The sequence below is a fragment of the Micromonospora sp. DT47 genome (assembly GCF_049844475.1).
In the GTDB taxonomy this organism is placed as follows: Bacteria; Actinomycetota; Actinomycetes; order Mycobacteriales; family Micromonosporaceae; genus Micromonospora.
Genome location: NZ_JBNCLC010000003.1, coordinates 169073 through 224512, shown reverse-complemented (window position 1 = coordinate 224512; position 55440 = coordinate 169073). Strand labels below are relative to the sequence as shown.

At 74.2% G+C, this 55440-nt stretch carries 58 protein-coding genes and 1 pseudogene (1 of these 59 running past the window's edge); 45 read left to right on the top strand and 14 right to left on the bottom strand.

From position 1 onward, the window contains the following. Positions 1–90 precede the first annotated feature (90 nt). Together ACLQ2U_RS06105 and ACLQ2U_RS06100 are read right to left on the bottom strand one after the other, a co-directional pair. Positions 91–945 (bottom strand): ABC transporter permease subunit, encoded by an 855-nt coding sequence (locus ACLQ2U_RS06105; protein ID WP_425749541.1) that lies wholly within the window; start codon positions 943–945, stop codon positions 91–93. After that, on the bottom strand, positions 942–1856 hold the full coding sequence (locus ACLQ2U_RS06100; protein WP_425749540.1) for an ABC transporter ATP-binding protein: 915 nt from the start codon (positions 1854–1856) through the stop codon (positions 942–944). Before ACLQ2U_RS06100 ends, ACLQ2U_RS06105 begins: the two co-directional genes overlap by 4 nt. A 132-nt stretch (positions 1857–1988) precedes the next feature. Between ACLQ2U_RS06100 and ACLQ2U_RS06095 the strand changes: the two genes are divergently transcribed. Together ACLQ2U_RS06095 and ACLQ2U_RS06090 are read left to right on the top strand one after the other, a co-directional pair. Beyond that, positions 1989–3212: a sensor histidine kinase gene (locus ACLQ2U_RS06095; RefSeq protein WP_425749539.1), complete on the top strand. Its 1224-nt coding sequence runs from the start codon at positions 1989–1991 to the stop codon at positions 3210–3212. Further along, the gene (locus ACLQ2U_RS06090; RefSeq protein WP_425749538.1) at positions 3209–3865 is read left to right on the top strand and encodes a response regulator; all 657 of its coding nucleotides are present in this window, start codon (positions 3209–3211) and stop codon (positions 3863–3865) included. Before ACLQ2U_RS06095 ends, ACLQ2U_RS06090 begins: the two co-directional genes overlap by 4 nt. Here the strand turns inward: ACLQ2U_RS06090 and ACLQ2U_RS06085 are convergent. From ACLQ2U_RS06085 to ACLQ2U_RS06070, 4 genes are read right to left on the bottom strand one after another with little or no spacing between them, the layout of a single operon-like run. Next, positions 3832–4212 (bottom strand): hypothetical protein, encoded by a 381-nt coding sequence (locus tag ACLQ2U_RS06085; RefSeq protein WP_425749537.1) that lies wholly within the window; start codon positions 4210–4212, stop codon positions 3832–3834. The genes ACLQ2U_RS06090 and ACLQ2U_RS06085 overlap by 34 nt on opposite strands. After that, positions 4209–4895, bottom strand: a complete 687-nt coding sequence (locus tag ACLQ2U_RS06080; RefSeq protein WP_425749536.1) for a TVP38/TMEM64 family protein — start codon at positions 4893–4895, stop codon at positions 4209–4211. Before ACLQ2U_RS06080 ends, ACLQ2U_RS06085 begins: the two co-directional genes overlap by 4 nt. Then, the gene (locus ACLQ2U_RS06075; RefSeq protein ID WP_425749535.1) at positions 4892–5614 is read right to left on the bottom strand and encodes a type 1 glutamine amidotransferase; all 723 of its coding nucleotides are present in this window, start codon (positions 5612–5614) and stop codon (positions 4892–4894) included. Before ACLQ2U_RS06075 ends, ACLQ2U_RS06080 begins: the two co-directional genes overlap by 4 nt. After that, the gene (locus tag ACLQ2U_RS06070) at positions 5604–6851 is read right to left on the bottom strand and encodes a MurT ligase domain-containing protein (RefSeq protein ID WP_425749741.1); all 1248 of its coding nucleotides are present in this window, start codon (positions 6849–6851) and stop codon (positions 5604–5606) included. Before ACLQ2U_RS06070 ends, ACLQ2U_RS06075 begins: the two co-directional genes overlap by 11 nt. Positions 6852–7207: 356 nt before the next feature. Here ACLQ2U_RS06070 and mraZ point away from each other — a divergent pair, with 356 nt between their 5' ends. The 25 genes from mraZ to ACLQ2U_RS05945 all read left to right on the top strand — a co-directional run bounded on the left by mraZ (position 7208) and on the right by ACLQ2U_RS05945 (position 33707). Next, a complete protein-coding gene (gene mraZ, locus ACLQ2U_RS06065; RefSeq protein WP_425749534.1) occupies positions 7208–7639 on the top strand; it encodes a division/cell wall cluster transcriptional repressor MraZ in 432 nt (143 codons plus the stop codon). A 207-nt stretch (positions 7640–7846) separates the two neighbouring features. Then, entirely contained in the window at positions 7847–8959 is a 1113-nt protein-coding gene (gene rsmH, locus ACLQ2U_RS06060) for a 16S rRNA (cytosine(1402)-N(4))-methyltransferase RsmH (RefSeq protein ID WP_425749533.1), read from the top strand. Beyond that, complete coding sequence (locus tag ACLQ2U_RS06055) at positions 8956–9558, top strand: hypothetical protein (protein ID WP_425749532.1); 603 nt, start codon at positions 8956–8958, stop codon at positions 9556–9558. The genes rsmH and ACLQ2U_RS06055 overlap by 4 nt, the downstream gene beginning before the upstream one ends. Before the next feature lie 4 nt (positions 9559–9562). Then, complete coding sequence (locus ACLQ2U_RS06050) at positions 9563–11791, top strand: peptidoglycan D,D-transpeptidase FtsI family protein (protein WP_425749531.1); 2229 nt, start codon at positions 9563–9565, stop codon at positions 11789–11791. Positions 11792–11910: 119 nt separating this feature from the next. Further along, a complete protein-coding gene (locus tag ACLQ2U_RS06045; RefSeq protein WP_425749740.1) occupies positions 11911–13407 on the top strand; it encodes a UDP-N-acetylmuramoyl-L-alanyl-D-glutamate--2,6-diaminopimelate ligase in 1497 nt (498 codons plus the stop codon). Continuing rightward, a complete protein-coding gene (locus tag ACLQ2U_RS06040; protein ID WP_425749530.1) occupies positions 13404–14822 on the top strand; it encodes a UDP-N-acetylmuramoyl-tripeptide--D-alanyl-D-alanine ligase in 1419 nt (472 codons plus the stop codon). The genes ACLQ2U_RS06045 and ACLQ2U_RS06040 overlap by 4 nt, the downstream gene beginning before the upstream one ends. Beyond that, positions 14819–15949 carry a phospho-N-acetylmuramoyl-pentapeptide-transferase gene (gene mraY / locus ACLQ2U_RS06035; RefSeq protein WP_425749529.1) on the top strand — a complete coding sequence of 377 codons (1131 nt, stop codon included), beginning with the start codon at positions 14819–14821 and terminating at the stop codon, positions 15947–15949. Before ACLQ2U_RS06040 ends, mraY begins: the two co-directional genes overlap by 4 nt. A 237-nt stretch (positions 15950–16186) precedes the next feature. After that, positions 16187–17599 (top strand): FtsW/RodA/SpoVE family cell cycle protein, encoded by a 1413-nt coding sequence (locus ACLQ2U_RS06030; RefSeq protein WP_425749739.1) that lies wholly within the window; start codon positions 16187–16189, stop codon positions 17597–17599. Beyond that, positions 17599–18705 (top strand): undecaprenyldiphospho-muramoylpentapeptide beta-N-acetylglucosaminyltransferase, encoded by a 1107-nt coding sequence (gene murG, locus ACLQ2U_RS06025; RefSeq protein WP_425749528.1) that lies wholly within the window; start codon positions 17599–17601, stop codon positions 18703–18705. Before ACLQ2U_RS06030 ends, murG begins: the two co-directional genes overlap by 1 nt. Positions 18706–18736: 31 nt before the next feature. After that, positions 18737–20230, top strand: a complete 1494-nt coding sequence (murC, locus tag ACLQ2U_RS06020) for a UDP-N-acetylmuramate--L-alanine ligase (RefSeq protein ID WP_425749527.1) — start codon at positions 18737–18739, stop codon at positions 20228–20230. Next, a complete protein-coding gene (locus ACLQ2U_RS06015; protein ID WP_425749526.1) occupies positions 20227–21045 on the top strand; it encodes a cell division protein FtsQ/DivIB in 819 nt (272 codons plus the stop codon). The genes murC and ACLQ2U_RS06015 overlap by 4 nt, the downstream gene beginning before the upstream one ends. A gap of 237 nt (positions 21046–21282) precedes the next feature. Next, positions 21283–22398, top strand: a complete 1116-nt coding sequence (gene ftsZ, locus ACLQ2U_RS06010) for a cell division protein FtsZ (RefSeq protein WP_425749525.1) — start codon at positions 21283–21285, stop codon at positions 22396–22398. A 9-nt stretch (positions 22399–22407) separates the two neighbouring features. Beyond that, positions 22408–23151, top strand: coding sequence for a YggS family pyridoxal phosphate-dependent enzyme (locus tag ACLQ2U_RS06005; RefSeq protein WP_425749524.1), 744 nt, complete (start codon positions 22408–22410; stop codon positions 23149–23151). 193 nt (positions 23152–23344) lie between these two features. After that, entirely contained in the window at positions 23345–24055 is a 711-nt protein-coding gene (locus ACLQ2U_RS06000; protein ID WP_425749523.1) for a cell division protein SepF, read from the top strand. A 29-nt stretch (positions 24056–24084) separates the two neighbouring features. Continuing rightward, positions 24085–24384 carry a YggT family protein gene (locus ACLQ2U_RS05995; RefSeq protein WP_088975238.1) on the top strand — a complete coding sequence of 100 codons (300 nt, stop codon included), beginning with the start codon at positions 24085–24087 and terminating at the stop codon, positions 24382–24384. Positions 24385–24436: 52 nt separating this feature from the next. Beyond that, positions 24437–25240, top strand: a complete 804-nt coding sequence (locus tag ACLQ2U_RS05990) for a DivIVA domain-containing protein (RefSeq protein ID WP_425749522.1) — start codon at positions 24437–24439, stop codon at positions 25238–25240. A 71-nt stretch (positions 25241–25311) separates the two neighbouring features. Next, positions 25312–26058, top strand: a complete 747-nt coding sequence (locus ACLQ2U_RS05985) for a hypothetical protein (protein WP_425749521.1) — start codon at positions 25312–25314, stop codon at positions 26056–26058. Positions 26059–26068: 10 nt separating this feature from the next. After that, positions 26069–26374: a DUF167 domain-containing protein gene (locus ACLQ2U_RS05980; protein ID WP_425749520.1), complete on the top strand. Its 306-nt coding sequence runs from the start codon at positions 26069–26071 to the stop codon at positions 26372–26374. Between the two features lie 22 nt (positions 26375–26396). Further along, positions 26397–27899, top strand: coding sequence for a potassium/proton antiporter (locus tag ACLQ2U_RS05975; protein WP_425749519.1), 1503 nt, complete (start codon positions 26397–26399; stop codon positions 27897–27899). A 226-nt stretch (positions 27900–28125) separates the two neighbouring features. Then, complete coding sequence (locus tag ACLQ2U_RS05970; RefSeq protein WP_334486313.1) at positions 28126–28545, top strand: TraR/DksA family transcriptional regulator; 420 nt, start codon at positions 28126–28128, stop codon at positions 28543–28545. A gap of 66 nt (positions 28546–28611) precedes the next feature. Then, positions 28612–29235, top strand: a complete 624-nt coding sequence (gene lspA, locus ACLQ2U_RS05965) for a signal peptidase II (RefSeq protein WP_425749518.1) — start codon at positions 28612–28614, stop codon at positions 29233–29235. Beyond that, on the top strand, positions 29232–30176 hold the full coding sequence (locus tag ACLQ2U_RS05960; protein WP_425749517.1) for an RluA family pseudouridine synthase: 945 nt from the start codon (positions 29232–29234) through the stop codon (positions 30174–30176). Before lspA ends, ACLQ2U_RS05960 begins: the two co-directional genes overlap by 4 nt. Before the next feature lie 34 nt (positions 30177–30210). Then, the gene (locus tag ACLQ2U_RS05955; protein WP_425749516.1) at positions 30211–31158 is read left to right on the top strand and encodes a hypothetical protein; all 948 of its coding nucleotides are present in this window, start codon (positions 30211–30213) and stop codon (positions 31156–31158) included. Between the two features lie 99 nt (positions 31159–31257). Then, a complete protein-coding gene (locus ACLQ2U_RS05950) occupies positions 31258–32754 on the top strand; it encodes an AAA family ATPase (protein ID WP_425749515.1) in 1497 nt (498 codons plus the stop codon). Between the two features lie 56 nt (positions 32755–32810). Next, a complete protein-coding gene (locus ACLQ2U_RS05945; protein ID WP_425749514.1) occupies positions 32811–33707 on the top strand; it encodes a DUF2567 domain-containing protein in 897 nt (298 codons plus the stop codon). Here ACLQ2U_RS05945 and ACLQ2U_RS05940 read toward each other — a convergent pair. Then, positions 33622–34320: an LON peptidase substrate-binding domain-containing protein gene (locus ACLQ2U_RS05940; protein ID WP_425749513.1), complete on the bottom strand. Its 699-nt coding sequence runs from the start codon at positions 34318–34320 to the stop codon at positions 33622–33624. The two genes, ACLQ2U_RS05945 and ACLQ2U_RS05940, sit on opposite strands and share 86 nt — an antisense overlap. Before the next feature lie 106 nt (positions 34321–34426). Between ACLQ2U_RS05940 and hisD the strand changes: the two genes are divergently transcribed. The 12 genes from hisD to hisF all read left to right on the top strand — a co-directional run bounded on the left by hisD (position 34427) and on the right by hisF (position 42591). Further along, entirely contained in the window at positions 34427–35749 is a 1323-nt protein-coding gene (gene hisD, locus ACLQ2U_RS05935; RefSeq protein ID WP_425749512.1) for a histidinol dehydrogenase, read from the top strand. Next, a complete protein-coding gene (locus tag ACLQ2U_RS05930) occupies positions 35746–36819 on the top strand; it encodes a histidinol-phosphate transaminase (RefSeq protein WP_425749511.1) in 1074 nt (357 codons plus the stop codon). Before hisD ends, ACLQ2U_RS05930 begins: the two co-directional genes overlap by 4 nt. After that, on the top strand, positions 36816–37427 hold the full coding sequence (hisB, locus tag ACLQ2U_RS05925) for an imidazoleglycerol-phosphate dehydratase HisB (protein WP_425749510.1): 612 nt from the start codon (positions 36816–36818) through the stop codon (positions 37425–37427). Before ACLQ2U_RS05930 ends, hisB begins: the two co-directional genes overlap by 4 nt. Further along, a complete protein-coding gene (locus ACLQ2U_RS05920; protein ID WP_425749509.1) occupies positions 37427–37597 on the top strand; it encodes a hypothetical protein in 171 nt (56 codons plus the stop codon). Before hisB ends, ACLQ2U_RS05920 begins: the two co-directional genes overlap by 1 nt. Beyond that, the gene (gene hisH, locus ACLQ2U_RS05915) at positions 37597–38223 is read left to right on the top strand and encodes an imidazole glycerol phosphate synthase subunit HisH (protein WP_425749508.1); all 627 of its coding nucleotides are present in this window, start codon (positions 37597–37599) and stop codon (positions 38221–38223) included. The genes ACLQ2U_RS05920 and hisH overlap by 1 nt, the downstream gene beginning before the upstream one ends. A 54-nt stretch (positions 38224–38277) precedes the next feature. Next, complete coding sequence (locus ACLQ2U_RS05910) at positions 38278–38601, top strand: hypothetical protein (protein WP_425749507.1); 324 nt, start codon at positions 38278–38280, stop codon at positions 38599–38601. A gap of 17 nt (positions 38602–38618) precedes the next feature. Further along, positions 38619–39347, top strand: a complete 729-nt coding sequence (priA, locus tag ACLQ2U_RS05905) for a bifunctional 1-(5-phosphoribosyl)-5-((5-phosphoribosylamino)methylideneamino)imidazole-4-carboxamide isomerase/phosphoribosylanthranilate isomerase PriA (protein ID WP_425749738.1) — start codon at positions 38619–38621, stop codon at positions 39345–39347. Continuing rightward, positions 39344–39733 (top strand): RidA family protein, encoded by a 390-nt coding sequence (locus ACLQ2U_RS05900; protein WP_425749506.1) that lies wholly within the window; start codon positions 39344–39346, stop codon positions 39731–39733. Before priA ends, ACLQ2U_RS05900 begins: the two co-directional genes overlap by 4 nt. 94 nt (positions 39734–39827) lie before the next feature. Next, entirely contained in the window at positions 39828–40274 is a 447-nt protein-coding gene (locus ACLQ2U_RS05895) for a MarR family winged helix-turn-helix transcriptional regulator (protein ID WP_425749505.1), read from the top strand. Positions 40275–40276: 2 nt separating this feature from the next. Beyond that, on the top strand, positions 40277–40708 hold the full coding sequence (locus ACLQ2U_RS05890; RefSeq protein ID WP_425749737.1) for an organic hydroperoxide resistance protein: 432 nt from the start codon (positions 40277–40279) through the stop codon (positions 40706–40708). A 43-nt stretch (positions 40709–40751) separates the two neighbouring features. After that, positions 40752–41750, top strand: coding sequence for an NADP-dependent oxidoreductase (locus tag ACLQ2U_RS05885; RefSeq protein WP_425749504.1), 999 nt, complete (start codon positions 40752–40754; stop codon positions 41748–41750). A 73-nt stretch (positions 41751–41823) separates the two neighbouring features. After that, positions 41824–42591, top strand: coding sequence for an imidazole glycerol phosphate synthase subunit HisF (hisF, locus tag ACLQ2U_RS05880; RefSeq protein ID WP_425749503.1), 768 nt, complete (start codon positions 41824–41826; stop codon positions 42589–42591). 331 nt (positions 42592–42922) lie between these two features. Here the strand turns inward: hisF and ACLQ2U_RS05875 are convergent, their stop codons facing one another. Together ACLQ2U_RS05875 and ACLQ2U_RS05870 are read right to left on the bottom strand one after the other, a co-directional pair. Beyond that, positions 42923–43381: a hypothetical protein gene (locus ACLQ2U_RS05875; RefSeq protein WP_425749502.1), complete on the bottom strand. Its 459-nt coding sequence runs from the start codon at positions 43379–43381 to the stop codon at positions 42923–42925. Positions 43382–43438: 57 nt separating this feature from the next. Then, positions 43439–44092: a YczE/YyaS/YitT family protein gene (locus ACLQ2U_RS05870; protein WP_425749501.1), complete on the bottom strand. Its 654-nt coding sequence runs from the start codon at positions 44090–44092 to the stop codon at positions 43439–43441. Positions 44093–44150: 58 nt separating this feature from the next. Here ACLQ2U_RS05870 and ACLQ2U_RS05865 point away from each other — a divergent pair, with 58 nt between their 5' ends. Together ACLQ2U_RS05865 and ACLQ2U_RS05860 are read left to right on the top strand one after the other, a co-directional pair. Next, a complete protein-coding gene (locus tag ACLQ2U_RS05865) occupies positions 44151–45608 on the top strand; it encodes a PLP-dependent aminotransferase family protein (protein WP_425749500.1) in 1458 nt (485 codons plus the stop codon). Positions 45609–45743: 135 nt separating this feature from the next. Beyond that, complete coding sequence (locus ACLQ2U_RS05860) at positions 45744–46028, top strand: hypothetical protein (protein ID WP_425749499.1); 285 nt, start codon at positions 45744–45746, stop codon at positions 46026–46028. A 60-nt stretch (positions 46029–46088) separates the two neighbouring features. On the opposite strand, the gene ACLQ2U_RS05855 is transcribed toward ACLQ2U_RS05860, so the two are convergent. The 3 genes from ACLQ2U_RS05855 to ACLQ2U_RS05845 all read right to left on the bottom strand — a co-directional run bounded on the left by ACLQ2U_RS05855 (position 46089) and on the right by ACLQ2U_RS05845 (position 49097). Next, positions 46089–47915: an AMP-dependent synthetase/ligase gene (locus ACLQ2U_RS05855; RefSeq protein WP_425749498.1), complete on the bottom strand. Its 1827-nt coding sequence runs from the start codon at positions 47913–47915 to the stop codon at positions 46089–46091. 142 nt (positions 47916–48057) lie between these two features. Continuing rightward, positions 48058–48417, bottom strand: a complete 360-nt coding sequence (locus tag ACLQ2U_RS05850; RefSeq protein WP_425749497.1) for a terpene synthase family protein — start codon at positions 48415–48417, stop codon at positions 48058–48060. A 50-nt stretch (positions 48418–48467) separates the two neighbouring features. Further along, positions 48468–49097 carry a TIGR03085 family metal-binding protein gene (locus ACLQ2U_RS05845; protein WP_425749496.1) on the bottom strand — a complete coding sequence of 210 codons (630 nt, stop codon included), beginning with the start codon at positions 49095–49097 and terminating at the stop codon, positions 48468–48470. Positions 49098–49257: 160 nt separating this feature from the next. Between ACLQ2U_RS05845 and ACLQ2U_RS05840 the strand changes: the two genes are divergently transcribed. Both ACLQ2U_RS05840 and ACLQ2U_RS05835 read left to right on the top strand, forming a co-directional pair. Beyond that, a complete protein-coding gene (locus tag ACLQ2U_RS05840; RefSeq protein WP_425749495.1) occupies positions 49258–51135 on the top strand; it encodes an ABC transporter ATP-binding protein in 1878 nt (625 codons plus the stop codon). Positions 51136–51137: 2 nt separating this feature from the next. Beyond that, entirely contained in the window at positions 51138–52919 is a 1782-nt protein-coding gene (locus ACLQ2U_RS05835; RefSeq protein ID WP_425749736.1) for an ABC transporter ATP-binding protein, read from the top strand. Between the two features lie 10 nt (positions 52920–52929). Here ACLQ2U_RS05835 and rpsD read toward each other — a convergent pair. Beyond that, positions 52930–53562, bottom strand: a pseudogene (rpsD, locus tag ACLQ2U_RS05830) (30S ribosomal protein S4). A gap of 49 nt (positions 53563–53611) precedes the next feature. On the opposite strand from rpsD, the gene ACLQ2U_RS05825 reads away from it, so the two are divergent. After that, positions 53612–54370, top strand: a complete 759-nt coding sequence (locus ACLQ2U_RS05825; protein ID WP_425749494.1) for a DUF2470 domain-containing protein — start codon at positions 53612–53614, stop codon at positions 54368–54370. A 26-nt stretch (positions 54371–54396) separates the two neighbouring features. On the opposite strand, the gene ACLQ2U_RS05820 is transcribed toward ACLQ2U_RS05825, so the two are convergent. Further along, positions 54397–55242, bottom strand: coding sequence for a sigma-70 family RNA polymerase sigma factor (locus tag ACLQ2U_RS05820; protein ID WP_425749493.1), 846 nt, complete (start codon positions 55240–55242; stop codon positions 54397–54399). Positions 55243–55327: 85 nt separating this feature from the next. Between ACLQ2U_RS05820 and ACLQ2U_RS05815 the strand changes: the two genes are divergently transcribed. Next, positions 55328–55440, top strand: partial view of an SRPBCC family protein gene (locus ACLQ2U_RS05815; protein ID WP_425749492.1) — the beginning only. 301 nt of this gene lie beyond the right edge of the window; 113 of the gene's 414 nt are visible here — the first part of the coding sequence; it begins with the start codon at positions 55328–55330; its stop codon lies off the right edge, out of view.

The window sequence follows — 55440 nt, the reverse complement described above, 5'->3', positions numbered from 1 at the left end:
CCCTGCACTTTCACGGAAAGAGTGGCCATCCGACGCGGAATGGCCACTCTTTCCGTGAAGGAGGGCGGAACGTCAGGTCGCCGGGGCGGGTCAGGGCTCGCGGTGGTGGACGGCGGTGAGGGCGACCACCGTGGTGACGAGGGGCCACGCTGCGTAGACCGTCCACGAGCCGGAGACCGTGGCCGGAAAGGGGTCCACCATGAACGTGTCGGGGTGCACCTCGATCAGCCGTAGCCAGGCCGTGGTCGGCAGCGCGTTGTGCAGCTCGGCCACCCACCGGTACCGGTTGCTGTCGACCACCAACGGCAGCACGACGAGCACCGACATAGCGGCGCCGACGGCGGCCGCGGTGTGCCGGAGCAGAGCGCCCAGCCCCATGCCGATCAGTGCGCAGACCGGCGCCAGCAGGGCGGTCGCCGCCAGGGCCCGGGGCACCCCGGCGTCGGTGACCGACCAGTTCGCGTCCCGGCCGGAGAGGATCGCCTGGGACACCCCGGACGACGCCGCCGCGGTGAGCGCGCCGAGGATGAGCATGACGGCGCTCAGCACGACGGCCTTCGCCGCCACAACCGACCGGCGAGCGGGAACGGTGGCGAACGTGGTGCGGATCAGTCCGGTCTGGTACTCACCGACCACCGTCATGGCCCCGACAGTGGTGGTGACGAGGATGAAGAACAGGTAGCCGGCCTCGGGGAAGGCGTCCCGGAACGCGCCGTACAGCCGGAACAGCTCGCGCCGCTCCGCCGAATAGGTCGGCCAGTTGCGGTGGTCGGCGAGGGCGGCGTTGGCGCTGACCGCGGCGACGAGCAGCAGGACGAGGGGGAGCGACCAGCGGGTCGAGCGGAGCGACCAGAGTTTGATCCACTCTGCGGCCAGCAGGTCGCGGAACCGGGCCCGGGGCGCGACGCGGTCCCGGCTGACCGGGGCGGTGTCCGGCACGGTCATCGGATCGCCTCCTCGGCGGAGTATTCGACGCTGTCGGCGGTCAGCCGCATGAACGCCTCTTCGAGGGTGGTGGCCCGGGCGGCCATCTCGTGGAGCACGATGCCGCGCCGGAACGCGAGCTCACCGATCCGTTCCGTGGTCAGCCCGGTCACGGTCAGGGAGGTGTCGCCCTCGGGGAGCACGGCCGCGCCTTCGGCGGTCAGGACGGACCCGAGCGCGGCGGCGTCCGGCGTGCGCACCAGCACGGTGGGGCGGCTGCTGCGGGCCGCGAACTCGGCCAGGCTCTCCTCGGCGATCAACGCGCCCCGGCCGATGACGACCAGGCGGTCGACGGTGTTCTCCATCTCGCTCATCAGGTGGCTGGAGACGAAGACCGTGCGCCCCTGCCCGGCCAGTCGCCGGAACAGGCCGCGTACCCAGCGCACCCCCTCCGGGTCCAGCCCGTTGAACGGCTCGTCGAACAGCAGCACCGGCGGATCGCCGAGCAGGGCGGCGGCGATCCCGAGCCGCTGCCGCATGCCGAGGGAGAATCCGCCGATCCGGCGCCGGGCGACCCCGGCCAATCCCACCTCCCGCAACACCTGGTCCACCCGCTCGAACGGGATGCGATTGCTGCGGGCCAGCGCGCCCAGGTGGGCCGCCGCGGTGTGTCCGCCGTGCGCGTCACCGGCGTCGAGCAGCGCGCCGATGTGCCGCAGGCCCCGTGAGCGGCTGCGGAACGGAACCCCGTCGACGGTGACCGAGCCGCCGGTCGGGGTGGTCAGACCGACGATCATCCGCAGGGTGGTGGACTTGCCGGCGCCGTTGGGACCGAGGAATCCGGTCACGTGTCCAGGCCGGACGGTGAGGCTCAGCCGGTCGACGGCCGTGGTGCGGCCGTACCGTTTCGTCAGGTCACGTAGTTCGATCATGTGGTCCACGTTGCCGGGCCGCGGCGTGCCGGTCGTCGCACCGGCGGCCACATCGTCCGGTCCGGGATCCGCCCGTGGGCGTACGCCCACGGGCCGATGTCCGCGCCGGTCCGGAGCACCTACGATCACCGGGTGGACGCCACACACCCCGCGCCCCACGTGCCGTTCGGGCGGGTACCGCCGCTGGTCGGGACGGTGCTGGCCTGGTCCGGGGCCGTGGCCTACCCGGTGGTGCTGCACGTGGTGGCGCTGAACGTCCCTGCCGGCGAACCGGTCCCGTCCCCGCCGCCGGCGGGGCCGACGTCGCGGCTCGACGCCGGGGTCCAGCTCGCCGATCCCGTGCTGCCGGTCCTGCTGCCGGTCATCGTCTCCGGCCTGCTCGTGGGGCTGCTGCGCCGTCGGCCGCTGCTGGCGCTCGCGCTCCTGCTGGTCGGCTCGTTCCACGTGGCCGTGACGGCGCCCAGGCTGGAGAGTCAGTACCTGCTGTTCCTGCTGGCCGACCTCGTCGTGGCGTACCTCGTGGCCAGCTGGCCGGCGGGGGTCGCTACCGCCGCGGCCGGTATGGCGGCCGTCGGTCAGCTCGCCGCCGCGACGTACCACCACGCGAACGTCGGCCTCCCCGGTCCGTTCGCCTTCGTCGTCCTCGCGCTCGTGACCGCCGGGACCATCGGCTTCACGATCCGGGAGCGCCGCGAGCACGCCGCGGTGCTGCGGGGGCAGGCGGCGGCCCAGGCGGTCACCGCCGAACGGCTACGGATCGCCCGCGAACTGCACGACATGGTGGCGCACAGCATCGGCCTCATCGCCATCCAGGCCGGGGTCGGCGCCCGGGTCATCGACACCCAGCCCGCCGAGGCCCGCACGGCCCTGGCCACCATCGAAGCGACCAGCCGGGAAACCCTGGCCGGGCTGCGGCGTACCCTCGGCGCCCTGCGCCGGCCGGACGCGGAGCCGGCGCCGCTCGATCCGACGCCCGGGCTGGCCGATCTCGACCGCCTGGTCGCGTCCGCCGGCGACGCGGGGGTGCGGGTCGAGCTGCGCTGGCGGGGCGCGCGGCGACCGCTCCCGGCCGACCTCGACCTCGCCGTGTTCCGGATCGTCCAGGAGTCGGTCACCAACGTGGTACGGCACGCTGGTACCGACAGCTGCCGGGTCACCGTGGAGCAGTCGTCCGACGAGGTGGTCGTGGAGGTGGTCGACGAGGGCCGTGGTTGCCCGGTCGGCGGCACCGGCTACGGCATCGTCGGCATGCGGGAACGGGCCCAGCTGCTGGGCGGGCGATTCCACGCCGGGCCGCGCCCCGAGGGCGGCTTCCGGGTCGCTGCCCGGTTGCCCGTGCCGGCGGTCGCGCCGTGAGGGTCCGGGTCGTCCTCGCCGACGACCAGCCGCTGGTCCGCGCCGGCCTGCGCGTGCTGATCGCCGACGCCCCCGACATCGACGTCGTCGGCGAGGCCGGCACCGGCGCCGAGGCGGTCCGGCTGGCCCGCGAGGTCGTGCCGGACGTGGTGCTGATGGACCTGCGGATGCCGGGCACCGACGGCATCGAGGCCACCCGGACGATCACCACCGCGGGCGGACCGACCCGGGTGCTCGTGCTGACCACGTTCGACGACGACGACCACGTGCACGGCGCGCTGCGCGCCGGGGCGAGCGGATTCCTGGTCAAGGACATGGCCCTGGACGACATCCTCGGCGCGATCCGGGTGGTGGCCGCCGGGGACGCCCTGATCGCACCGGCGGTCACCCGGCGGCTCATCGCGGATTTCGTCCGCCGGCCCGGCCCGGCGCCCCGGGCGCGGACCCTGACCGGCGTCACCGACCGGGAACGGGAGGTGCTGACCCTGGTGGGGCGGGGCCTGTCCAACACCGAGATCGCCGCCGAGCTGGTGATCAGCGCGGCCACCGCCAAGGCGCACGTGGCCCGCCTCTTCACCAAGCTCGGCGCCCGGGACCGGGTGCACCTGGTCATCGCCGCCTACGAGGCGGGACTGGTCGCCCCCGCCGGGTGAGGCCGGCCTGTCGCGGTCGGGGGCCGGGGGCCGTGTCCACCTGCGCGCCGGCAGGGAGGGGACGCGGCGGCGGATGGCGCGAGCACCCAGGCCCGCCAGCCGCGTACCCCATTGACCGCGCCGGCGGCAGGCAGCGGCCCGGCCGGGGAGTCCCGGTAGACCGTGTTCTTCGGGGACAGGTCGCGGTGGCAGATCGTCTCCGCGTCGCTGGCCAGGTCGGTGCCGGCGCAGACGTCGTGCAGCGCGTGGATCAGTTCAACGCCAGCCGGGGGAGTGCGGCGGACGGTGTCGCCCACCCGAACCACCTCGGCGACGAAACCGCCGGGCAGCCGCTCCTCGGTAGTCATCCGACCGGGCTGGCCCGACGCTGCCGCTCGGCGCGCCACCAGCGGTGCACCAGCACCGCGCTGGCGATCAGGCCGAGACTGGCGGGCGCGGCGGCGTACCAGTTGACGTGCCCGGGGGAGCTGACCGCCGCGCCGATCGCGGCGTAGCCGAACGCGGTCGGGGCGGAGGCGATCACGCTGCCGGCCAGGAACGGCAGCACCCGGGCGCCGGTGGTGCCGTAGCCGTAGCTGATCAGCCCGAAGCCGGCGATCGGCAGCAGTCGTACGGTGATCACGCCGAGTACGCTCTGCCGGGCGAACCAACCGTCCAGTCGGGCCAGCCGACCGCGGACCCGTTCGGCGACGAACTCCCGGCCCAGCACCCGGCCGACCGCGAAACCGATCGCCGCGGCCAGCAGCGCCGCACCGAGGGCGTACGCGGCGCCCTCCAGGGGGCCGAAGATGGCGCCCGAGGCGAGCGTGACGAAGGTACGCGGGACCAGCGCGACGAGCAGCAGCGCCCCGCCGACGATCGCCGCGACCGGGGCGTAGTCGCCGAGCGAGTGGGCCGCCTCGGGCAGCCGTGCCGGGTCGGGCCGGGGCACCGCCAGCAGCAGCACCCCGAACCCGACGAGCAGGAAGAGCAGCAGGGCGAACCGGCGCGCCGACGGCTGCCCGAGCAGCCGCCGGGCGGCGGGGATCATGCCCGGGCGGCGGCAGCCACCGCGGCGCGGCGTTCGGACCGGAGCCGGTCGGACCAGGAGTCGTCCAGCGACGGAAGCTGGTGCACACCGGTGGCCCAGCGCAGCAGCAGGTCGGCCAGGGCCGGGTTGCGGGCCAGCGCCGGGCCGTGCGAGTACGTGCCGAGCAGCTTGCCCCGCCAGGCGCCCTCGGTGGCGCCGTCGTTGCCCACCCCGGCGGTGACCCGGGCCAGCGGCGAGACGCCAGGCCCCAGGTGGGTCCGGCCGCCGTGGTTCTCGAACCCGGACAGCGCCGGTATGCCCAGCCGGGGGTCGATCTCACCGGCCAGCTCGCCGACGGCCCGGGTCGGGCCCCGGTCGGAGGAGAGGTCGAGCAGCTCCAGCCCGGCGCACCTGGTGCCCTTGGCGAAGAAGGAGGTGCCGAGGAGCTGGTAGCCGGCGCAGACGCCGAAGACCACCGACCCCTGGGCGACCGCCCGGTGCAGGCCGCCGTCGGCGAGCAGCCGCTGGGCGCCGAGCGCCTGCGGGCCGTCCTCGCCGCCGCCGATCAGGTAGATGTCCGCGGTGGCGGGGAGCCGCTGGTCGGAGCGGACCTCCAGCACCTCCACCGGCATCCCGCGCTGCTGGGCCCGGCGGGCCAGGATCAGCATGTTGCCCCGGTCGCCGTAGGTGGAGAGCAGGTCGGGGTAGATCCAGACGATGCGCAGGCTGTCAGTTGACACGGTCCAACTCCGCTCGGATGTCCTGGAAGGCGGTGTAGTTCGCGATGACCTCCAGCCGGCCCGGCGGGACCGACCGGACCGCCTCGTCGAACTTCCGGACATGCTGGAACGGCACGTCGTTGACGTCGAGCCGGACCGCCAGGTCGTACGCCCGGTCGCCGGTGATCAGCACCTGCCGGCCGCGCAGCGGGGCGAAGTCGACGTCGAACAGCCAGGAGGTGTCCAGCCCGTCGGGGTCGCGCGCGTTGATGGAGAGCAGGGTCGGCGCCTCGTCGGCCATGTCGAACGCCTCCAGCCAGCTGGCCGGGTTCTTGGCCAGCAGCAGCCGGATGTTGCGCCCGTCCCGGTCGACCTGCGCGTAGCGGCCGGCGACCGAGGCGACCGTGCCCAGCCGGGAGACCGCGTCGACGGGCCGTACGCCGAACTCGGCGGCGACGGCCAGCGCGGTGGCCGCGTTGCCCAGGTTGACCTTGCCGGGAAGCTGGAGCTGCACCTTGTGCCAGGCGCCGGTCGGGTCGAGGACGCCGTCGTCCTCCACCGTCCACTGCGGCTCGGGCCGGCGCAGCGGGCAGCCGGTGCACCGCCAATGCTCGCCTGAGCGCTGGATGGCGGAGCCGCACTCGGGGCAGACCCAGGAGTCGTCGTGCCAGCGCTGGCCGGCGCTGAACCAGGTGACGTGCGGCGGGCGGATGCCGTTGGCCGGGTCGGCCGGCGGGGTCGCCGCCCAGACCACCATCGGGTCGTCGGCGTTGGCCACCACCCGCACGTCGGTGTGCCGGACCAGCGCGGCGCGCCAGAGCTGCGCCATCATGGCGACCTCCTTGGCCCGGTCGAGCTGGTCGCGGGAGAGGTTGAGCAGGGCCACGACGTGCGGCTCGGTGGACTCGAGCACCTGCGCGAGGTAGTGCTCGTCGACCTCGAGCACCGCGTACGGGGTGCTGCCGGCCTTGGCCAGCGCGGAGGTGTGCCCGGTCGGCATGTTGGCGCCGAAGGAGTTGGTGGCGACCCGGCCGAGCACGCCCACGGCGGCGGCGGCGAGCCGGGTGGTGGTGGTCTTGCCGTTGGTGCCGGAGACCAGCGCGATGGCGCGGCCGGTCGAGAGGTGCGCCAGCAGGTCCGGGTCGATCTTCAGACCGATCCAGCCGCCGATCACCGAGCCGTCGCCCCGCCCGGCGGCCCGCGAGAGCGCCGCGGCGGTCCGCGACACCGAGGTGGCCACCTTTGCCCGCAGGGGCATCTTCGCGTCCGTCACCCGAGCGAGGTTACCGGACAGCGGCGTCCGCCAGATCGCCGCCGACGGCGAACCGTTCGGCCGGGGTGGGCCGGGGCGTCCGGCCGGTCGTCGCTCCACCGGACGGAGTCGACCAATGTCGGGTAGCGGACGCGGTGGCGGGGCCGCGCGGCCCTCCACTCCGCTCCACCCCTTCTGACGTGCGCTTTTGCCTCCGCGCGCCGCGCGCCACGCGGGCGATTCTGGTTGCAGGTGGAGGGAAGTGGAGTAGAGTGGGGCGCGATGGTGAGGCCGGGAGGGCCCACCGGCCCGGGGGTCAGCGGCGCCGCGAACGCCGCTAAAGGGCGAGGGGGTTGGGCCGTATGTTCCTCGGCACACACACCCCGCGCCTGGACGACAAAGGCCGGTTGATCCTTCCGGCGAAGTTCCGGGACGAGCTGGCGGGGGGTGTCGTGATCACCAAAGGGCAGGACCGCTGTCTCTACGTCTTCCCCACGCCCGAGTTCCAGCGGATCGCGGACCAGTTGCGCGCGCAGCCGATGACGCACAAGGCGGCCCGGGCCTACAGCCGGGTCTTCTTCGCCAGCGCGCACGACGAGGTCCCCGACAAGCAGGGGCGGGTCACCGTCCCGGCCCACCTCCGGTCGTACGCCGCACTCGACCGGGACCTGGTGGTGATCGGGGCGAGCACCCGGGTGGAGATCTGGGACAAGGTCGCCTGGGAGACCTACCTCGCGGAGAGCGAAGACGACTTCGCCGACATCGAGGAGGGGGTGCTGCCCGGCGGTCTGTAGGGCGTGACGGCGCCCGACGTACTGCGAGATCTCCAGCCGCTTTCGAGTTCCTGGCACCCCTTCCCCGGTGCCAGGCGCACGATCAGTCTCCGGGGCCGCGGCCCGGCGACGGGCGGGAGCGGATGGGGATCTGGCGGTACGACGGCAGGCGTCGTCCGACGAGCAGCACGCGGCAAGAACGGAACGTTTCAACCAGTGGGGGTCGACATGGGGGAGCTACGCGGCACGCACGTGCCGGTGCTGCTCGAGAGGTGTCTCGAGTTGCTGGCCCCCGCGCTGGACAGGGGCGGCCGGAGGGTCCACGTCGACGCGACGCTGGGTCTGGGCGGGCACGCCGAGGCGGTGCTGGAGCGGCACCCGGACACGGTGCTGATCGGCCTGGACCGGGACACCGAGGCTCTCGCCCACGCGCGGGTCCGGTTGGCCCGCTTCGCCGACCGGATCCACCTGGAGCACGCCGTCTACGACGAGCTGCCCGAGGTGCTGGAGCGGCTGGGTTATCCGGACATCGACGGGATCCTGTTCGACCTGGGGGTCTCCTCGTTGCAGCTGGACGCGCCCGACCGCGGGTTCGCGTACGCCCAGGACGCGCCGCTGGACATGCGGATGGACCAGACCCGGGGGGTGACCGCCGAGGAGGTGGTCAACACCTACCCGCACCCGGATCTGGCCCGGGTGCTGCGGGTCTACGGCGAGGAGAAGTTCGCCGGGCGAATCGCCTCGGCGATCCTCCGGGAGCGCGAGCGGGGCCGGATCACCTCGTCGGCCCGGCTCGCCGAGCTGGTCAGGGAGAGCATTCCGGCACCAGCCCGACGAACCGGGGGACACCCGGCCAAGAGAACGTTTCAGGCTTTAAGGATCGAGGTAAACAAAGAGCTGGCAGCGCTGGAGACGGCGCTGCCGGCCGCTCTCGACAAGCTCAACGTGGGCGGTCGCATGGTGGTCCTGTCCTACCACTCGCTGGAGGACCGGCTCACCAAGCACGCGCTCGCCGACCGGGTCCGCAGCAAGGGCCCGGTCGACCTCCCGGTCGAACTTCCCGGGTCGGGTCCGACGTTCCGGCTGCTCAGCCGGGGCGCCGAACTCGCCGGGGAGGCGGAAGTCGCCGCGAACCCGCGCGCCGCCTCGGTGCGCCTGCGGGCCGCGGAACGGCTCGATCCGCAGGCCGGCCAGCAGGGGCGGACCGACCGCGAACGGTACCGCCGACGGGTCAAGGCGATGCACCAACCGGGGACGGGGTCGGCCACGGGTTCCAGCGGGGACCCGGGCGCGACGCCGGGGGACGGCAGAGGGACGGACGAGGAGGGGGAGGGAACATGAACGTTGACAAGCGCGGCGGCCGGGACGTGGTCGCCGGGCAGCGTGCACCGCGGTCGGGGGGCCGGACCGCGGCGCAGCGGGCCACGAGCGCCGGTACGACGACGCCGCCGGCGGACCGCGCCGGCCGGCAGGGGGAGACTCGCGCCCGGGGGGCGCGCGAGTTCCCGACCCAGGGCAACGCCGCGCTGCGGCCGGCCGAGCGGATCCGCGCCAGCGGGTCGGGCGCGCCCCGGCTGCGGGTGGCGCCGCCGCCGCCGGTCCGGGTGCCGCGGGCGCCGTTCGCGGCGCTGATCGTGGTGCTGGTGGTCGGCGGGGTGCTGGGCATCCTGACGGTGAACACGAAGATCAACGAGAACGCGTTCCGGCGGGAGAACCTGCAGCAGCAGCAGGCCCGGCTCGACGTGGAGGAGCAGCAGCTGGAGAAGCAGATCGAGGCGGCCAAGGCGCCGGGGAACCTGACCGCCGAGGCCCGCAAGCTCGGTCTGGTGGAGGCCGGCGAGCCGGCGTACATCCGGCTGCCGGACGGCCGGATGATCGGCGTGCCGCAGCCCGCGAACGGGCAGCCGGCGATCACCAGCCAGCAGGGTAACGGGGGATAGATCAGTGCCGCCGAGATCGGATGATCCGCGCCGGGACGCCACGGGCTCCCGGCGCGGTCCGGTTCGTGGCGCCGGGCGGAGCGCCGAACCTCGTACCGGTGAGCCGGGAGTCGGGGGCATCTCCGACGCGCGGGCGTACACCCCCCGGGGCCGGACCATCCGGGAGAGCAGCGAGGAACGGGCCGCCGCGCGACGTAACCCGCGGGAGAACCGCTCCGGGGACCCGTTCCGCCCCGCGTTGCAGGTGCTCGACGGCGGTCGCGCCGGCACCGGCCGCAGCGGCCGGCGGGAGGCTGCGGCGGCCGGCCGCGCCGGCGTCATCCGTACCGTCGCGCCCCGGCCGCCCCGGCCGACCCGGGCGCTCCCCGACGACCACGACGACCTTCCGGCGCCGCGCCGCCGTCCCGGCGGGCGCGCGCCGCGCCGCCCGGACCGCCCGGCGGGCCGCCGGCCCTCGCGCAAGCCGCGTCGGCCGCCGAAGCTGGCCGAGCCGCGCCGCCGGCTGCGGCTGGGCACCCTGCTGGCCCTGGCGCTCTTCGCCACCATCGGCATCCGGCTGGTCTTCCTCCAGGCCGTGGACACCCCGGCGTACGCGGGCGGCGGCGTCAGGGACCGGACCACCCGGGTCGACCTGCCCGCCCCGCGGGGCGCGATCGTGGACCGCACCGGCGCCCCGCTGGCGCACAGCGTCGAGGCGCGGTACGTCTTCGCCGACCCCACCCTGATCACCGACGCCCAGCGGCCGGAGGTGGCCCGGCAGCTCTCCCCGCTGCTCGGCCTGCCGGCGTCGAAGCTGGTCGAGCGGATGGTGCCGCGCAAGCTGGAGAACGGAACCGCCTCCACCTTCGAGTACCTGGCCCGGGGCGTGGAGATCGCCAGGGCCAAGCAGATCGTCGCGCTGGACCTGCCCGGCATCGGCGTGCACCGCGACGAGCAGCGCGAGGTGCCCGGCGGCGACCTCGCCGCCAACCTGGTCGGCTTCGTCAGCCAGGACATGGACGGCCTGGAGGGCCTGGAGGCGCGCTACGACAAACTGCTCCAGGGGCAGGACGGCAAGCGGGTCTACGAGGCCGGCCTGGGTGACCTGGACGCGCCCATCCCGGGCGGCTACAGCCAGACCACCCCGGCGAAGCCGGGCAGCTCGCTGGTGCTCACCATCGACCGGGACCTGCAATACCAGGTGCAGCAGGTGCTCAGCCGGCAGATGGCGCAGACCCGGGGCGCCGTCGGCGCCGCGGTGGTGCTGGATGTGAAGACCGGCGAGGTGCTGGCCCAGGCCAGCAACCCCACCTACAACGCGGCCACCCCTGGGGAGAGCAGACCGACCGACCGGGAGGACGCGGCCACCAGCTTCGTGGTCGACCCGGGCTCGGTGCACAAGGCGATCACCTTCGGCGCGGCGCTGCAGGAGGGGGTGATCACGCCGGACACCACCATGCCGATCGCGAACACCGTCACCAAGGGCGACGTCACCTTCAGCGACACCCACCCGGCGGACGGCCGGCGGATGAGCCTGCCCGGGATGCTGGCGTACTCGTCGAACGTGGGCACCATCCAGATCGCCGACCGGCTGGGCCGGGACCGGCTGATCGACTACCAGAAGCGGTTCGGGCTGGGCCAGGCCACCGGCGAGGGCATGCCGGGGGAGGCGTCGGGCCGGCTGCTGCCGGCCGACCAGTGGAGCGGGTCGTCGGAGGGGTCGGTGCCGATCGGGCACAGCGTGGACGCCACCCCGCTGCAGATGGCCGCCGCGTACGCCACCATCGCCAACAACGGCACCTACGTCCAGCCGCACCTGATCAAGGAGGTGATCAGCGGGGCGGACGGCAAGCGGACGCCGGCCACGCCCCCGGTCACCCGGTCGGTGCTCAGCCCGCAGAACGCCGCGTCGCTGCGCACCATGCTGGAGGCGGTCACCACGGTCAACGGTGCCGAGGGGGCGGCCACCGGCCTGGCCGCCGCCGTCCCCGACTACCGGGTGGCCGGCAAGACCGGCACCGGCCTGCGCTACCAGGATGGCAGGCAGCAGCCCGGCGAGGTCGGCTCGTTCATCGGGATGGCCCCGGCGGAGAACCCGCGGTACGTGGTGGCGGTCTTCGTGTGGAACCCCGACGGCGGGGGCGGCGCGGTCGTCGCGCCGGCGTTCCGCGAGATGATGGGCTTCACGCTGCGTCACTACCGGGTGCCCCCGTCGACCGGGAAGTCCCCCAAGTTCGAGGTCTTTCCGCGCTGAGCGGGACGGGCGGGACATCATCGGTGAGTGGCGACGAACCACCGGGGCGGCTGTGCGGTCGGAACCCGGACGACCGGGTAGGGTCTGACGCCGTGCCCGGCATTCCACGTCCCCGTACCGTGCCCGGAGTCCGGCTCGGCGACCTCGCCGCCCGACTCGCCGTGTCCCCGCCGGAGGGTGCCGCCGGGGTGGCGGTGACCGGGGTGACCCACGCCAGCCAGGAGGTCCGCCCCGGCGACCTGTACGCCGCGCTGCCCGGGGCCCGCCGGCACGGTGCGGAGTTCGCCGCCGGCGCGGCGGCCGCCGGCGCGGTGGCCGCGCTGACCGACCCGGCCGGCGCCGCGGCGGTGGCCGAGGCCGGGCTGCCCGCCCTGGTGGTGGCCGACCCCCGCGCGGTCCTCGGCGACCTCGCCTCCGCCGTCTACGGCGACCCGACCGAGGGGCTGACCGTGATCGGGGTGACCGGCACCGCCGGCAAGACCTCGACCGCCTACCTGGTCGAGTCCGGCCTGCGCGCCGCCGGTCACACCACCGGCCTGATCGGCACCGTGGAGACCCGGTTGGGCGACCTGGTGATCGACAGCGTGCGGACCACCCCGGAGGCGACCGACCTGCACGCCATGCTCGCCGCCGCGCGCGAGCGCGGGGTGACCGCGGTGGTCATGGAGGTCTCCAGCCACGCCCTGGCGATGGGGCGGGTCGGCGGGGTCCGGTTCACCGTCGGCGGCTACACCAACTTCGGCTCCGACCACCTCGACTTCCACGCCGACTCGGCGGACTACTTCGCGGCGAAGGCGAAGCTCTTCGACGGGCGCTGCGCGGTCGAGGTGCTCAACCACGACGACCCGGCGCTGCGGCCGCTGTTCAAGCCCGCCACGGTCAGCTACTCGGCGGCCGGTGACCGGGCCGCCACCTGGTGGGCCGACGAGGTCGGCGGCGAGGGGTACGCCCAGCGCTTCACCGCTCACGGGCCGGACGGCCTCGTCCTGCCCGCCGGGGTGGCGCTGCCCGGCCGGCACAACGTGGCCAACGCGCTGCTGGCCATCGCCGCCCTGGTGGCCGCCGGTGTGGACCCGGCGACCGCCGCCGAGGGGGTGGCCGCCTGCGGCGGCGTCCCGGGGCGGCTGGAGCTGGTCAGCGCGCCCGGTCCGGTGCGCGGCGTGGTCGACTACGCGCACAAGGCGGACGCGATCGTGGCCGCCCTGGCCGCGCTGCGCGAGCTGAGCGCCGGGCGGCTGATCTGCGTGATCGGCGCCGGTGGCGACCGGGACCGGGGCAAGCGGCCGGTGATGGGCGCCGCCGCCGCGGAGGGAGCCGACGTGGTGCTGGTGACCGACGACAACCCGCGCACCGAGGACCCGGCCGCGATCCGGGCCGAGGTGCTCGCCGGGGCGTACGCGGCCGGCACGGCCGCCCGGATCATCGAGGTGCCCGGCCGGCGGGCCGCCATCGGCGAGGCGGTCCGGCTCGCCGAGCCGGGCGACGTGGTGGCCGTGCTGGGCAAGGGGCACGAGCGCGGCCAGGAGGTCGCCGGCGAGGTGCACCCGTTCGACGACCGGACCGAGCTGGCGGGGGCGCTGGGGGCGCGCTTCGGGGACCTGGCGGGCCGACGGTGATCCCGCTGAGCCTGGCCGAGGTCGCCTCGGCCGTCGACGGCCGGCTGGTCGGCGCCGACCCGGACGCCCGGGTCACCGGTCCGGTCGAGTTCGACTCGCGCAAGGTCACCGCCGGGGCGCTCTTCGTCGCGTTCCCCGGGGAGAGGGTGGACGGGCACGACTACGCGGCAGCCGCGGTGGAGTCCGGCGCGGTCGCCGTGCTGGGCACCCGGGAGGTGCCCGGGGTGCCGATGGTCCTGGTCGACGGCGCGCTGGCCGCGATGGGGCGGCTGGCCCGCGCGGTGGTGGACCGGCTGCCCCAACTCACCGTGATCGGCCTGACCGGCTCTTCCGGGAAGACCACCACCAAGGACCTGATCGCCCAGCTGACCGTCCGGCTCGGCCCGACCGTGGCGCCGCCCGGGTCGTTCAACAACGAGCTGGGGCACCCGTACACCGCGCTGCAGGCCACGCCGGAGACCCGCTACCTGGTGATGGAGAAGGGCGCCCGCGGGGTGGGGCACGTGCGCTACCTCTGCGACGTGGTGCCGCCGCGGATCTCCGTGGTGCTCAACGTCGGGGTGGCGCACATCGGCGAGTTCGGCTCGGTGCAGACCATCGCCGTGGCCAAGGGGGAGCTGGTCGAGGCGCTGCCGGCCGACGGGCTGGCCGTGCTCAACGCCGACGACCCGCTGGTGGACGCGATGGCGTCGCGCACCGCGGCCCGGGTGGTCCGGTACGGCGAGGCGGCGCACGCCGACGTCCGGGCGGCCGAGGTGACCCTGGACGACCGGGGCCGGGCGTCGTATACCCTGGTCACCCCGGAGGGGAGCGCGGCGGTGCGGCTCGGCCTGACCGGCCGGCACCAGGTCTCCAACTCGCTGGCCGCGGCGGCGGTGGCCCGCGAGCTCGGCATGCCGCTGGCCGAGGTGGCCGCGGCCCTGGGCGAGCTGGGGCTGGTCTCCACCCGTCGGATGGACGTCTTCGAACGGCCCGACGGGGTGACGGTGATCGACGACTCGTACAACGCCAACCCGGCGTCGATGGCGGTGGCGCTGCACGCGCTGGCCGGCATGCGCCGGGGCGGGCGGACCTTCGCCGCGCTGGGCTACATGGCCGAGCTGGGCGAGTTCGAGGGCGACGGGCACCGGGAGGTCGGCCGGCTCGTGGCCGACCTGGGTGTCGACCGGCTGCTCGTGGTGGGTGAGCCGGCCGCGCCGATCCATGAGGGCGCGACAGCGGTAAGTGACTGGGGAGGAGAGTCGGTGCTGCTCACCGATCAGGCGGCGGCCGTCGAGGTGCTGCGCAGCGAGCTACGACCGGGCGACGTGGTCCTGGTGAAGGGCTCCCGGTACCGCACCTGGGAGGTGGCCGACGCGTTGCGCGCCGACGCCGCCAACGGTGCCGCCGCCGGGACCGAGGGTGGCGCCGCATGAGGGCGGTCATCGTCGCCGTCGGCGTGGCATTCCTGATCTCGCTGCTCTGCACGCCCATCGCGATCAAGGTGTTCACCCGGCTCAAGGCGGGCCAGCCGATCCGGGCCGAGGGCCCGGCGCACCAGGGCAAGAAGGGCACGCCGACGATGGGCGGCGTGGTCTTCATCCTGGCCACGGTGATCGCGTACGTCGCCGGCCACCTGGCCCTGACCACCCTGCCGGACGCGCAGATCGCCCAGGTCGAGCCGACCATCACCGCCCTGGTGCTGCTGGGGCTGATGGTCTTCTCCGGCGCGGTCGGCTTCATCGACGACTTCCTCAAGGTCCGCAAGCGGCACAGCGGCGGGCTGAACAAGCGCGGCAAGCTCTTCGGCCAGATCCTGGTCGGCGCGATCTTCGGCGTGATCGCGCTCTGGTTCCCGAGCAGCATGACCGACGCCAGCGGCGCGGCGACCAACACCGAGACCGTCGGCAGCACCATGCTGAGCTTCATCCGGGACATCCCGGCGCTGGAGATCGGCAAGATCGCCTCGGTGATCGTCATCATCCTGGTGGTGATGGGCGCGACGAACGGGGTCAACCTCACCGACGGCCTGGACGGCCTGGCCACCGGCGCCTCGGTGATGGTGCTCGCCGCGTACGCGCTGATCGCGTTCTGGCAGTACCGGCACTGGTGCGCCGACCCGACCTACACCGCCGACCCGGACAACTACTGCTACGCGGTCCGGGACCCGCTGGAGATCGCGCTGATCGCCGGGGCGGCCGCCGGCGCCTGCGTGGGCTTCCTCTGGTGGAACACCTCGCCGGCCCGGATCTTCATGGGCGACACCGGCGCGCTCGGCCTGGGCGGCCTGATCGCCGGCATGGCGATGTCCACCCGGACCATCCTGCTGCTGCCGATCATCGGCGGGCTCTTCGTGATCATCACGATGTCCGTGGTGATCCAGATCATCTCGTTCCGGACCACCGGCAAGCGGGTGTTCCGGATGTCGCCGCTGCAGCACCACTTCGAGCTGGCCGGCTGGAGCGAGGTCAACATCGTGGTCCGGTTCTGGATCATCGCCGGGATCGGCGTGGCCATCGCGCTCGGCCTGTTCTACAGCGACTTCCTGGCCAGCATGGGCTGACCGGGTCGACCCGGCGGGGGCTCCTCCTAGCGGAGGGGCCCCCGTTTCGCATTCCGACACGCCGACCGGGCGGAACGACCGGAACAGGCCGGTCCCAACCGCGATGATGGGCGGGTGGGGGAGGACCGAGGCACGACCGGCACGACGACGACGGAGACCCCGCCGCGGCGGGGCGCGGGCGCGGGGCGTACGACCGATCCACCGGCGGCGTTGCCCGGCCTGGACGCGGCCGGCGGCCTGGCGGCGCTGCGCGGCCTGCTGGCCCGCCCGCTGGCCTCCTACTACCTGCTGCTGTCCAGCGCCGGCCTGCTGCTGCTGATCGGCCTGACCATGGTCTTCTCGGCGACCAGCGTGAAGGACTACGCCGAGGGCGGCGACGCCTCGGCGTCGGTGACCAAGCAGGCGGTCTTCGCGGTGATCGGCATCGTGGCGTTCTGGGCCTGCCAGCGGCTGCCCGCCAGGACCTACCGGGCGCTCGGCCGGCCGGTGCTGGCCGTCGCGATCGGCCTGCTGCTGGTGCTCAACCTGCTGCTCGCCTACGCCCGGCTGACCGGCCAGGAGTCCGCCCGGATCGGGCCGATCGAGGCCAAGCTGCTCTGGCTCTTCGTCGGCGGCGTCCAGGTGCAGCCCTCCGAGCTGGCCAAGCTGGCGCTGGTGCTCTGGGGCGCGCACGTGATCGCCCGCAAGGGCGTGGCGCTGGGCTGGTGGAAGGAACTGGCCACCCCGCTCTTCCCGGTGGTCGGACTGCTCTTCGTGCTCGTCGGCTACAACGACCTGGGCACCATGCTCTGCCTGCTGGCCATCGTGGTCGGGTTGCTCTGGGCGGCCGGGGTCCGGATGCGGGTCTTCGCCGCCCTCTCCGCGGTGGGCGCCGTCGGGATCGGCCTGCTCATCGCGGTCGCCTCGCTCGGCGCCGGCTCCGGTGAGCGGGGCCAGCAGAACTACCGGTTCGCCCGGCTGATGTCGTTCGTCGACCCGCCGTCGCCCGAGCAGTGCAAGCTCGACGGCTGCCTGCAGATCTACCAGGGCCGGCTGGCCATCGAGCACGGCGGCTGGTTCGGCGTCGGGCTGGGCAAGAGCAGCCTCAAGTGGGACTGGCTGCCCGAGGCGCACAACGACTTCATCTTCGCCATCATCGCCGAGGAACTGGGCGTGGTGGGCTGCGCCGTGGTGCTCACCCTCTTCGCCGTGCTGGCCTACACCGGGCTGCGGATCGCCCGCCGGGTCGAGGACCCGTTCCGCCGGCTCGCCGCCGCCGCGGTGACCACCTGGCTGGTCAGCCAGGCCGTGATCAACATCGGCGGGGTGGTCGGCCTGCTGCCGATCACCGGCCTGCCGCTGCCGTTCATCTCCGACGGCGGAAGCGCCCTGGTGGTGACCCTGGCCGCGGTCGGCATGCTGGCCTCGTTCGCCCGCGCCGAACCCGACGCGGCCAGAGCCCTGCATGCCCGTCCGCCGGCCCGGTGGGTCCGACTAGTCTGGGCCCCGTTGCCGCCGCTTCCCGGCCGGCGTCGCCGCCCAGCGCCGCCACCGGCTGCCCGAGGGTCCGTACCCCGGTCGCGAGCGCGGCGGGAGGATGAGCAGGCCGCACCGCGCGGCGTCCGGCAGGGCCGGAGCCGCGGCGGTACGGCGGACGAGAGGAGACGCTGATGGGTCCGCTGCGTTCGGTGGTGCTCTGCGGAGGGGGCACGGGTGGCCACATCTACCCGTTGCTCGCTTTTGCCGACTGCCTGCGCCGACACGACCCGGGCGTCCGGATCACCTGCCTGGGCACGCCCAAGGGCCTGGAGAACGAGCTGATCCCGCCGGCCGGTTACGACCTGCGGCAGATCCCGGCCTACCAGCTGCCCCGTTCGGTCAACATGAGCCTGGTCCGCACCCCGGACCGGATGTGGAAGGCGGCCCGCGCCGCAGGCAAGGTGATCGACGAGGTCCAGGCCGACCTGGTCGTCGGCTTCGGCGGGTACGTCTCCGTCCCCGGCTACCTGGCCGCCTGGCGGCGCGAGATGCCGATCGTCATCCACGAGGTGAACGTGCCCCCGGGCGTGGCCAACCGGCTCGGCATGAAGTTCACCAAGAACATCGCGGTCGGCTTCCCGCACCAGCCGGCCCAGGCCGAGGCGCTGCGCGACGCCCGGGTGGTCGGCGTGCCGCTGCGCCGCGGCATCGCCGGCCTGGACCGGGCCGCCATGCGCGACGCCGCCCGGGCCCACTTCGGACTCCGCCCCGACCTGCCGGTGCTCTTCGTCGCCGGTGGCTCGCAGGGCGCCCGCTCGATCAACCTGGCGGTCTCCGGCGCGGCCAAGGAACTGGCCCGCAACGGGGTGCAGGTGCTGCACGTGATGGGCGCCCGCAACGAGCCGGTGCCGGTCCCCACCGACCTTCCGGTGCCGTATGTGGCCCTGCCGTACCTGTCCGAGATGGAGCTGGGCTACGCCGCCGCCGACCTGATGCTCGGCCGGGGCGGGGCGATGACCTGCGCCGAGGTGGCCGCGATCGGGCTGCCCACCATCTACGTCCCCTACCCGCACAGCAACCAGGAGCAGAAGCGCAACGCGCTGCCCGTGGTCGAGGCCGGTGGCGGGCTGCTCGTCGACGACGCCGAGCTGACCCCGGACTGGCTGGAGCGGACGGTCATCCCGCTGATCCGGGACCCGCACCGGCTCGCCGCGATGGGCAACGCCGCCGCCGCGTACGGCCGGCGGGACGGTGACGTCGCCCTGCTGAACTTCGTCTACGAGGCGGTGGCCCGCTGATGCGGACCGCCGCGACGGGAAGGTACTCGGAATGAACACCGCGCAGTTCACCCCGGCCGGCACGCTCACCGCGGAGGACCTGGGCCGGATCCACCTGATCGGTGTGGGTGGGGTCGGCATGAGCGGCCTGGCCCGGCTCTTCCTCACCCGCGGCCTGCCGGTCTCCGGCAGCGAGCTGCGCGAGTGGCCGTCGCTGGCCGGGCTGCGCGCGCTCGGCGGGACGATCCACATGAGCCACGAGGTGTCGAACCTCGACGGCGTGGACACCGTGGTCTACTCCTCGGCCATCCCGCAGGACCACCTGGAGATGGTCGAGGCCCGCCGGCGCGGCCTGCGGGTGCTGCACCGCTCCGAGGCCCTCGCCGCGGCGATGACCGGCCGCCGGACGCTGGCGGTCGCCGGCACCCACGGCAAGACCACCACCACCTCGATGGTCACCATGGTGCTCCAGCAGGCCGGCGTCGACCCGTCCTTCGTCATCGGCGGGGAGATCTCCGAGGTCGGCTCCGGCGCCCATCACGGCACCGGCGAGTACTTCGTGGTCGAGGCGGACGAGAGCGACCGCTCGTTCCTGATCTACCGCCCGTACGTCTCGATCATCACCAACGTCGAGGCGGACCACCTCAACACCTACGGCGACCTGGCGAACCTGGAGGCGACCTTCGCCGAGTTCGCCCGGCTCACCGACCCGGACGGGTTCATCATCACCTGCGCCGACGACCCGGGCGGCCGGCGGCTGGCCGAGACGCTGCGCGCCGAGGGGCGCCGGGTGTACACCTACGGCGAGTCGGCCGACGCCGACCTGCGGATGAGCGAGATGGTCTCGTCCGCGCAGGGGGTGCGCTACCTCGCCGAGATCGACGGCCGGTCGCTGGGCGAGATCCGGCTGCCGGTGCCGGGGCGGCACATGGGGCTCAACAGCGCCTCGGCGGTGCTCGCCGCGTACCTGCTCGGGCTGCCGGTGGAGGCGGGGGAGGCGGCGCTGGCCGCGTTCCCCGGCGTACGCCGCCGCTTCGAGCGCAAGGGCGTCGCGGACGGCGTGCTGGTCTACGACGAGTACGCGTACCACCCGACCTCGATGACGCTCGCGTTGCGGACGCTGCGCGAGGTGGCCGGGGACGGCCGGCTGATCGTGGTCTTCCAGCCATACCGGCTCTACCGCACCCGGGACCTGCAGGCGGAGATCGCCGACGCGCTCGGGATCGCCGACGAGCTGGTGCTGCTGGAGGTCTTCGGCCCGGGTGAGCTGCGCCAGCCGGGGGAGGGCTCGGCCGCGCTGGTCGAGGCGGTGTCGCTGCCGGCCGGGCAGAAGATCTTTGTCGACTCCTGGGACGACGCGCCGGTGGAGGTGGCCCGCCGGGTCCGCCCCGGCGACGTGGTGGTGACCATGGGCGCGCCGCCGATCTCGCTGATGGGCGACCAGCTGCTCGACGCCCTGGCGGCCCGGACCGGGGGTGCCGCCGCCGGTACGACGGGCCTCGGCGCGGCCGTCGACCCGGACGGCGCGGCCTCGACCGCCGGATGAGCCCGGGCCCGGCGCGGGGCCGGACCACCGGATCGGACGGCGGCGGCCCCCGGCGCGGCCCGGTCCGGCGCTGGCAGCTGGTCCGGGCCGGCAGCGACGCGGTGCCGGCGTCGACCCGGCGGTTCATGGCCCGCGCCCGGCAGCGGCGGATGCGGGCGGCCCTGCCCTGGGCGGTGGCCGCCGGGGTGCTCGCCCTGGCCGGGCTGGTGGCCTGGACGCTGCTCGGCACCGGCCTGTTCGGCGTCCGGGAGGTGCGGGTGGTCGGGTCGGACCTGGTCACCGCGGTCGAGGTGCGGGACGCGGCGGCGGTGCCGGACGGCGTCCCGCTGGCCCGGGTCGACCTGCCCGCGACGGCCCGCCGGATCGGCGAGCTGGCCCCGGTGGAGCGGGCCTCGGTGTCCCGGGACTGGCCGGGCACGCTGGTCGTCACGGTGGTCGAGCGCACCGGGGTGGCCGCGGTGCCCCGCGACGGGCAGTTCGAGGTGATCGACCGGGGTGGGGTGGTGTTCCGGACGGTGCCGCGCGCCCCGGACGGGCTGCCGGTGGTCCGGGTGGCCACCCCGGGCCCGGACGACCCGGAAACCCGGGCCGCGTTGCAGGTGCTGACGGCGCTCACCCCGCAGCTGCGCGCGGAACTCACCGAGCTCACCGTCGAGGGGCTGGCCCGGATCAGCCTGACCCTGCGCGGCGACCGGACGGTGGTCTGGGGCGACGCCACCCGGGGTACGGACAAGGCCCGGGTGGCCACCGCGCTGCTGGGTCGCGAGGCCGACACGATCGACGTGAGCGCGCCGGACGTGGTGACCTTCAAGTGATCCGACGGGATGTGAGTCGGCCCGCTCCGGGCGGCGACACGCCGGGCAGGTCCTTGGCTCATCGCGCGGCGGCGCTTACGTTGCCCCGAAGAGGATCAGTGGTTGACATAACTGTAAGCCTCTAGTAGAGGGTGAGGGTTCAACCCTGATCCTCGCTGGTGACAGCTGTCGTCGACCGCTGGTCTGGCCACGCCGTACCGGGTCGGCCGATGCCAATCTCGAAGGAAAGGACCGGAGATGACACCTCCGCACAACTACCTGGCGGTCATCAAGGTCGTCGGCATCGGCGGTGGCGGCGTCAACGCCGTCAACCGGATGATCGAGGTTGGACTCAAGGGCGTCGAGTTCATCGCGATCAACACCGACGCGCAGGCGCTGCTGATGAGCGACGCCGACGTCAAGCTCGACGTCGGCCGGGAGCTGACCCGGGGTCTCGGCGCGGGCGCCAACCCGGACGTCGGCAAGAACGCCGCCGAGGACCACCGCGACGAGATCGAGGAGGTGCTCAAGGGCGCCGACATGGTCTTCGTGACCTGCGGCGAGGGCGGCGGCACCGGCACCGGCGGCGCGCCCGTGGTGGCCAACATCTCCCGCAAGCTCGGCGCGCTGACCATCGGCGTGGTGACCCGGCCGTTCTCCTTCGAGGGCAAGCGCCGCCAGGTGCAGGCCGAGTCCGGCATAGACGAGCTGCGCAACCAGTGCGACACGCTGATCGTCATTCCCAACGACCGGCTGCTGGCGCTCGGCGACCGCAACATCTCCATGATGGACGCCTTCCGGACCGCCGACCAGGTGCTCCTCTCCGGTGTCCAGGGCATCACCGACCTGATCACCACCCCGGGTCTGATCAACCTGGACTTCGCCGACGTCAAGAGCGTGATGAGCGGCGCCGGCAGCGCGCTGATGGGTATCGGCAGCGCTCGCGGCGAGAACCGCGCGGTCGAGGCGGCCGAGGCGGCCATCTCCAGCCCGCTGCTGGAGCAGAGCATGGACGGCGCCCGCGGCGTGCTGCTCTCCATCGCCGGCGGGTCCGACCTGGGCCTGTTCGAGATCAACGACGCCGCGCAGCTGGTCACCGACGCGGCCCACCCGGAGGCCAACATCATCTTCGGCGCGGTGATCGACGACGCGCTCGGCGACGAGGTCCGGGTCACCGTGATCGCGGCCGGCTTCGACGGGGGCACGCCGTCGTACAAGGCGGCCGAGGCGCCGCGCAAGACCAACCAGAACCAGCCGACGCCGCAGACCCCGCCGGTCAGCCCGCCGGCGACGATGCCGGCCCCGCAGCAGTCGCCGCGCCGGGTGCTCTTCGACGACGTCGACGTGCCCGACTTCCTCAAGAACGGTTCCTGAGCTCCGCCGATGACCGGACAACCCGCCACGGTACGGCCCGACCGGCGTGCCGAACTCGCCGCCGGGCTGGCCCAGGTCCGCGCCCGGATCGCCGACGCCTGCGCCGCCGCCGGCCGGGACCGCGTCGAGGTCACCATGATCGCGGTGACCAAGACGTACCCGGCCGGCGACGTGGTGGCGCTGGCCGGGCTCGGGGTCACCGACGTGGGGGAGAACCGCGACCAGGAGGCCGCGCCGAAGGCGGCCGAGGTGACCGCCGCCGGGGTGACCGCCCGCTGGCACTTCATCGGCCAGCTGCAGCGCAACAAGGCCCGGTCGGTGGTCCGCTACGCCGACGTCGTGCACTCGGTGGACAGCGTCCGGCTGGCCCGGGCGCTGGACGCCGCGGCGGCCGGCCGGGACCGGCCGCTGGACGCCCTGGTGCAGGTCAGCATCGACGGCGACCCGGCACGCGGCGGGGCGCTGCCGGACTCCGCCGACCCGGACCGCGGCCTGGGTCCGGTGGCCGAGGCGCTGGCCGGGGCCGGCGCCGTCCGGCTGGGCGGGCTGATGGCGGTGGCGCCGCTGGGCTGGGAGCCGGAGCGGGCGTTCGCCCGGCTGGCCGAGGTGGCGCGCGGGTTCCGTGAATGGCATCCGGAGGCCATCGCGCTCTCCGCCGGAATGAGTGGGGACCTGGAACAGGCGATAGCGTACGGCGCGACACATGTCCGTGTCGGCAGCGCGTTGCTCGGAATGCGTCCCACGCTGCGGTAGCCTGACCGCGGAAGAAGCAAATTACATCTGTGTTGTTTGAGGGAACGGCATCCCGTTGTCGGGGGCCATGGCGGGCGGCCGCGAATCGCCCGTCAGGGGATTGCCGCTCCGCTCCGGTGGGCATGGGTTGCCGATCGTGATCAAGCGACACGGCACGGGGGTGCGTGCCGCACGGCGGACGGAAGGGCGCGGGATGGGTGCACTGCGCAAGGCGGGGGTCTGGCTCGGTCTGGTCGAGGAGGACGACGAGCGGGGCTACGACGAGGGTGGCTACGACAAGCCCGGCTACGACAAGCCCGGCTACCGTGACTCGCGGTACCGGTCGAGCCGGTACGCCGAGGAGTTCGCCGACGACGAGGAGGACGACTCCGAGGAGCCGCGGGCGCCGCGACCGCGCCTGGGCGACCGGGGCCGGCTGACCGAGCGGAGCGCGAGCCGGGCGGTGGACACCGAGCGGGCCGACGACGAGCGTCTGGAGCGGTCCGAGCGGTCCAGCGTCCGATCGATCACCCGGTCCGGCGCGGGCGAGACCTCGGGTGCCCTCACCTACCACACCCGGGACAACCTCGCCCTGGCCCCGCAGGTCCAGGCGCGCGAGCGCGCGGTGATGGCCGAGGAGGAGCAGCGTTACCAGATCACCACGCTGCACCCCACCACCTACCGCGAGGCCCGCACCATCGGCGAGCACTTCCGCGACGGCGTCCCGGTGATCATCAACCTCACCGAAATGGACGAGGCCGACGCCCGCCGGCTGGTGGACTTCGCCGCCGGACTGGCGTTCGGGCTGCGCGGTACGATCGAGCGCGTGACCAACCGGGTGTTCCTGCTCTCACCGGCCAACGTCCAGGTCACCGCGGAGGACAAGGCCAAGATCGCTGAGGGCGGCTTTTTCAGCCTGAGCTAGTCCGCCCTGACCGAGGGACGTCGCCTGCCGTGTTGTCGATCGTGCTGCAAGTGCTGTACCTGATCTTGTATATCTTCCTTATCGTGCTGTTGGCCCGATTCGTCCTCAGCGCCGTCCTCCAGTACGGTCGCCGGTGGCAACCGGGGCGGGGAGCGTCGGCGGGACTGGAATCGGTGTGGAGCGTCACTGATCCGCCTCTCAAGGCGTTGAGGCGTGTGATCCCTCCACTGCGAATTGGTACCGTGAGCATCGACCTGGCCTCCCTTGTGCTCCTGGTTATCCTGTTCGTGCTGATGGAGTTCGTGTTGAAGCGGTTGATCATTGGATGAATATTCGGTGGCCCAACCCGCTACGCGGCCGCAACTGACCCGAGGAGTTTCGATGCCGCTGACCCCGGCCGACGTCCATAACGTCGCCTTCAAAAAGCCGCCGATCGGCAAGCGGGGGTATGACGAGGAGGAGGTCGACGCCTTCCTGGACGAGGTCGAGCGTGAGCTTGCCCGTCTGATCGAGGAGAACAACGAGCTGCGCGCCCAGGTGGAGCGTGGCGGCCGTGGTGGCGCGCCCGCCGGTCCCGGTGGCGACGCCCGTCTCGCGGCGGAGCTCAACGACGTCAAGGCCCAGCTCGACCGGGTGCAGCGCGACAAGGCCGCGGCCGAGCAGGCCGCCCGCGCCATGCAGGCGGAGCTCGAGCAGGTCCGCGCCGGCGGTGGCCCGGCCAGCACCGGTGACGGCGAGCAGCAGGCCCTGCGGGTCCTGATGATGGCCCAGCGCACCGCCGACGACCACGTCTCCGACGCCCGTCGCGAGGCCGACCAGCTGCTCTCCGAGGCCCGTTCCAAGGCCGAGGAGGTCACCCGCGAGGCCCGCGCCAAGGCCGACGCCCTGGAGCGCGACGCCCGCCAGCGGCACCAGGAGGCCATGGGCGGCCTGGACGCCAAGCGCACCGCGCTGCAGAAGCACATCGAGGAGCTCAAGCAGTTCGAGCGGGAGTACCGCACCCGGCTCAAGGCGTACCTCGAGAGCCAGCTGCGCGACCTCGACGGTCGCGGCCAGGGCCTGGAGGCCGAGATGACCCGTTCCGAGGGCGGTCGTTCCGCCGCCGGCGGCAACGGTCTGGCCGCCGCGGGCCTCGCCGGCTCGTACGGTGGCGGTCGCTCCGGCGCTCTCGAAACCGGTCGCTGATCGACGGTCGACGACCGTCCCCCGACGGTCGTCGACCGCCCCACACCGACACGACGCGGCGGGGGTGAGCCGTGCTAGTCGCAAGCCTGCTGCTCATCCTCGTCGCGGTCGTACTGCTGGTGGTCGGTCTCGCCGACGGCTCCAGCGCATTGTTGATCAGTTCCATCGCGGCCAGCCTGCTGGCCGCCGTCGCGTTGGTGACCGGCGCCCGCCAGGCGGCCGCCACCCGGGCGACGACGGCCGGAGCCGGGCCGCGTGACCGGGGACCACGGTCCCCCCGGACGGCCGCTCCGCACGCCCCCGGCGGCGCGGAGCCGGAGATCCCCGTCCAGCACGTTCCCACGACGTTCGGCACCGGCGGCGACGGGTGGCGGCAACCGCCCGAGTCGCCGGTGACCGGGGACGTCGTGGGCGTCAGCGACCCCGCCGACGGCGTCGGCCGGTGGCAGACCCAGGCCGAGCCGGTGCGGGAGACCCGCCCCGAGCCGGCGTGGGAGCCCCGGGCCGAGACCCCGTGGGAGCCCGACGCCGAGCCGCCGTGGGAGACCACGGACCCGAGCCCGACCACCGGCGCCGGCTGGTCCGACGAACCGGCGGCCCAGCAGGTGCCGCCCGCCGACGCCGCGCGGGTCGCCCGGCTCGACGCCGAGGTCCGGGTGGTCGACGGCCACCGCCGCTACCACCTGCCCTCCTGCGCCCACCTGGTCGGGCGCGACCACGAGCCGTTGCCGGTCTCCGAGGCGGTCTCGCTCGGCTTCACCCCGTGCGCCCGCTGCGCGCCGGACACCACCCTGCTCGCCGACGGCTTTCCCGGCTGAGGCGCCGGCCATGTCCACCGACGAGGCCCTCACCGTCGCCGTACGGGTCAAGCCCGGGGCGTCCCGGGCCCGGGTCGGCGGCCGGTTCGACGGCCCGCACGGTCCCGCCCTGGTGATCGCGGTGAACGCCCCGGCGGTCGATGGCCGGGCCACCGAGGCGGCCCGCCGGGCGCTGGCCGGGGCGCTGGGCGTCCGCCCGGCGGCGGTGTCGTTGCGCACCGGCGCGGCGAGCCGGGACAAGCTCTTCCTGGTCGAGCGCCCCACGCCCGAACTGGCCGACGCGCTCCGCCGGCTGCGCGACGGCTCGGCCGGGTGACGACGCCCCGGGTCGGGCGACCGTGACGCCCGGGCTGGACCTCGCGCTGCTGCTCGGCGCCGCCGTCCTGCTGGTGGCGGTCGGCGCGGTCCGCTTCTCCACCCGCCTCGGCGTGCCGAGCCTCCTGGTCTACCTGGCGCTCGGGGTGGCCATCGGCGAGGCCGGCCTCGGCATCCGCTTCGACGACGCCGAGCTGACCCGGGTGCTCGGCTTCTGCGCGCTGATCGTGATCATCGCGGAGGGCGGCCTCACCGCCCGGTGGAGCACGCTGCGCCCGGTGCTCGGCCTGGCCGCCGCGCTCTCCACGATCGGCGTGCTGGTCAGCATCCTCGTCGTCGGCCTGATCGGGCACCTGGTGCTCGGGCTGGACTGGCGGCTGGCGCTGCTCTACGGCGCGGTGCTCTCGTCCACCGACGCCGCGGCGGTCTTCGCCACCCTGCGCCGGCTGCGGCTGCCGCCCCGGCTGGTGGCCACCCTGGAGGCCGAGTCCGGCATGAACGACGCCCCCGTGGTGATCGTGGTGGTGCTGCTCTCCCGGGAGACCGCCGCCGGTCACCCGTGGTGGTACGAGGTGCTGCTGGTCGGCTACGAGCTGGGGGCGGGCGCGGCGGTCGGCCTCGCCGTGGGGATCGCCGGGCGGTTCGCGCTGCGCCGGGCGGCCCTGCCCTCGTCGGGCCTCTACCCGATCGCGGCGGTCGGCTTCACGGTGCTCGCGTACGCCGCCGGCGCGGTGCTGCACGCCTCCGGCTTCCTCGCCGTCTACGTCGCCGGGGTGCTGCTCGGCAACGCCCGGTTGCCGCACCGGCAGGCCATCCTCGGGTTCGCCGACGGGCTGGCCTGGCTGGCCCAGATCGGGCTGTTCGTGCTGCTCGGGCTCCTGGCCACGCCGAGCCGGCTGGACGCGGCCGTGCTGCCGGCGGTGGTCACCGGGCTGGCGCTGCTGCTGGCCGCCCGGCCGCTGTCGGTGGCGATCGCCGCGCTGCCGTTCCGGGTGCCGCTGCGGGACCAGGCGTTCCTGTCCTGGGCGGGGCTGCGCGGGGCGGTGCCGATCGTGCTCGCCACCATCCCGCTCTCCGAGCGGGTGCCGGGGGCGGACCGGCTCTTCGACGCGGTCTTCGTCCTCGTGGTGATCTTCACCCTGCTGCAGGCCGGCACCCTCGCGCCGGCGGCCCGCCGGCTGGGGGTGACCGCACCGGCCGAGGCGGCGGAGATCCGGGTGGATTCCGCGCCGCTGGAGCGGATGCGGGCGGACCTGCTCCAGCTGGAGGTGCCGGCGGGCTCCCGGTTGGCCGGGGTGCACGTCGACGAGCTGCGGCTGCCGGTGGGGGCCTCGGTGACCCTGGTGCTGCGCGACGGGGCGGGCTTCGTGCCCGGCCCGGACACCCGGCTCAAGGCCGGCGACAGCCTGCTGATCGTGGCGACCGCCGGGGTGCGGGACGAGGCCGAGCGGCGGCTCCGCGCGGTCAGTCGGCGGGGTCGTCTGGCCAGGTGGTTTGGCGAGTACGGCGAGGATCGGGACGGCTGATCTGCTAGCGTTCCTTTTGCCCTGTTCAGGGCTTACTCGGGGCTGAATAGCGGTACGTCGGTGCGGCACGTTGTCGGACGCCTGTACGTTCCGTATTCTTGCCAACCTCCGGAGTGCGCGGCTCTCGACGCCGTGCGCCCGTTTGCGTACATGGGGGACGCCAGGCGGGCGACCCCTGTCCGGTTACCGCCGATCGCCGCGTCACCCGCGGCCGAGGGAGCTGACGATGGCGAAGCCAGCCGACACCAGGACCGCCGGCCGTAAGCCGGTGGCGAAGGCCACCCGCAGCGCGGCGGAGACCGAGAAGATCCGGGCGGCCCTGGCGGCCCGCCGGGACGAGCTGCGCGCCGAGTACGATCAGACGCTGAGCGAGATTACCGAGCTGCAGCGCGACCGGCTGACCGACTCGGCCGGGGACGACCAGGCCGACACCGGCACCAAGACGTTCGAGCGCGAGCAGGAGATCTCCCTCGCCAACAGCATCCGGGAACGGATCACGCAGGTCGAGCGGGCACTGGAACGGCTCGACGAGGGTGGCTACGGATGGTGTGAGCGGTGCGGGAACCCGATCCCGGTGGAGCGGCTCGCCGCCTTCCCGTCGGCGACCCTCTGCGTGACCTGCAAGCAGCTGGAGGAGCGGCGCTGACGCCGGCTCCCCGGTGACCGCACGAGACGGTGAGCCCTCGCCGTCGAAGAAGTCGATGGGGAGTCGATGACCACAGCACCGACCGCCGGATCCGGCACCGCTGAGCCGGGCGGCGGTACGCCCCGCCCCCGCCCCCGGGCGCTGGTGGTCCTCCTCGGCATTGCCCTGACCGCTCTGCTGGCCGACCTGCTCACCAAGCACCTGGCGCTGCTCTTCCTCGACGACCGCGGGCCGGTCCGCCTGCTCGGCGGCGCCGTCTACCTCACGCTGACCCGCAACAGCGGGGCGGCGTGGAGCATCGGCTCCGGCCACACCTGGGTCTTCCCGCTGATCACCATCGGTGTGGTCGGCTGGATCGTCTGGATGGCGCTGCGCCTGCGCTCGTTGCCGTGGGCGGTCTCGCTGGGCCTGGTGCTGGGCGGGGCGCTCGGCAACCTCGTCGACCGGATCTTCCGCGCGCCCGGGCACTTCGTCGGGCACGTGGTGGACATGGTCAGCCTCTTCGACCCGTACGGCCAGGTCTGGCCGGTGTTCAACCTGGCCGACAGCTGCCTGGTCTCCGGCGTTCTGCTGGCCGTGCTGCTGGAGCTGACCGGCCGGCAGCGCGACGGCCGGCGCGCCGGCGCCGGGGACGGCGACTCCCCGGCCGACCCGGCTCCGGCCGATGCCGAGTCGCGGGAGCGGGCGTGACCTCGGCCTTCGCCGCAGGCGGCGACCACCGTTCCCTCCCCGTCCCGGACGGTCTCGACGGCATGCGGCTGGACCAGGCCGTCTCCCGGCTCTTCGGGCTCTCCCGCACCGCCGCCGCGGCGCTGGTCGACGCCGGCGACGCCCTGGTCGACGGCGCCGTACGGGCCAACTCGCACAAGGTCAAGGCCGGCTCCTGGCTGGAGGTGACGCTGCCCGCCCCGGCCGCCCCGCCGACCGTGGTGCCGCAGGCGGTGCCGGGCCTGACCGTGGTCTACGCCGACGACGACATCGTGGTGGTGGACAAGCCGGTCGGCGTGGCCGCCCACCCCAGCCCCGGCTGGACCGGGCCGACCGTGATCGGCGCGCTGGCCGCGATCGGGCACCGCATCTCCACCAGCGGCGCCGCCGAGCGGCAGGGCGTGGTGCACCGGCTCGACGTCGGCACCACCGGGGTCATGGTGGTGGCCAAGAGCGAGCAGGCGTACACCGCGCTCAAGCGGGCGTTCAAGTACCGCGAGGTGGAGAAGCGCTACCACGCCGTGGTCCAGGGCCACCCGGACCCGCTGCGCGGCACCATCGACGCCCCGATCGACCGGCACCCGCACCACGACTACCGCTGGGCGGTGGTCTCCGGCGGCAAGCCGAGCATCACCCACTACGACACCCTCGAAGCGTTCCCGGCGGCGAGCCTGCTCGACGTCCGGCTGGAGACCGGCCGGACGCACCAGATCCGGGTGCACTTCTCGACGCTGCGCCACCCGTGCGTGGGCGACGTCACCTACGGCGCCGACCCGACGCTGTCGGCCCGGCTCGGGCTGAGCCGGCAGTGGCTGCACGCCCACTCGCTGAGCTTCCTGCACCCGCGCACCGGCGACGAGGTGACCTTCGTCAGCGAGTACCCCGACGACTTGGCGCACGCGCTGTCCGTGCTGCGCGACTGACGTCACCCGATCCGATCCGAGGGGGCCCGCGCCGGTGAGCGCTGCCGATCCACCGCCGGCGGCCGACCAGCGGCCGTCGCCCGCCGGCCGGCCCGACCGCGCCGGTCGGGCCCGGTGGCTGACCTCGGCCGCGCTCTTCTCGGTGGGCGCGGTGCTGCTCACCGCCGGCTGGACGGACCGGCACGACGAGCCGGTGGGCGACCGCACGGTGGGCGAGGTGGCCCGGGTCGGGGTGGCGACCGGCGACCCGATCCCCGGTTACCTGCGGGCCGCCGCGGCGGACCTCGCCGCGCTGCCCCTGACCGGGTCGCCGTCCGGGACGTACGCGCTGGTCTCGTTCGACGCCTACCTGCGGCCCGGCGGGCTGCCGGCGGTGCTCGCCGGCGTGCCGGTCGCCGAGGTGGTCGCCCGGGTGCCGCTGCCTGAGCGGCAGACCGAGGTCGTCCACCTGGCGGCGCAGCGGCTGCCGCAGGATGTGGTCGCCGGGATGACCGGGGTGGCCGACCGCAAGGACCGCGAGGCCGCCGACCAGCGGACTCGGGCGGCCGGGTCCGCCGACGCCGAACTGCGCCGGACGTACGAGACCGGGGCGCGGGTCGCGGCGCGGGAGGCGGCCGCGTACCGGAGCGGGTGCGGCTGCGTCTACGCCGCGGTGGTCCGGGGCGGGCCGGACGCGCTGCGCGACCTTGCCGCCCGGCCGGGGGTCCGGGCGGTGGACCCGGCGCCGGAGGTGACCCGGTTGGAACGGACGGTGTTCACGCCGCCGCTGCCCGACCAGCGGGACGTGGTGCGGCCACCGGCGGACACCGGTCCCGGGCCGGCGCCGGCGGGTCCCGGGGTGGGCGATTCGTCGGAAGCGGCACCGGGCGTGATCGGTTCCTCACCGGCCGGTGCGGTCGCGGGTCCGGGGCCGGGACCGCCGACCACGGCCCCTACCTCCCCGGACGCCGGTGGCGGCGGGTCGACGGGGTCGTCGCGGTGAGTATGGCCACCGGGGGATGTGCGCAGACCGGTGTGGTCCGCATAGGGTTTCGTTCGTAGCCTGTCAGGCGGAGATCGATGGGGGCGGGGAGGGCGAGCCTTGGACGGCACCGAGACCGGCTGGGGCCGGTCGGCCGAACCGGCACCGCGATGGCGGGCGCTGCTCGACCGTGCCCGGCTCGGCGGCCGCGCCGCCGACCACGGTGAACCCGACCCCCGGGCCGACGAGCCGTCGCCGCGCGAGACGTTGCCGCCGCGCGGATCGGGCAACAGCTGGTCGGGTCGGGCGTCGGCGCCCGTGCCGCCGGTCGACAGGGGGTACGCCGCCGCGGATCCGGGCTACCGGGCCGAGGCGTCCTACCGGGTCGACCCGGCCTACCGGCTGGAGCCCGGCTACCAGCCCGAGCCCGGCTACCAGCCCGAGCCCGGCTACCAGCCCGAGCCGCCCGCGCGGCCCGAGCCGCCGGTGGTGGGGGCCCGCTACGCGCTGCTGGACAACGGCTACCGGCGCGAACCGCCGCCGGTCGAGTCCCGGTACGCCGCCCTGCTGGACGGCGGCTACCGCCCCGGCTCCGCCCCGGCCTACCCGCAGCAGCCGACCCACCCGGAGCCGACGTACCCGGCCGAGCCCGGCTACCCGGCGGAGCCGGCGTACCGGGAGCCCGCCTACCGGGCCGCGCCGGCGTACCCGCCGGAGCCGGTCCACCCGCCCGCGGTGGCCACCGACCGGGGCTACCCGGCGCGGATCGAACCGGCCCGGATCGAGTGGCGCGCGCAGAGCCCGCAGGACGAGCAGGAGCGGGCCGCCGGCATCCTCCGCCGCGAGTTCGGCACGCCACGGGTGCTCGCCTTCGCCAACCCCAAGGGCGGGGTGCACAAGACCACCGCCACCGTGCTCGCCGCGGCCACCGTCGGCAGCGTCCGCGGCCGGGGCGTGCTCGCCTGGGACGACAACGAGCTGCGCGGCACCCTCGGGCTGCGCGCCGGCAGCGCCCGGCACGCCCGGACCATCCGGCACCTGATCAGCGACCTGGCGCACATCGAGATCCGGGAGGGCGCTGAGCTGCTGGAGTCCCTCGACGACTACCTGCGGCACGCCTCCGACGGCTCGTACGACGTGCTGGCCGGCGAGGAGAGCCCCCGGTTCGCCCAGCGGCTGGACCAGTTCACCGTCAAGCGGGTGCTGGAGCTGCTGCGCCGCACCCACGACGTGGTCTGCGTGGACACCGGCAACAACGTGGAGAGCGCCAACTGGCGCACCGTCATGCAGGCCGCCGACCAGCTGGTGGTCACCACCGTGCCGCGCGAGGACGCCGCGTTCAGCGCGGACTGGATGCTGGACCTGCTGCACGAGGTGGGGATGGGGGAGCTGGCCGACAATGCGGTGACCCTGATCTCCTGCCCCACCCCGGGCCGCTCGTCGCTCCATGACGACCTCGAGCGGCACTTCGCCACCCGGACCCGGGCCGTCGCCGTGGTGCCGTACGACCCGGCGCTGGAGACCGGCTCCTCGATCGAGTACCACCAGCTCCAGCCGGAGACCCGCCAGGCGTGGCTGCGAGCCGCCGCGGTGATGCTGGAGCCGTTCGCCGGCTGAGCGGCTCTCCGGCCACCGCCGCCCCGCGTCACCGCCGCGCCTGAGAGGATCACCAGGTGAGCCCGGACACCCCCGATCCGTACCGGCCCGTCGCGCGTCCCGACGAGCCGGCCCGCGCCGCAGGCGGACCCGACGGCCCCGCCCCGGCATCGGTCGAGGCGGACACCGGTGGCACCCCGCCCGCCGACGGCCCGACGAGGACGACGGCCGCGCCCGGCCCCGGTTGGGGGTCGCTGGCCGGCGTGCCGTGGCCGCCGGCGTACGCGGGCTCCCCGGCCGTCCGCGAGGACCGGCACCGGCACACCCCGGCGGTGACCGCCGCCACCGTGCTCGCGCTCACCGTCCTCGGCGTCCCGCTCGGGCTGCTCTGGGCGGCCGTGGCGCCGGACACCCCGGTGCTGAAGACCGCCGAGGGGGCGATCTACGCCCAGCCGCAGCCGGAGCAGCCGATCGCCGCCGACGGCTGGTTCAGCCTGCTCGGGCTCGGGTTCGGGGCGCTCGTCGCGGTCGGGCTCTGGGCGGTGCTGCGCCGGCGGCGCGGGCCTGGCGGGCTGTTCGCGGTCGCGCTCGGCGCGCTCGGTGCCGCCCTCGTGGCCTGGCAGGTGGGCCGCCGGATCGGGCTGTCCGCCTACCAGCGGCTGCTGGAGACCGCCCCGGACGGTACGCCGTTCAGCAAGCCGGCCGACCTGCGCGCCGGGGGGATCGAGTGGGTGCTGGGCGTGCTCCCGGTGCCCTTCGGCGACCTGCTGCTGCCCGCGTTCGCCGCCGCGGTGACGTACACCCTGCTGGCCGGCTGGTCGCGCTGGCCGTCGCTGCGTCCGGAGCCGGAGCCCGACGCCGTCGGGGTCCCGTGGGGACCGGGCGGGGTCAGTTGGGTGCCGGGGGCGACGCCAGCTCCGACAGCGGCACCGGAACCGCCCGCACCTGGCGCAGCAGAGCCGCCTCGCGGTTGAGCAGCCGCAGCTCGGCGCGGAGCCGGGCGGCGGTGTCGTCGATGGCGAGCAGCCGTTGCCGGTCGGCCACGGTCAGCGCGGCGGTGGCGGCCACCAGGTGGGAGAGCACTGTCGGATCCTCCGGCAGCTGCTCGGAGATGTCCTCCGGGACCGGCCGGATCAGCCCCAGGTACTGCCGGAACACCGCGATCACCCGGGCGGCGAGCAGATCGGCCGTCTCGTCGGTGCCGGTCGGCTCGGGCAGCCACTCCACCTCGGCGGTCAGGTAGGGCGCGGCCGCGTCGTCGACGTCGGCGATCCGGAACCGCCGCCGGCCCACCGTGACGATGTCGAACCCGCCGTCGTCGAGCTCGGTGACCTGCCGCAGCTCGGCGGTGCAGCCGACCTCGTGCAGGGTCACCCCGACGCCGCCCGGCGTCGCCGTGCCCCCACCCGGGGCGACCTCCCAGCCGGCCGCGATGGCCACCACGCCGAACTCGCGCGGCGCGCCCTCGGGCAGCCCGACCAGGTGGCGGACCAGCGCGCGGTAGCGTTCCTCGAATATGTGCAGCGGCAGCACCAGCCCGGGGAAGAGCACCGTTCCGAGCGGAAACACCGGCAGCCGTGCGGTCACGCGTCGAGCCTAGTCGGAGCGGGCCCGTCCGGCGTGGCTCGGCTCACGCCTCCCGCGGTGCGGGCGGCGCGGGTCACCGGCGGCCGGGCCGCCTAGACTCGCAAGGGTGTTGAATCGGATCGACCTGCGCGGCGGTATCCGTGACCCACGCCGCCTGCTGCCCCGTGCCCAGCTCGACGTCTCCGTGGCCGTCGAGCGGATCCGCCCCCTCGTGGAGGCGGTCCGGGAGCATGGGTACCCGGCGATCCGGGAGGCCAGCGAGCGCTTCGACGGGATCTCCCCGGAGGTGCTGCGGGTGCCCGCCGAGGCGATCGCCGAGGCCGAGGGGACGCTCGACCCGGACGTGCGCGCCGCGCTGCTGGAGTCGATCACCCGGGCCCGCAAGGTGCACGCCGACCAGCGGCGCACCGACCACACCACGCGGGTGGTGCCCGGCGGCACGGTGACCGAGCGCTGGGTGCCGGTCGACCGGGTGGGGCTCTACGTCCCCGGCGGCCTGGCCATGTACCCGTCGACCGTGGTGATGAACGTGGTCCCGGCGCAGGCGGCCGGAGTCCGCTCGCTGGTGGTGGCCAGCCCGCCCCAGCAGGACAACGGCGGCCTGCCCGACCAGCGGGTCCTCGCCGCCTGCGCGCTGCTCGGCGTCGACGAGGTGTACGCCGTCGGCGGCGCCCAGGCCGTCGCCATGCTGGCGTACGGCGCCGCCGTGGACGCCGAGGGCGGCGCGCACTGCGACCCGGTCGACATGATCACCGGTCCGGGCAACATCTGGGTGACCGCCGCCAAGCGGCTGCTGCGCGGGGTGGTCGGCATCGACGCCGAGGCCGGCCCGACCGAGATCGCCATCCTCGCCGACGACACCGCCGACCCGGCGCACGTCGCGGCCGACCTGATCAGCCAGGCCGAGCACGACCCCCTCGCGGCCAGCGTGCTGGTAACCCCGTCGGTCGAGCTGGCCGACGCGGTGGAGCGGGAACTGGCCCGCCAGGTGCCGGCCACCAAGCACGTCGAGCGGGTCACCACCGCCCTCAGCGGCGAGCAGAGCGGCGTCGTCCTCGTCGACGACCTGGCGGACGGGCTGCGGGTGGTCGACGCGTACGCGGCCGAGCACCTGGAGATCCAGACCGCCGACGCCCGCGAATGGGCGCTGCGGGTCCGCAACGCCGGGGCGATCTTCGTCGGCGCCTGGTCGCCGGTGTCGCTCGGCGACTACTGCGCGGGCTCCAACCACGTGCTGCCCACCGGCGGCTGCGCCCGGCACTCCTCGGGGCTGTCGGTGCAGTCCTTCCTGCGCGGCATCCACCTGGTGGAATACAGCCAGGACGCGCTGCGCGAGGTGGCCCCGCACGTGGTGACCCTGGCCAACGTTGAGGACCTGCCGGCGCACGGCCAGGCGGTCAGCGTGCGCTTCCCCGGAGGGTCGGCGTGACCACGCTCGGCGACCTGCCGATCCGCGACGACCTGCGCGGACTCTCGCCGTACGGGGCGCCGCAGCTGGACGTCGCGGTGCGGCTGAACACCAACGAGAACTCCTACCCGGTGCCCGAGCCGGTGGTGGAGGCGATCGGCAAGGCCCTCGCGGCCGAGCTGCACGACCTCAACCGCTACCCGGACCGGGACGCAGTGGCGCTCCGCGCCGACCTGGCCGCCTACCTCGGCCATGGGCTCACCGTCGCGCAGGTGTGGGCGGCCAACGGCTCCAACGAGATCCAGCAGCAACTGCTCCAGGCGTTCGGCGGTCCCGGCCGGACGGCGTTGGGCTTCGTCCCGGCGTACTCGATGCACCCGCTGCTGGCGCTCGGCACCGGCACCGGCTGGGTGCCGGCCGCCCGCGGCGTCGACTTCGGGCTGACCGCCGACGAGGCGGTCGCCCAGGTCCGCGCCCACCGCCCGGACGTGGTCTTCCTCTGCTCGCCGAACAACCCGACCGGCACCGCCCTCGACCCCGAGGTGGTCGCCGCGGTGCTCGACGTCGCGCCCGGCATGGTGATCGTCGATGAGGCGTACGCCGAGTTCGCCCGGCCCGGCACGGTCAGCGCGCTCGCCGTGCTGCCCGACCACCCCCGGCTGGTGGTGACCCGGACGATGAGCAAGGCGTTCGGGTTCGCCGGCGGCCGGCTGGGCTACCTGGCCGCCGATCCGGCCGTGGTGCGGGCGGTGCAGCTGGTGCGGCTGCCGTACCATCTCTCAGCGCTCACCCAGGCCGCCGCCCGGGCGGCGCTCGCGCACCGCGACGCCCTGCTCGGCACGGTCGAGGCGATCATGGTCCAGCGGGACCGGATCGTCACCGAGCTGCGCGCCCGCGGCCACCGGGTGGCCGACAGCGACGCCAACTTCGTGCTCTTCGAGACCGGCGGCGACCAGTCCGCCGCCTGGCGCACCCTGCTCGACGCGGGTGTGCTGGTCCGTGACGTCGGCCTGCCCGGCTGGCTGCGGGTCACCGCCGGCACCCCCGCCGAGACCGACGCCTACCTCACCGCGATGGAGAAACTTCGATGAGCCGGACCGCCCGGGTGGAGCGGATCACCAAGGAAACCAAGGTCCTGGTCGAGATCGACCTGGACGGCACCGGCACGGCCGAGATCGGCACCGGGGTGGGCTTCTACGACCACATGCTCCACCAGATCGCCCGGCACGGCGGCTTCGACCTCACCGTGCGGACCGTGGGCGACCTGGAGATCGACGCGCACCACACGATGGAGGACACCGCGCTCGCCCTGGGCGCCGCGTTCGACCAGGCGCTGGGGGACAAGGCCGGCATCCGGCGGTACGGCTCGGCCACCGTCCCCATGGACGAGGTGCTGGTCCGGGCCGCCGTCGACCTCTCCGGCCGGCCGTACGTGGTGCACGACGAGCCGGCGCTGGCCCCGTACATCGGTCCGGTCTACCCGAGCAGCATGACCCGGCACATCTGGGAGTCCTTCGGTCAGGCGGCCCGGATCACCCTGCACGTGGACGTGCTCCGGGCGGCCCGCCCCGGCGGCCACCCGGACGCCCACCACGTGGTGGAGGCCCAGTTCAAGGCGGTCTCCCGGGCGCTGCGCGAGGCCACCGCGATCGACCCCCGGTCGGCCGGCGCGATCCCCAGCACCAAGGGCGCGCTCTGATGGGGGCGGTGCTGCCGACCCTGCTGCTGATCCTGGCCGGCGTGCTGGTCGGCGGGACGTGGTCGTTGTACCGGCAGGGGGCGCCGCGCGGCACGGTCGTGATCACCGCGCTGCTCGCCGCGCTGGCCACCGTCGGTGGTGTGCTCTGGCTGCTGCCCGGGGAGGGCTGATGACGAAGCGGATCGTGGTGCTCGACTACGGCTCGGGCAACCTGCGCTCGGCGGAGCGGGCGCTGGAGCACGCCGGCGCGGACGTGACGGTCACCGACGACCTGGCCGCCGCCGCCGATGCGGACGGCCTGGTGGTACCGGGTGTCGGCGCCTTCGCCGCCTGCATGGCCGGGATCGAGGCGCTCGGCGCCGGCCCGGTGATCGCCGATCGGGTGGCCGCCGGCCGGCCGGTGCTCGGCATCTGCGTGGGCATGCAGGTGTTCTTCGAGCACGGCGACGAGCACGGGGTGGTGACCAAGGGGCTCGGGCTGCTGCCCGGCGGGGTGACGAAGCTGCCCGCGGACCGGCTGCCGCACATGGGCTGGAACACCGTCGCGCCGCCGGCCGGCTCGGTGCTCTTCGCCGGGCTGCCCGAGGACAGCCGGTTCTACTTCGTCCACTCGTACGGGGTGGTGGACCCGGGGGCGCTGGCCGCCGTCGGCGCCCGGGTCACCACCGCCCACCACGGGACGGACTTCGTCGCCGCGGTGGAGCGGGGCTCGCTGTCGGCCGCCCAGTTCCACCCGGAGAAGTCGGCCGAGACCGGGGCCGCGCTGCTGCGCAACTGGCTGGCCACGGTTGACTGAGCCGGCCGGCCCGGTGCGTGGACCGGCGGTCGCCGGGACCGCGCGAGGTACGGCGTGAGCAGGGAGCGGGCCCGCCGGCGCGCGGCCCGGGAGGCCGAGGTGGCCCGGGAGCGGGTGGTACGCCAGCGGAAGGTGGCCCGCCGGCAGCGCCGGCGTGCGCTGGTGCGCCGGATGACGCCGCAGTGGCGGCGCGGCCGGACCGGCCGGCTGGCCCGGCGCAGCCGGGGCCAGCGCGCCGCCATCGTCGGGCTGACCGGGGTGGCGCTGCTGCTGATCTGGACGTTCGTCGACGACCTGGCACTGCGGCTGGTGCTGGTCGTCCTGCTGCTGCTGGTCCTGCCGGCGATCGTGGTGATCGCCCTGGACCGTCGGATCTGATGCGAGGAGAGATCAAGTTGAGCCTCACCCTGTTGCCCGCCGTGGACGTCGCCGACGGCCAGGCCGTCCGGCTCGTCCAGGGCGCCGCCGGCAGCGAGACCACCTACGGCGACCCGCTGGAGGCCGCGCTGGCCTGGCAGGCCGACGGCGCCGAGTGGATCCACCTGGTCGACCTGGACGCCGCGTTCGGCCGGGGCTCCAACGCGCACCTGCTCGCCGAGGTGGTCCGGCAGCTCGACGTGAAGGTCGAGCTCTCCGGCGGCATCCGGGACGACGAGTCGCTGGGGGCCGCGCTCGGCACCGGGGCGGCCCGGGTCAACATCGGCACCGCCGCGCTGGAGGACCCGGTCTGGTGCGACCGGGTCTGCGGCGAGTTCGGTGACCGGGTGGCGATCGGGCTGGACGTGCGCGGTCGTACCCTCTCCGCCCGGGGCTGGACCCGTGACGGCGGTGACCTGTGGGAGGTGCTGGGGCGGCTGGACAAGGCTGGCGCGTCCCGCTACGTGGTGACCGACATCACCAAGGACGGCACCATGCGCGGGCCGAACCTGGACCTGCTGCGCGAGGTCTGCGCGCGCACCGACGCGCCGGTGATCGCCTCCGGTGGCGTCTCGACCCTGGACGACCTGCGGGCCCTGGCGACCCTGGAACCGATCGGGGTGGAGGGTGTGATCACCGGCAAGGCGCTCTACTCCGGCGCGTTCACCGTCGCCGAGGCGTTGGAGACGCTGCGGGCCGGCGCGTGACCGTCACCCGGCTGGGCTCGGGCGGGCCGTGGGAGGCCACCTACGGCTACTCGCGGGTGGTCCGGGCCGGCGAGCTGGCCTGGACGGCCGGCTGCACCTCGACCGTCGACGGTCAGGTGGCGCACGTGGGGGACGCGGCGGCGCAGACCGCGCAGGCGCTGCGGATCGGGCTGGACGCGCTCGCCGAGGTGGGCGCGGAACCCGCCGACGTGGTCCGGACCCGGATGTACGTCACCGACCGGATCTACGCCGACGAGGTGGGGCGGGCGCACAACGCGGTCTTCGGCGCCGTCCGTCCGGCGGCCACCATGGTGATCGTGGCCGGGCTGCTGGACCCGGACCACCTGGTCGAGGTGGAGCTGGAGGCCTGGCTCGGCGACCGGTGAACCCGGCCCCCCGGCCCGGGGGAACCGAGTGGGGGCGGCCACACCGCACCCTGATCGGTTGTGCACAACTCAATTGGGCGCTACGGTTTTCGACGTGACCGATGATCTGGTGCTGCGTCGACAGGTGTGCTTCGCGCTCTACGCCGCGTCGCGCGCCCTCACCGACGTCTACCGGCCCATCCTCGACCAGTTCGGCCTGACCTACCCGCAGTACCTGGTGCTGCTGGTGCTCTGGGAGCGCGGCGACGACGCCCCCACGGTCTCCGAGCTCGGCGCCGCGCTGCGGCTGGACTCCGGCACGCTCTCCCCGCTGCTCAAGCGGCTGGAGGCGGCGGGCCTGGTGGTCCGGACCCGCTCGGCGCGCGACGAGCGGCGGGTGGAGGTGGGCCTGACCGGCGACGGTGCGGCACTGCGGCAGCGGATGGACGAGGTGCCGCTGCGGGTCGCCCGCGCCACCGGCCTCACCGAGGCGGAGCTGGTCGGCCTGCGCGACACCCTCACCCGGGTCACCGAGACGATCCACCGACAGAAGGAGCAGTGACCATGCAGGTGCTCTACACCGCGTCCGCGCTCGCCACCGGCGACGGCCGGGACGGCCACGTCCGCACCTCGGACGGCACGGTCGACCTGGACCTGGCGACCCCGAAGGAGATGGGGGGCGCCGGCGGCGCCGCCAACCCCGAGCAGCTCTTCGCCGCCGGCTACGCGGCCTGCTTCCACTCGGCACTGCGCCTGGTCGCCCGCAAGGCCAGGGCCGACGTCTCCGGCTCGGTCGTCGAGGCCGAGGTGGGCATCGGCCCGAACGGCAGCGGTGGCTTCGGCCTGACCGTGGCCCTCGTGGTCGACCTGCCCGCCGTCGAGCGGACCGCCGCCGAGCAGCTGGTCGAGGCGGCCCACCAGGTCTGCCCGTACTCGAACGCGACCCGCGGCAACATCCAGGTCGCCCTCACCGTCCGCGAGGCCGCGGCAGCCTGACGCCGGTCCGGCCCCTTCTTCGCGTACGAAAGGACGACAGCGCATGAGCACCAACCGTGAGATCCACCTGGCCTCCCGCCCGCAGGGCTGGCCGACCGCCGACAACTTCCGCCTGGTCGAGACCGAGGTGCCCACCCCGGGCCCGGGTCAGATCGTGGTCCGCAACCAGTTCATGTCGGTCGACCCGTACATGCGGGGCCGGATGAACGACGTCAAGTCGTACGTGCCGCCGTTCCAGCTCGGCGCGCCGCTGGACGGTGGGGCGATCGGCGAGGTCGTGGCCAGCGAGGCCGACGGCGTCAAGGTCGGCGACACCGTGCTGCACGGCCTCGGCTGGCGGGAGTACGCGCTGGTCGACGCCAAGGCCGCCCGCCCGGTCGACCCGACCGTCGCGCCGGTCAGCGCCTACCTGAGCGTGCTCGGCATGACCGGACTCACCGCGTACGCCGGGCTGCTCGAGGTGGCCGGGATGAAGCCGGGCGAGTCCGTCTTCGTCTCCGGGGCGGCCGGCGCGGTCGGCAGCATGGTCGGCCAGATCGCCAAGCTCAAGGGCGCTTCCCGGGTGGTCGGCAGCGCCGGCTCGGCGGCCAAGGTCGAGCGGCTGAAGGCGCTCGGCTTCGATGCCGCCTTCGACTACCACGACGGCCCGGTGCGCGACGCGCTGAAGGCGGCCGCCCCGGACGGCCTCGACGTCTACTTCGACAACGTCGGTGGCGAGCACCTGGAGGCGGCGATCTCCTCGATGAACCTGCACGGCCGGGCCGCCATCTGCGGCATGATCGCGCAGTACAACTCCACCGAGCCGCCCGCCGCGCCGCGCAACCTGGCGCTGGTGATCGGCAAGCGGCTCACCCTGCGCGGTTTCCTGGTCGGCGACCACGGCGGCCTGCGCGACCAGTTCGTCGCCGACATGGCCGGCTGGCTGCGTGACGGCACGCTCTCGTACGACGAGACGGTCGTCGACGGCATCGAGAACGCCCCGGCGGCGTTCCTCGGCCTGATGCGCGGCGAGAACCTGGGCAAGATGCTCGTCCGGGTGTGACCCGGACCTCGTTCACGGCGGTCGGCCCGTTCGGGTCGGCCGCCGTGCCACATCCGTTGGATAGGCTCGCGACATGACGGTGGCGGTACGGGTGATCCCGTGTCTGGACGTGGACGCCGGGCGGGTGGTCAAGGGGGTCAACTTCCTCGACCTGCGCGACGCCGGTGACCCGGTGGAGCTGGCCGCGGCCTACGACCGGGCCGGCGCGGACGAGTTGACCTTCCTCGACGTCACCGCCTCCTCCAGCGACCGGGGGACCATGCTCGACGTGGTCCGGCGCACGGCGGAGTCGGTCTTCATCCCGCTCACCGTGGGCGGCGGCGTCCGGCAGGTCGCCGACGTCGACACCCTGCTGCGCGCCGGAGCGGACAAGGTGGGCGTGAACACCGCCGCGATCGCCCGGCCCGAGCTGATCGCCGAGATCGCCGACCGGTTCGGCCGGCAGGTGCTGGTGCTCTCGCTGGACGTGCGGCGGGCGCCCGCCGGCACCACCTCCAGCGGCTTCGAGGTGACCACCCACGGCGGCCGGCGGGGCACCGGGCTCGACGCGGTCGAGTGGGCCCGGCGCGGCGCGGAGCTGGGCGCGGGGGAGATCCTGCTCAACTCGATGGACTCCGACGGCACCAAGGCCGGCTTCGACCTGGCGCTGATCCGGGCCGTCCGCGCGGTGGTCGACGTGCCGGTGATCGCCAGCGGCGGCGCCGGCGAGGTGGCGCACTTCCCGCCGGCGATCGGCGCGGGCGCCGACGCGGTGCTGGCGGCGAGCGTCTTCCACTTCGGCGAGCTGACCGTCGGCGAGGTCAAGGACGCGCTGCGCGCAGCCGGCCACCCCACCCGCTGACCGGGCTGCCGACACGGTTCCCGGGCCCCTCGGCGGGACGGTGTACCTGGCCGTCCGGCGTGTCGCTTCCCGCGTCGGGCATCTGTTCCGTGAGTGACATTCCTGTGGGGCACAAATCTGCCCCCAGGAATCTCGCTGTCCGCGCTTCCCGGCGTTCACGACAGTGGTCCCGATCTGCTGGGCGGTGTACGACCCGGTCCGCTCCGTGGTCACGTAGATCGGCACGGTCTCGCTGTCCCCCGCCGGTCGGGTAGAACAACGGCAGCGGAGCCGGCGGCGCAGGCCGCCGCCGGGCTCGCCGCGGGATCGCGACGGTGCGCCCGGCATGGGCTCAGCGGCCGGTCCGGCCCTCCGGTGAGCGACGCGGGGCCGGGATCGACCGGACGATGTACTCCTGCACCGCGGCGGCGTGGTCCTCCTCGGGCAGGTGCCACTCCGCGCTGCCCGGGGTGTGCCGCCGCACCAAAACCCCCTGCACGGTGTCCACGGTGGTCGCCACCCCGGCGCTCGGCCGGGTGCGCCAGAGCCGCTCCCCGTCCGGGGTGATCCGGAACCAGCCGTCGGAGACGCTGACCAGGCCGGCCCCGACGAGCCGGCGCACCGCCGCCTCCACGTCGTGCCGTTCCGGGATCGCTTGGTTGAGGTGGTCCGCCGTGGAGATGACGTCAGCCAGCCGGACGCCCTCCGGGCGCCGGCTGTCGGCCGCGCGGCGGTGCCGCCCGGCGCCGCTCGCGATCACCAGTGACACGAAGATCCAGGCGTCCGTCCAGCGCCATCCATTCTCCCCCATGCAGGAATGATGCCCGGCGGTGTCCGTGGAGGAAACACCCACTTTCCCGCCATCGTGTCAGCGCAGCTCAGCGAGGGTGGGCACGGGAGTGTCGGGGGTGGACCGCGGCGGGACGGCGAAGAGCGGGGTGAACAGCTGCGCCAGCGGGCCGATGGCGAGCGCGTACGCGACCGTGCCAATGCCGGCGGTGCCGCCGAGCAGGCAGCCCAGCGCCAGCACGACGACCTCGATGATGGTGCGGACCAGCCGGACCGAGCGGCCGGGGTGGCGGGCGACCAGCCCGGTCATCAACCCGTCGCGCGGGCCGGGGCCGAGGTCGGCGCCGAGGTAGAGGCCGGTCGCTACGCCGTTGGCGACGATGCCGGTGACCAGCAGGCAGATCCGCGCCGGCAGCGGCAGGTCGTCCGGGAGCAGGGCCACGGTGGCGTCCACGGACAGGCCGATCACCACGACGTTGCTGACCGTGCCGAGCCCGGGTCGCTGCCGCAGCGGGATCCAGAGCAGCAGCACCACGGCGCCGACCACGATGCTCGCCGTGCCGACCGAGATGTCGGTCTGCCGGGACAGCCCCTGGTGGAAGACGTCCCACGGGTTCAGTCCGAGCCCGGAGCGAATCATGAGAGCCATGCTGACGCCGTAGAGGACGAGCCCGACGTAGAGCTGGGTGAGCCGTCGGACGGGCCGGTGCCGGAGATTGCCAATCGGAGCCATGCATGCCACCCTAGGTGCCAATCCGGGCGACAGAAGAGCCAATTTGGGAGGGGTGGTCGTGACCAGCCAGGTGCGGGGTGCCCAATTGGCCCGACTGCTCGGTCAGTGGCACGCGCTGCCGGGGCGCCGCCGCAGCCCCGACTACGCCGCGCTCGCGGCGGCGGTCCGTGGCCTGCTCGCCGACGGCCGGCTTCCCCTGGGGGTACGCCTGCCCGCCGAGCGGGAGCTGGCGGAGGCGCTGCGGATCAGCCGGACCACGGTCACCGCCGCGTACCGGCAGCTGCGGGAGACCGGCCACCTGGCCAGCCGGCGCGGCGCGGGCAGCTGGACCATGCTGCCGGGCACCCACCGGGTGGCCAGCACCGGCCTCTGGACCCCGGTGGACGACCGCGACATGATCGACCTGGGCGTCGCCGCGCTGGCCGCCCCGCCGCAGCTCGTGCCGGCCGCCCGGGCCGCCGCCGAGGACCTGCCCCGCTACCTGGGCGGCGCCGGCTACCACCCGACCGGGATCATCGAGCTGCGCGAGGCGGTCGCCCGGTCGTACACCGAGCGCGGCCTGCGCACCAGCGCCGAGCAGATCATGGTGACCAGCGGCACCCAGCACGCCCTGGACCTGGTACTGCGCCTGGCGCTGGCGCCCGGCGGCAGCGTGCTGGTCGAGTCGCCGACCTACCCCAACGCGCTGGCCGCGCTGTCGGCCCGCCGGGCCCGGATCGCCACCCACGGGCTGGCCGCCGACGGCGCCGGATGGGACGCCGACCTGCTGCTGGGCAGCATCCGCCAGACCCGCCCCAAGCTGGCGTACCTGATCCCGGAGTTCCAGAACCCGACCGGCCACCTGATGCCGGCCGAGCTGCGCGAGCGGCTCGTCGCCACCGCCCACGCCGCCGGCACCGACCTGGTCGTCGACGAGTCCTTCGTGGACCTGCCGCTGGACGGCACCGAGCTGCCACCACCGGTCGCCGCGTTCGATCGACACAGCCGGGTGATCAGCATCGGCGGGATGAGCAAGCCGTACTGGGGCGGGCTGCGGATCGGCTGGGTGCGGGCCTCCGCACCCCAGGTGCAGCGGCTGGCCGCCGCCCGGGTCGGGGTGGACATGGCCAGCCCGGTGCTCGACCAGCTGGTCGCGGTGCACCTGCTCGCCGACGCCCCAACCATCGTCGCCGCCCGCCGCGCCCAGCTCGCCGCGCAGCGCGACGCCCTGCTCGACGCGCTGGCCCAGCGGTTGCCCGACTGGCGGGTCAGCGCGCCGCGCGGCGGCGTGACCCTCTGGGCCGAGCTGGACGGGCCGATCTCCAGCGCGCTCGCCCGGGCGGCGGAGGAGGTCGGCGTACGCCTGGCGCCCGGTCCCCGATTCGGCCTGGACGGCACCCTCGAACGCTTCCTGCGGCTGCCCTTCACCCTGCCCGCCGCGGACCTGGTCGAGGCGGTCGGCCGGCTCGCCGCGGTCCGCTACGACCTGGACCGCGCCGGGCGGCCACAGTGGTCGGAGCCCGCCGTCATCGCCTGAGCCGCCAGCGCGCCGGGCCCCGGGGGACAGCACCCCCGGCGTCTTCTCGGCCGCCCACCGGACCGAGCGGCACGGGCTGATCATCTACCTGCTCGGCCACCTCGGCTTCCGGCTGCACAACATGGGCTCGGTGAATTGGCCCTGGGCGGCCGCCCCGTGCTGCTGGTGCTGCTGGTGCCGGTCGCCGACCACCTGCCCGCGCTGGCCGCGCTCGGGCTGCTCGCGGCGGTCTGCGTCGCGACGATCACCGTCCTGCCGGAACTGACGGCGTTGGCGCTGCTGGCCCTGGTCTGCGTCTCGCTGATCGTGGTGGAGACCCGCTGGCAGGGGGAACGCCGACGCCGGATCCGCCGGCTGGCGCTGGAGGAGGAGTTGGCGGCCGAGACCGACCGGTCGAGGTGGCGGGCCGAGCACCTGTGAACGGCCGGTGGCCGTGTCCCGGGACGGAGGGACACGGCCACCGGTGCGGGTACGACCGGGTCAGATCTCGGCCAGGGTGCCCTCGTACATCTTGTCGATCTCGCTGGCGAAGTTGGTCTCCACGCCGCGTCGCTTGATCTTCAGCGACGGGGTCATCTCGCCGTGCTCGATGGTCAGGTCGCGCGGCAGGATGGCCACCTTCTTGATCGTCTCCCAGCGGTTGAGCCTGGCGTTGAGCTGGGCGACGTACTCCTCGACCATGGCGTGCGCCTCGGCGGAGGTCACGATGTCGGCGTACTCGCGGCCCTCCAGCGGGCCGCCGGCGACCCAGCCGCGGATCGCGTCCGGGTCCAGGCTGACCAGCATGGTGCAGAAGTTGCGGGCCTGCCCGATCACGATCGCCTGCGAGGTGTACGGGCAGATCGCCTTGAACATGCCCTCGATGTGCGACGGGGCGATGTACTTGCCGCCGGAGGTCTTGACCAGGTCCTTCTTCCGGTCGGTGATGCGCAGGTAGCCGTTGTCGTCCAGGCTGCCGATGTCACCGGTACGGAAGAAGCCGTCCTCGGTGAACGCCGCGGCGGTCTCCTCGGGCAGGTTGTGGTAGCCGCGCATCACCGGCGTGCCCCGGACCAGGATCTCGCCATCGGTGTCGATCTTGCACTCCAGGTCGCCCATCGCCGTGCCGACGGTGCCGATCCGCAGCCCGTCCGGCGGGTTCACGAAGTTGCCCGCGCTGGTCTCGGTGAGGCCGTACCCCTCGGAGATCGGCAGGTTGGCGGCGGCGAAGAAGGTGGCGATCTCCGGGCTCAGCGGGGCCGCGCCGGAGACCAGCACCCGCATCCGGCCGCCGAGCCGCGCCTGCAGCTTGCTGAACACCAGCTTCTCGGCCAGCGCGTACTTCAGCTTCAGTCCGGCCGGGATCGGCTTGCCGGCCTGCTCCAGGGCGACCTTCTCCTTGCCGGTCCGGACGCCCCAGGCGAAGATCTTCGCCTTCGCGCCGCCCGCGGCCTGGGCCGTGGTGACCGCCTTGTTGTAGACCTTCTCGAAGACCCGGGGCGCGCCGCACATCAGCGTCGGCTTGACCACGGCGAGCATGTCGACCAGCTTGTCCACCCGGCCGTCGACGTAGGTCGGCATGCCGACGTGGGTCGAGCCGCAGAGCAGGGTCTTGCCGAACGAGTGGGACAGCGGGAGCCAGAGGTACTGCAGGTCGTCATCGCGGAGCAGCCCCATCTCGGCCTGCGCCACGCCCTCCCAGCACCAACCGCCGTGCAGCAGTTCGACCCCCTTCGGGCGGCCGGTGGTGCCCGAGGTGTAGATCAGGGTGGCCAGGTGCTCCGGGCCGATGCCGGCGACCAGCATGTCGATCAGGTCCGGCTCGGCCTCGAGGGCCCGCGCCCCCCGCTCCTCCAGCTCCGCCAGGGTGAGCTGGGGGACGGCGGCGTCCGGGTCGGCGGTGCCGTCGAAGAGCACCACGTGGGTCAGCGCCGGCAGGTCGGCCCCGGCGATCTTCGCCGCCTGCGCCGGGTTCTCGGCGAAGAGCACCCGCGAGCCGGAGTCGGCGATGATGTACGTCGCGTCCGCGGGTTCGGTGGTCGGGTAGACGGTGGTGGTCGCGCCGCCGGCGCACATGATGCCGAAGTCGGCGATCACCCAGTCGAGCCTGGTGTTGGCCAGGATCGCCACCGGATCCTCCTGGCCGACGCCGAGGCCGTGCAGCCCGGCGGCGACCGCCTTGGCGCGGTGCCCGACCTGCTCCCAGGTCAGCCAGACCGGCCCGGACTCGTCCGGCGCCGGATGGGCGAACGCGCGGCGGTCGGGGGACGCGGCCACGCGCTTGAGGAACATGTCGGGGATGGAACGGTACGGTACATCGAGAGCCATCGCTGTAGCCGCCTTCAAGGGTGGATGACGTGACGCCAGTCACGTCGTTTTGCGGTTACCGAAGGGTATTGCCTGCCCCGGCGCCTCGGCTAGCCCTGGTTCCTGTGGGGCCGCTGAGTCCCGCGAGGTGGAACGGCGGGCGTCAGGCGTACCGGGCCGCGCGCAGGGACCAGTCGTAGGTGGCGCGGAGCCAGGCCCGGCGGGCGGCGAGGAAGGCCGCGACGGTGTCGCCCGCGCGGCCACCGCGGCGTCCCGGACGATGCCGCCCGGCCCCGGGCAGCCCGTCGTACGCCAGGTCGGTGCGGGTGAGGCTCGGGCGGACGCCGCCGGTGTGCCGCCGCATCTGGAGATACTCCGCCAGCCCGGGCACCCGCCGGTGTTCCCGGTTGGCCGCCTCCCAGAGCTGCGCGAGCAGGTACTCCCGGAGCTGGCTGACCAGCCGCAGCAGCAGGGTGGGCCGGCGTTGGGCGCGGACCCGCAGGCAGATGTCGGCCAGCGCCACGCCGAGCGGGCCGGGTCGTCCGCCCTATCCGGCGGGCTCGACAGCCCGGGTCAGAGGCCGAGGCGGGCGGCGCGTAGCCGCTCGGCCACCGCCGGCGGCCCGTCGATCTGCACCCGGGCCACCCGCTGCCGCCCGGAGAGGAAGAGCACCAGCTCGCCCGGCGCCCCGACCAGGCGGACCCGCTCGCCACCCCGGCCCACGGTCAGCTCGCCGTGCCCGGGCGCCTGCACCAACAGGTCGGCCGGGAACCTCCGCAGCGCCGCCCGGGCCAGCAGACCGACCGGCCGCCAGAGCCGCGCCTGGAGCCCCGCCGACAGATCGCGCGGTTGCCAGCCCGGGCGGGCCCGCCGCACGTCCTCGTGGTGGATGAAGAACTCCATGGTGTTGGCCAGCTCGTCGGTGAGTGGATTGCTCAGTGGGCTCCAGACCGGCGGGCGGCGTACCTGCCCGACCAGCTCCGGCCAGGGATGCGCGGCGATCCGCCGGCGCACCCGCTCGGTGTACCCCCGCAGCGGCGGCAGCACGATGCCGCCGGCCGCGTCCGGGCGGCGCTCGCGCAGCACCAGGTGGGCGGCGAGGTCACGGGTCGTCCACCCGTCGTCGATCGTCGGCTCGTCCGGTCCCAGGTCCAGCATCAGATCGGCGAGCGCCTCGCGCTCCGATCGGGCGTACCGCGGCATGCCGCCGATCGTAGGGCCGCGCGGCCCGGACGGCGCGCCGAGCGCGCCGCCGGCCGGCAGCGGTGCGGGCGTGACGGTGGACATACCGGCCCGGGTCGGCGCAGCTGGCCGAGACCGGTAAGGATGAGGGAGACAATTGCGGCTTACGGCGGGGGAGAGCGTGGCGAGCGGGACGAGTCGGGACGTGCTCGGCAGGGGACTGTCGGTCCTCGGCCGGGCGATCCGGGAGCAACCGCGCATCTTCGCGGTCGCGGTCACCGGCAGTGTGCTTTTCGGTTCCATGGTGATCGTCAGCGCCTACGTGGTGGGTGCGGTGGTCGGCGAGGTGGTGGTGCCGGCCGTCGCCCGTGGCTCGGTCGGCGTGGGCGCGCTGGCCCTGGCCGCCGCGGCGCTGTTCGGGATCAGCGTGCTGCGGGTGGTGGGCATCTTCGGCCGCCGGCTCGGCGCCGGCTACATGCAGTTCCGCCTCCAGGCCGCCTACCGGCGCCGGGTCACCCGCCGCTACCTCGACCTGCCGCTGTCCTGGCACCACCGCAACGCCACCGGCACGCTGCTGTCCAACGCCAACTCCGACGTCGAGGCGGCCTGGTACCCGATCGCGCCGCTGCCGTTCGCGGTCGGCACGCTGGTGATGCTGGTCGGCGCGGTGGTCTCGCTCTTCTTCACCGACTGGGCGCTGGCCATGGTCGGGCTCGCCGTCTTCCCCGCGCTCTTCGCCCTCAACGTGGTCTACTCCCGCCGGATGGCCCCCCGGCAGGCCCGGGCCCAGCGGCTGCGCGCCGAGGTCAGCGGCATCGCCCACGAGAGCTTCGACGGCGCCCTGGTGGTCAAGACGATGGGCCGCGAGGGCCAGGAGACCGCCCGGTTCGCCGCCCGCGCCGGCGAGCTGCGCGACGCGCTGATCGCCGTGGGCCGGCTGCGCGGCATCTTCGACCCGATGCTGGAGACCCTGCCCAGCCTCGGCACCCTGGCCGTTCTGGTGGTCGGGGCGTTCCGGCTGCGGCAGGGCGCGATCAGCGTCACCGAGCTGGTCACCGTCGCCTTCCTCTTCACCGTGCTGGCCTTCCCGGTCCGCGCCATCGGCTGGGTGCTCGCCGAGCTGCCGCGCAGCGTCGCCGGCTGGGACCGGGTCAGCCGGGTCCTCGACGCCACCGGCGAGATGCCGTACGGCGACACCACGCTCGACCCGGCCGATCCGACGCCGGCCACGCTCGCCTTCCACGACGTGCACTTCGGGTACGAGCCGGCCGAGGCGCACCTGCCCGGCGTCGAGGTGCTCGGCGAGGTCACCTTCACCGTGCCGGCCGGGAAGACGGTCGCCCTGGTCGGGCCCACCGGCGCCGGCAAGTCCACCATCGCCACGCTGGCGGTGCGCCTGGTCGACCCGCGCGCCGGCACGGTCACCCTGGACGGCGTCGACGTCCGCGATCTGACCGCCGCCTCGGTCGCCGCGACGGTCGCCCTGGTCGCCCAGGTGCCGTTCGTCTTCGACGACACGGTCCGGGCCAACATCACGCTCGACCGGCCGGGGATCGGCGACGAGGACGTCTGGGCCGCGCTGCGGCTGGCCGAGGCGGACGGCTTCGTCGCGGCCCTGCCCGACGGGCTGGACACCATGGTCGGCGAGCGGGGCACCTCGCTCTCCGGTGGGCAGCGGCAGCGGCTCACCCTGGCCCGGGCGCTGGCCGGCCGGCCCCGGCTGCTGGTGCTCGACGACGCGACCAGCGCGGTGGACCCGCGGGTGGAGGCAGCCATCCTGGCCGGCCTGCGCGCCCCGGCGTCCGGGCAGGGCGCCGCCGCGTCGATCCTGGTGGTCGCGTACCGGCGGGCCACCATCGCGCTGGCCGACGAGGTGATCTACCTGGAGCGTGGGCGGGTGCTCGCCCGCGGCACCCACACCGAGCTGCTGGCCACCGTGCCCGGCTACGTCGACCTGGTCACCGCGTACGAGCAGGCCGAGCAGGAACGCGAGCAGCACCGGACGTACGACGAGGTCACCCCGCTGACCTCCGGCCTGGAGATTGAGGTGGACCGGTGAGCGTGAGCGCGCCGACGGCGGTACCGGAGCAGCGGGCCGAGACGACCTGGCGGACGCTGCGGCGCGGGCTGGCGCTCTCCCCGGAGCTGAAGACCGGCCTGGCCGGCACCCTCGCCCTGGCGCTGGTCTACATGGTCGGCCGGGTGGCCGTGCCGGTCGCGGTGCAGCGCGGCCTCGACCACGGCATCGTCGGCGGCCTCGACCTGGGCGTGGTGTGGACGGTGGTCACCGTCACCGCGGCCGTGCTGGTGGTCACCACCGCCTGCGGCTACCTGATGATGCGCCGGCTCTTCACGGTCAGCGAGACCGCCCTGGCCGGGGTGCGCACCCGGGCGTTCCGGCACGTGCACGACCTGTCGATGCTGCACCAGCAGTCCGAGCGGCGCGGGTCGCTGGTCTCCCGGGTCACCAGCGACGTCGACCAGATCACCCAGTTCCTCCAGTGGGGCGGGGTGATCCTGCTGGTCAACCTCGGCCAGCTGGTGGTCACCACGGCCGTGATGCTGGCGTACTCCTGGCAGTTGACCCTGGTGGTGCTCGTCGCCTTCGCCCCGGCGGTGCTGGTGATCCGGCAGCTGCAGCGCCGGCTCGCTGCGGCCTACGGCGTGGTCCGGCAGCGGATGGGCACCCTGCTCGGCACCGTCGCGGAGAGCGTCGTCGGGGCGCCGGTGATCCGGGCGTACGGCATCGCCGGGCGCACCGCCCGGCGGCTCGACGAGGCCATCGAGGGGCAGCGGGAGGCCCAGCAGCGAGCCATCCGGATCAGCATCCTGGGCAGCTCGGTCGGGGAGCTGGCGGCCGGCGTCGCGCTGGCCGGGGTGGTGGTGGTCGGGGTCACCCTCGGCGTGGACCGCACCCTGTCCATCGGCCAGCTCACCGCGTTCCTGTTCCTGGTCACGCTCTTCATCCAGCCGGTGCAGATCGCCACCGAGGTGCTCAACGAGGCGCAGAACGCGATCGCCGGCTGGCGCCGGGTGCTCGACGTGATGGACGTCGCCCCCGACGTGGCGGACCCGGGGGAGCAGGGCCGGGAGCTGCCGGCGGGCCCGCTGGACATCCGCTTCGCCGGGGTGAGCTTCGCCTACCCGGGAGGCCCGCCGGTGCTGCACGACATCACCCTGGACATCCCGGCGAAGTGCCGGGTCGCGGTGGTGGGGGAGACCGGCAGCGGCAAGACCACCTTCGCCAAGCTGCTCACCCGGTTGATGGACCCGACCGCCGGCGAGGTGCTGCTCTCCGGGGTGCCGCTGGACCGGGTCCGGTTCGACTCGCTGCGCTCCCGGGTGGTGATGGTGCCGCAGGACGGCTTCCTCTTCGACGCCACCGTCGGCGACAACGTCCGCTTCGCCCGGCCCGAGCTGACCGACGAGCAGCTCACCGTCGCCTTCACTGAACTGGGGCTGGCCGACTGGCTGGACGGCCTGCCGTCGGGGCTGGACACGCCAGTCGGCGAGCGGGGGGAGGCGCTGAGCGTGGGGGAGCGGCAGCTGGTCGCGCTGGCCCGGGCGTACGTCGCCGACCCGGACCTGCTGGTGCTCGACGAGGCGACCAGCGCGGTCGACCCGGCCACCGAGGTACGGCTGCAGCGCACCCTGGACGCGGTCACCCGCGGCCGGACCACCCTCGCCATCGCGCACCGGCTCTCCACCGCCCAGGCCGCCGACGAGGTGATCGTGGTGGACCGGGGTCGGGTCGTGCAGCGCGGCCCGCACGACGAGCTGGTCCGCGACCCGGAGTCGATCTACGGCCTGCTGTACGCCTCCTGGCTGGAGCAGACCCGCTGACCGCGGCTGGTCAGCGGGAGTAGAACTCCACCAGCAGCTGCTCGTCGCAGACGACCGGCACCTCGTGCCGGGCCGGCTCGCGCAGCAGGATGGCGCGTAGCTCGGCCAGCTGCACCGACAGGTACGGCCGGCCGGGTCCGTCGCCAGCGTTGGCGCCGCTGGCGGCGAGCTGGAACGGCAGCGATGCGTGGCTGCTCGCGCACGACGACCACCTGCCCCGGCCGCAGCCGGTACGATGGCCGGTCGACCTTGCGCCCGTCGACGGTGAAGTGGCCGTGCGCGACGAGCTGCCGTGCCTGGTAGATGCTGCGGGCAAGCCCGGCCCGGTGCACTACCGCGTCGAGCCGCCGCTCCAGGAGCGTGACCAGGGGTGTCGCCGGTCTTCCCGGTGCCCCGGGCCGCCTCGTCGAACGCGCGGCGGAGCTGGGTCTCGCTGACGTTGTACTGGTGGCGCAGGCGCTGCTTCTCCAGCAGCCGCACCTGGTAGTCCGAGGTCTTGCGGCGCTGCCGGCCGTGAACCCCAGGGCGGGAAGGGACGCCGCTCGACGTACCGCACGCACTTGCGAGTCAGCGGGATGCCCAGGGCGCGGGAGAGCCGGGCTTTGGGCCGGGGGTGGTTGACGTTCGACGTTTCCGTTCGGATGCTCTAGTCTGCGACTTAGGTAAGCCTAACCTATTGAGGAGGTCGTGCGATGCGGCCCAGCCCCGCGGAGATCGTCCGTACCCTCGTCGCGGGCCGGCTGCCCGCCCTCGCCCACCTGGCGCACCGGCCCGGCCCGCACCACGTCCGGCACGTGACCGACCCGGACGGGCGGGTGCTGCTGCTGGTGCCGGTGGTCAGCGACCTCGCCGCGGCGCTATGCCCGGCCGACGGCGACGCCGACGTCGCGCTGGTCCTGGACGTGCTCGATCTGCCGCCGGCCGCCGGGGCGCCGTCCCTGGGCCGGGCCTGGGTCTCCGGCTGGGCGGCCCGGCTCGACGGCGACGAGGCCCGCCGGGCCGCGCTCGACTTCGCCGCGGTGGACCCGACCGGCGACCTGCTCGACGTCGGCACCCGGTTCCGGCTGTTCCGCTTCGAGGTGGTCGAGGCCCGCTGGGAAAGCGCCGGCTCCGTGCGCCGGATCGCTCCAGAGGCGTACGCCGAGGCCGAGCCGGATCCGCTGCACCCGGTCGAGGCCGAGCTGGTGGCCGACCTCGCCGAGCACCACGCCGAGGAGGTCGCCGCGTACGTCCGCCGGCAGCTCGGCCTGGCCGACGGCACCGGCGGACCGCCGCGGGTGGTCCGGATCGACCGGTACGGCCTGCTGGTCTCCTTCGGGCGGCCGGGCGCTCCGCGGCGCGCCCGGCTGGCCTTCCCCCGACCGGTGGCCGACCACGCGGAGCTGGCCCGGCTGCTGCACCCGGTGCTCTGCCGCCGGGCCGGCGCCGCCGGGCACGTCGACCCCGCCTGAGCCCCTGGTGGAGCGGCTCCCCCCGGCTATGCGGATTCGATGGCGAGTTGGCTCAGTCGTTGCGGGTTGGCGACGATATCGATACTCATGATTTTGCTGTCGGTGAAGGTGAATGACATGACCGTGGTGAGCCGTCCGTGAGGTGCCACGAGGATTGCTGGTGCGCCGTTGACCAGCCCGGTGCGAGCGTGCGCGGCCCGGTGCGAGAATGCCAGCGCCTGCCGGGCGACAGCGTGGGCGCCGCGCAGGTGGCTGGGCGTTCCGGGTGGCGCTGCGGCGGCGTCGGCGCGCACTGCGACCTCGGGGTCGAGCAGGTCGAGGAGGGCGGCGAAGTCGCCGTTACGCGAGGCGGTGAGGAAGGCATCGACCACCCGGCGCTGGCGGGCCATGTCGGTGTCGGGTGATTGGGCGGCTCGCACCCTGTGGCGTGCGCGGCTGGCGAGCATCTTGGCTGCCGCAGTGGAGCGGCCCAGGATCGGTGCGATCTCGTCGAATGGCAAGGCGAACATGTCGTGCAGGACGAACGCGAGCCGTTCTGCGGGGGTCAGGTTGTCCAGCACGACCATCAGAGCAAGCCCGACTGATTCGGCCAGCATCGCCTCCTGCTGCGGGTCAGGGCTCTCGGCAGGCAACGGTCCGTCAAGGGGAACCTCACGTCGCGCGGTGCGCGAGCGCAGCATGTCCAGGCATACCCGGGCCACGACCGTGGTGAGCCAAGCCCGGGTGTTGCGCACGCCGCTGGTGTCGGCGCGGGCGAGCCGCAGCCACGCCTCCTGCAGCGCGTCGTCGACGTCACTTGCCGAGCCGAGCATGCGGTACGCCACCGCGCGTAGATGGTCTCGGTGCGCCTCGAACTCATCGAACTGGTCCAACGGTTACCTTTCCGGCTCATTGCTCGTCTTCACTCTGACGATCGAAGGCAGGTAGAGGTAACAAGGAGGCGCAATGTCCACGCTAGTGTCCACGATCGAGATCGCCCGCCCGCCGCAGGAGGTCTTCGCCTTCGCCACCGACCCACGGCATTTCGCCGAGTGGCAACGCGATGTGGTGAACGTGCGCATGCTCGGGGA

Excerpts from the sequence above, each read along its gene's own strand:
- ACLQ2U_RS06000 (WP_425749523.1), top strand. The coding sequence starts at position 23,345 with ATGGGTGCACTGCGCAAGGCGGGGGTCTGGCTCGGTCTGGTCGAGGAG.
- ACLQ2U_RS05920 (WP_425749509.1), top strand. The coding sequence starts at position 37,427 with ATGGGGGCGGTGCTGCCGACCCTGCTGCTGATCCTGGCCGGCGTGCTG.
- hisH (WP_425749508.1), top strand. The coding sequence starts at position 37,597 with ATGACGAAGCGGATCGTGGTGCTCGACTACGGCTCGGGCAACCTGCGC.
- ACLQ2U_RS06015 (WP_425749526.1), top strand. The coding sequence starts at position 20,227 with ATGAGCCCGGGCCCGGCGCGGGGCCGGACCACCGGATCGGACGGCGGC.
- rsmH (WP_425749533.1), top strand. The coding sequence starts at position 7,847 with ATGGGGGAGCTACGCGGCACGCACGTGCCGGTGCTGCTCGAGAGGTGT.
- ACLQ2U_RS06005 (WP_425749524.1), top strand. The coding sequence starts at position 22,408 with ATGACCGGACAACCCGCCACGGTACGGCCCGACCGGCGTGCCGAACTC.
- ACLQ2U_RS06105 (WP_425749541.1), bottom strand. The coding sequence starts at position 945 with ATGACCGTGCCGGACACCGCCCCGGTCAGCCGGGACCGCGTCGCGCCC.
- mraZ (WP_425749534.1), top strand. The coding sequence starts at position 7,208 with ATGTTCCTCGGCACACACACCCCGCGCCTGGACGACAAAGGCCGGTTG.
- ACLQ2U_RS05990 (WP_425749522.1), top strand. The coding sequence starts at position 24,437 with ATGCCGCTGACCCCGGCCGACGTCCATAACGTCGCCTTCAAAAAGCCG.
- ACLQ2U_RS05845 (WP_425749496.1), bottom strand. The coding sequence starts at position 49,097 with ATGCCGCGGTACGCCCGATCGGAGCGCGAGGCGCTCGCCGATCTGATG.
- mraY (WP_425749529.1), top strand. The coding sequence starts at position 14,819 with ATGAGGGCGGTCATCGTCGCCGTCGGCGTGGCATTCCTGATCTCGCTG.
- murG (WP_425749528.1), top strand. The coding sequence starts at position 17,599 with ATGGGTCCGCTGCGTTCGGTGGTGCTCTGCGGAGGGGGCACGGGTGGC.
- ACLQ2U_RS06070 (WP_425749741.1), bottom strand. The coding sequence starts at position 6,851 with ATGCCCCTGCGGGCAAAGGTGGCCACCTCGGTGTCGCGGACCGCCGCG.
- ACLQ2U_RS05890 (WP_425749737.1), top strand. The coding sequence starts at position 40,277 with ATGCAGGTGCTCTACACCGCGTCCGCGCTCGCCACCGGCGACGGCCGG.
- lspA (WP_425749518.1), top strand. The coding sequence starts at position 28,612 with ATGACCACAGCACCGACCGCCGGATCCGGCACCGCTGAGCCGGGCGGC.
- ACLQ2U_RS06080 (WP_425749536.1), bottom strand. The coding sequence starts at position 4,895 with ATGATCCCCGCCGCCCGGCGGCTGCTCGGGCAGCCGTCGGCGCGCCGG.
- ACLQ2U_RS05875 (WP_425749502.1), bottom strand. The coding sequence starts at position 43,381 with ATGGGGGAGAATGGATGGCGCTGGACGGACGCCTGGATCTTCGTGTCA.
- ACLQ2U_RS06085 (WP_425749537.1), bottom strand. The coding sequence starts at position 4,212 with ATGACTACCGAGGAGCGGCTGCCCGGCGGTTTCGTCGCCGAGGTGGTT.
- ACLQ2U_RS05980 (WP_425749520.1), top strand. The coding sequence starts at position 26,069 with ATGTCCACCGACGAGGCCCTCACCGTCGCCGTACGGGTCAAGCCCGGG.
- ACLQ2U_RS06055 (WP_425749532.1), top strand. The coding sequence starts at position 8,956 with ATGAACGTTGACAAGCGCGGCGGCCGGGACGTGGTCGCCGGGCAGCGT.
- ACLQ2U_RS05885 (WP_425749504.1), top strand. The coding sequence starts at position 40,752 with ATGAGCACCAACCGTGAGATCCACCTGGCCTCCCGCCCGCAGGGCTGG.
- ACLQ2U_RS05855 (WP_425749498.1), bottom strand. The coding sequence starts at position 47,915 with ATGGCTCTCGATGTACCGTACCGTTCCATCCCCGACATGTTCCTCAAG.
- ftsZ (WP_425749525.1), top strand. The coding sequence starts at position 21,283 with ATGACACCTCCGCACAACTACCTGGCGGTCATCAAGGTCGTCGGCATC.
- ACLQ2U_RS05870 (WP_425749501.1), bottom strand. The coding sequence starts at position 44,092 with ATGGCTCCGATTGGCAATCTCCGGCACCGGCCCGTCCGACGGCTCACC.
- hisB (WP_425749510.1), top strand. The coding sequence starts at position 36,816 with ATGAGCCGGACCGCCCGGGTGGAGCGGATCACCAAGGAAACCAAGGTC.
- murC (WP_425749527.1), top strand. The coding sequence starts at position 18,737 with ATGAACACCGCGCAGTTCACCCCGGCCGGCACGCTCACCGCGGAGGAC.
- hisF (WP_425749503.1), top strand. The coding sequence starts at position 41,824 with ATGACGGTGGCGGTACGGGTGATCCCGTGTCTGGACGTGGACGCCGGG.
- ACLQ2U_RS06100 (WP_425749540.1), bottom strand. The coding sequence starts at position 1,856 with ATGATCGAACTACGTGACCTGACGAAACGGTACGGCCGCACCACGGCC.
- ACLQ2U_RS05825 (WP_425749494.1), top strand. The coding sequence starts at position 53,612 with ATGCGGCCCAGCCCCGCGGAGATCGTCCGTACCCTCGTCGCGGGCCGG.
- ACLQ2U_RS05970 (WP_334486313.1), top strand. The coding sequence starts at position 28,126 with ATGGCGAAGCCAGCCGACACCAGGACCGCCGGCCGTAAGCCGGTGGCG.